The sequence below is a fragment of the Stenotrophomonas sp. YJH_SMC_122 genome, from assembly GCF_059369535.1.
Genome location: NZ_JCAFST010000001.1, coordinates 451,981 through 509,383, shown reverse-complemented (window position 1 = coordinate 509,383; position 57,403 = coordinate 451,981). Strand labels below are relative to the sequence as shown.

Sequence of the window (57,403 nt, the reverse complement as noted above, 5' to 3'; positions counted from 1 at the left end):
GGTGATCCTGCCCGCGCCCGGATACCTGCAGCGCCTGCGCGAGTTGTGCGACCACCACGGGATCCTGCTGGTGTTCGATGAGGTCATCACCGGTTTCGGCCGGGTCGGCATGCCCTTCGCCGCGCAGCGCTTCGGGGTCACCCCGGACCTGCTGACCTTCGCCAAGGCGGTCAGCAACGGCGCGGTGCCGCTGGGCGGCGTGCTGGCCAGCGACGCCGTGCATGCCACGCTGATGCAGGCCCCGCCGCAGGCCATCGAGCTGTTCCACGGCTATACCTACTCGGGGCACCCGCTGGCCTGCGCCGCAGCGCTGGCAACACTGGACGTCTACGCCGAAGAGCGCCTGTTCGAGCGCGCCATCGAACTGGGCGAGTACTGGCAGGAACGGCTGCACGCGTTGCAGGGCCTGCCCAATGTGATCGACATCCGCAACTTCGGGCTGGTCGGTGCGGTCGAGCTGGCGCCACGCCGGGACATGCCCGGCAGCCGCGGCTACGAGGTGTTCCGGCGCTGCTTCCACGACGGCCAACTGCTGGTGCGCTGCACCGGTGACATCATCGCGCTGTCGCCGCCGCTGATCGTGGACAAGGCCCAGATCGACCAGATCACCGGCACCCTGGGCGAGATGATCCGGGTCACCGCCTGAGCCCGGGCCGGCGGTGGCGAGCGGGTACAATGGGCGGTTCCGCTCCTGCTCGTTGCCGTGCCCATGGATATCGTCGTCAAAGAAGAACTCAAGGCCTACATCGACCCGCTGACTGCGGACGAACATGACGCGCTGGAGCGCAGCATCCTGGCCGAAGGCTGCCGCGATGCGCTGGTGCTGTGGGGTAATGTGCTGGTAGACGGCCACAACCGTTTCGGCATCTGCCAGAAGCATGGCCTGCCCTTCAACACCGTGCAGAACACGCGCTTCCAGAGCATGGAAGACGTGCACCTGTGGATGATCGAGCAGCATCTGGGCCGCCGCAGCGTGTCCGACTTCCAGCGTGGTGTGCTGGCACTGCGCAAGCGCGACATCCTGGCCGCCCGCAAGCAGGTCGAGCAGGCGCAGCTGCAGCGCGAAAGCGACGGTATCGCCGAGATTGCCGATGAGGCGGGCGAGGACAGCCCGCCGTGGGAGCCGGCACCGAAGCTCAGCCGCGCCGAGCTGGCCCGCGAGGCCAAGCTGAGTACCAGCCAGGTCGGCATGATCGAGCGCATCCACGCCCAGGCTGCACCCGAAGTGGTGGAGGCGGTGAAGGCCGGCGTGATCTCGATCAGCGCCGCTGCGGCCGTGGCCGACCTGCCCGAAGAGGAGCAGCGGGCCGCCGCCGCCGGTGGCAAGGACGAGCTGAAGCAGGCGGCCAAGCGCGTGCGCGAATCCAAGCGCAAGCCGCGCGCACCGAAGCCGGACGCGGCCGAGATGGACTTCGAGGAGCCCGGCGAGGACGAGATCGCCAGCCGCGACGCCGAAGTGCTGTTGGCACTGGAACAGCTGGGCGAGGATGCCCCGGCACTGCGCCGCCGCGTGGTCGCGTTGACCCGCGAGAACGACACCCTGCGCGCGCAGCTGGCCGCGCTGCGCAAGCAGCTGGAAGCACTCTGAACCAGCGGGTAGTGCGCGGCCGCTGGCCGGCACCCCCATGAACCTTCCGCGAGCGTTGCGGATGCCGGCCAGCGGCCGGCACTACCAGATGCTCATGCCGTGCCGGTTAGACTTCCGGCATGACGCCTGCCCACGATCCGCGCCGCGCCCAGCTGCGGCGCCTGAAAGCCCTCGCACTGGGCCTGCTGCTGTTGATGCTGGCCGGTTTCGCGATCAGCCATTGGCACGGCGAACGCGGCATCTGGGCCTGGGTTTCGGCTTTCTGCGAGGCTGCTGCGGTCGGCGCGCTGGCCGACTGGTTCGCGGTCGTTGCGCTGTTCCGGCGGCCAATGGGCCTGCCGATTCCGCACACCGCGATCATTCCGCGCAGCAAGGAGCGCATCGGCGACAGCCTGGCGCTGTTCGTGCGCGACCAGTTCCTGGAACCGGGTGTGCTGCTGGCCAAGCTGCAGGTGTTCGATCCGGCCAGCCGCCTCGGTAGCTGGCTGGCCGACCCGGCACGCTCGCGGATGCTGGCCGACATGGCCCGCGGCTGGGCGCTGCAGGCACTGGATTTCTTCGACGAAACCGCGGTGCGGCGGCAACTGCATGCCTTCGTGGTGCAGCAGCTGCGGCAGTGGAATGCCGCTGCCACCGCCGGTGAACTGCTGGCCCTGCTGACCGCCGATGGACGCCACCAGCGCGTGCTGGACGAGGGCCTGCAGCGCCTGGGACGCTGGCTGGAGCAGCCGGAGGTGAAGGAGCGCGCCTCGCAGCTGATCGTGCGCTACATCCAGCGCGAATGGCCGACGCTGTCGAGCACGGTGAACTGGGTCAAGCCGATCGACGAGATCGGCGACAGCCTGGCCGAACGCCTGGCGCGGGCGGTACTGGAAGAACTGCAACAGGTGCTGGCCGAGCCGCAGCATCCGCTGCGCCAGGACTATGAGACCTGGCTGCAGAACTACGTGCAGTGCCTGCGCGAAGACCCGGCACTGGCCGAGCGCATCGAACAGCTCAAGCAGGACATGATCGACCACCCCGCCCTGCAGGACTACGTGCAGGGGCTGTGGGCGCGCATCCATGCCAGCCTGCGCGCCGACCTGCAACGCGAGGACTCGGCGCTGGTCGGCCACCTGCAGCGCAGCCTGGCGTCGCTGGGCAGCAGCCTGCAGGCCGACCCGGCCCTGCGCGAGGCCCTCAACCAGCACCTGCTGGAAGGTGCGCAGCGCCTGACCGGGCGCCTGCGCGAGGGCGTGACCACGCATATCGCGCAGACCGTGAAGGGCTGGGACGAGCGGCACCTGGTCGAGCAACTGGAACTGAGCGTGGGTCGCGACCTGCAGTTCATCCGCTTCAATGGCACCCTGGTGGGCGGGTTGATCGGCCTGCTGCTGCATGCGGCAACCGTGGTGTCCAGGTTCTAGCTCCGGCCAATGCCCACGATCAGCACGCTTGATTCATAAAATGCGAATACATATCATTTACTGATCGGTTGTACGCTTAGCCAAACGGGCACGAAGACGCGCCCATCGCCCGCGTACTTCCCCGACCTCTGGGCTGCCCGTCTGCGCGGGCAGTGCTTCGTCGATGGGACACGCTGGGCGACATGCGCAGGGCGCAAGGGGGCCGCGGACGCGTTCCATCCCTTCTCCTACCTGCAGGAACGCCGTGGACCGCTCGCCCACACCCGCCAGCCCCCGCACCTTGTTCTCCAACCCGCGCTGGGGCGTGCTGTCGCGCTCTTTGGCCGCGATTTTCGGCGGCTATGCGCTGGCCTCGATGACCAGCGTGTTCTGCGCGGTGGCATTGCCCGGCGCGCGCGGCCAGACCGTGCTGACCGGCATGCTGCTGGCCATTCTGGTGGCTGCCTGCGCGGCGCTGTGGGCCTTTGCCACCCGCAGCGCGCTGCGCGCCTGGGTCGGCATCCTCGCCCCCGCCCTGCTGATGGCGGCGGTCGCGCGCCTGTTGGGAGCCTGGGCATGAAGAACGGATTCCGCCAGTCGATGGCCTGGCTGCATACCTGGACTGGCCTGCTGGTCGGCTGGTTGCTGCTGCTGATCTTCATGGCCGGCACCGCCAGCTACTATCGGGAGGAAATCAGTCGCTGGATGCGCCCGGAGCTGCCGTCCAGCAACGTCAGCATCGACGTGGCCGCGCAGCGCGCGGTGGCCTACCTGCAGGCCAATGCGAGCCACGCCGAGAACTGGTTCGTCACCCTGCCGCAGCCGCGCAACCCGGCCATGCAGATGTTCTGGCGGCTGCCGCCGGAACTGGCCGACCCCAGTCGTGGCCGTCGCGGTGGCTTCGGCGACGCCACGCTCGACCCGAACACCGGCCAGGCATTGAAGGCGCGCGAGACCCGTGGCGGCGACTTCTTCTACCGCCTGCACTTCGACCTGCACTACATCCCGGTGTACTGGGCGCGCTACCTGGTCGGGTTCTGCGCGATGTTCATGCTGGTGGCGATCATCACCGGCGTCATCACCCACAAGAAAATCTTCAAGGACTTCTTCACCTTCCGCAAGGACAAGGGCCTGCGGTCCTGGCTGGATTTCCACAACGTCAGCGCGGTGATGGCCCTGCCGTACCACGCGATGATCACCTACACCGGCATCGTCACTCTGATGATCATGTACCTGCCGTGGGGGGTGAAAGTCGCCTACCCGCAGGACGAGGACAAGTTCTTCAGCGAAGCCTTCGGCGGCATGCCGGAAGTGACTGCGCCGGCCCAAGGCCGCGCCACGCCGCTGCCGATCGCACAGCTGCTGGACAGCGCGCGTGCACACTGGCACGGCGTGGAAGTGGCCGGCTTCACCGTGTCCAACCCGGGCGCAGCCAATGCGGTGATCGACATCCGCCAGCGCGACGGCAGGCGTTTGTCCACCGACACCCCGGCGCTGCGCTACAACATGGTCAGCGGTGCGCTGCTGGAAGAGACGCCGCCGTCCGGCGGCGCCACCGCCACCCGTGGCGTGCTGTATGGCCTGCACCTGGCGCGCTTCGCCGACTGGGGCCTGCGCGCACTGTTCTTCCTGTCCGGCCTGGTCGGCTGCCTGATGGTCGCCAGCGGCGTGGTGCTGTGGGCGGTGAAGGAGCGTCCCAAGCATGCCAAGAACGGGCGTACCGGCTTCGGCCTGCGCCTGGTCGATGCGTTGAACATCGGCACCGTGGCCGGCCTGCCGATCGCCTTCGCGGCGTACTTCTGGGGCAACCGCCTGCTGCCGCTGCAGATCGCCGAGCGCTCCAGTGCCGAGGCCAACGTGTTCTTCTACGCCTGGGGCGGCGCGCTGCTGGCCGCCTTCATCTGGCCGAAGCGGATGATGTGGGCGTGGCAGCTGTACCTGGGTGCGGCCGCGTTCGCACTGGTGCCGGTGGTCAATGCGCTGACCACGCACGCGCATCTGGGCATCACACTGCGCAGCGGTGACTGGGTACTGGCCGGCGTCGATCTGTCGATGATCGCGTTCGGTGCAATGCTGGCGCTGTGCGGCTGGCGCATGCAGCGCTGGACGCCACCGCTGAGTGCGGCCGAGAAGAAGAAGCGTGCGGCCGCTGCGGCTGCGCCGAAGGCATCGGTGAACACTGCAGAAGCGGCCGAAGCGGAGGCCAGCGCATGATGCTGCTGGCACTGGCACTGTCGTTCTCTGCGTTCACCGCGCTGTCGCTGTCGATGGAAAGGCACCAGCACGACTTGCATGGCAAGGCCGCGGCCGCACCCGCACGGCGGATGCAGTGGCGGGTGCTGGGCTGGGCGCTGCTGACGGCGGCGTTCGCACTGTGCGTGGCCGACCACGGCTGGGCGATGGGCCCGGTGCTGTGGCTGGGGGCAATGACCCTGGCCGGCGTGGCGCTGTCGTTCGGGTTGTATCCGTATCGTCCAACGTGGATTGCGCCGCTGGCGATCGCGCTGCCGGTGCTGGGGTTGGTGCTGGAATTGCTGTAGCCGCAGGACGGGGACGGCGGCATCAACGCATGGCGTGGATCTACAGGCCCAATGCGGTAGTGCCGGCCGCTGGCCGGCATCCCGCGGACCTTCCACGGTTCTGACGCAGTTGCCGGCCAGCGGCCGGCACTACCGGGCTTACCCCAACCGCTTCAGTTCCCATGCGCGGTGGATGCGCGCGTTGCGCTCGAAGTCCGGACCAATCGTGCGTGCAGTGATCTCGCGGCACTGGGCGAACTCGGCGATGGCGTTCTCTTCCAGCTTGAAGCGGCGGAAGTTGTTGGAGAAGTACAGCACGCCACCCGGTGCCAGCCGCGCGACCGCCGCACGCAGCAGCTTCAGTTGTTCGCGCTGCACATCGAAGTCATCGGCGCGTGCGGAGTTGGAGAAGGTCGGCGGGTCACAGAAGATCACGTCGTACTGTCCACGGTCGCCTTCCAGCCAGGCCATCGCGTCGGCCTGGACCAGCAGGTGCTGGTTGCCCCCCTGCCCGTTCAGCGCCAGGTTGTCGTAGCACCACTGCAGGTAGGTAGCCGACAGGTCGACGCTGGTGGTGCTGGCGGCACCCGCCACGGCGGCCTGCACGCTGGCCACGCCGGTGTAGCAGAACAGGTTCAGGAAACGCTTGCCACGCACCTGCTCGGCCATCATCCGGCGCAGCGGGCGGTGGTCAAGGAACAGGCCGGTATCCAGGTAATCGAACAGGTTCACCTGCAGCAGCGCGTTGTTCTCGCGCACCACGATGAACTCGTCGCGCTGCTCGAAGCGGCCGTACTTGCTGCCGCCCTTGCCGCGCTCGCGCGATTTCATCGACACCTGCTCCGGCGGCACGCCGAATACTTCGCGCGCGGCGGCCAGCAGCTCATTGCGGCGGCGGCGCACGTCGTTCTCCGGAATCGCTGCCGGTGCCGCATATTCCTGCACATGCAGAAAGGTACGCCGCCTGCCACCCTCTTCCTCGTAGACGTCGATGGCCGCCGCGTACTCCGGCAGGTCGGCGTCGTAGGCGCGGAAGCAGGTGATGTCCTCGCGGGCACGCCAGCTCTTGAACTTCTTCAGGTTCTTGCGCAGGCGGTTGGCCACCATCTGCGCGCCTTCGCTCAGCTCGCGGGGCTGTGCCGGATCACGGCCCGGCACAGCGATCGGATCGCAGACGATCAGCGCGCATTCCAGCGCACCGTTGAACATCTGGTACTTCTTGCTGGCGCGCAGGCCGGTAGCGAAGGCCAGTTCGTCATTGCCACACAGCAGGCTGGCGCGCCACTGCGGCACCGCCTTCTGCAAGGCATTGCCCAGTGCGCGGTACAACGCCGGATCGGCGGCCAGGCGCTCGTCGTACGGTGGGTTGCAGACCACCGCACCGATCTCCTGTTCCGGCGCGTCCAGGTCGGCGACATCGGCGCGGGTGAAACGGATCGCGTGGGCGACGCCGGCGACCTCGGCATTCTCGCGGGCCGCCTGGATCGCGGCCGGGTCGATGTCGCTGCCGTGGATGACCGGCTTCAGCGCGGCCAGGCCGGCCGCTTCGCGCTCACGTGCTTCGCTCTGGATGGACTTCCAGGCCGCCTTGTCGAAGCCCAGCCAACGGCTCGGCGGCAGGCTGCCATGCCGCATCAGGCCGGGGGCAACGTCGGCGGCCATGAGTGCGCCTTCGATCAGCAGCGTGCCGCTGCCACACATCGGGTCCAGCAGGCCACCGCCGGCGGCATGCAGGCGCGGCCATTGCGCGCGCAGCAGCAGCGCGGCGGCCAGGTTTTCCTTGAGCGGCGCCTCGTGGGCGGCACCGCGCCAGCCACGGCGATGCAGCGGGCCACCGCCGAGGTCGATCGACAGCGAGGCGCGGCCCTTGCGCAGCGAGAGGTTGACGCGCACGTCGGGCAGATCGGTGTTGACCGAGGGCCGCTCCAGGCCTTCGTCGCGCATGCGGTCGACGATCGCATCCTTGATCCGCTGCGCGGCAAAGCGTGCATGGGTGATCTTGTCGCCGGACACGTGCGCATCCACCGCCAGGGTCATCTCCGGCGAGATGTGCTCGTGCCACGGCAGTGCACGCACGCCGTCATACAGGGCCTGCTCGTCCGGGCAGTCGAACTCGTCGATCGGCCACAGCACCCGGCTGGCCAGGCGCGACCACATCACGATCCGCAGCGCCTGCGCCAGTTCGCCCTCGGCGTTGACGCCGGCAATGGTGGCGGTGGCCTTGCCAAGGCCCAGGGCCGACAGTTCATCGGCAAGCAGGTATTCCAGGCCCTTGGCGCAGGAGACGAAGAATTTCACGGGATCGGTTCGCAGGTGGTCGGGCGCGGCACAGGGGCCGGGCCGGTCGGAAAGGAGGGCCGTAGGCACGGCCGGCAGGCCCGCGCCGGGGGCGGCGGGCCTGCCATTGTAGTCAATGCGGGCGGGCGCGCCGTGCGCCCCGGCTTCACAGTTGCCGCAGCAGGCGCTCGAAGGCCTGCGCGGAAGCGTCCACGTGGCGCTCCAGGCGGTGGCCATCGTCAACCAGCAGCAACTGCGCCGAACGCGCCTGCGCCCAGGCAATCACGCCGGCAGCCGGCACTACATCGTCATGCCAGGCCTGCACCACCGTGGTCGGCACCGCAGCGGCGTCCAGCGCCGGCATCGGGCCCATGGTGGTCGGCGGCACCATCAGGAACAGGCCGGCGACCGGCACCTGCAGCGAGGCGATGGCGGAGATGTAGGCGCCCAGGCTGGAGCCGGCCAGCACCACCGGCCCCTGACGGGCAGCGATGGCGGCGCGTTCAACCAGACGGCGCAGGCGGGTCGGCACGTCGCCCACCCGGCTGACCTCGCTCATCGCGTCCAGGTCGGTGTAGTCGGGGCGCTCGTGGGTCCAGCCCAGGCGTTGCGCCACCTCGGCCAGCGCGGTGACCTTGGTCGCCTCCGGGCCGCTCTCGAAGCCATGGGAGAGGATGCAGTGGCCGCGGCTCATGCGCGTGCTCCGTGGGCGCGGGCCGACGAGGAAAAGGAAGGCAGGTTCATGCCGCAATGCTAGCATCGCCGGATGCCCAACCCGCTCCTGCCCGGCCTGCAGCTGCAGCCCCTGCCCTATCACGACCGACTGCCGCTGCGGGATCCCGCCTCGCTGGAAATGGTGGTGATCCACTGCACCGAGCTGCCCGATCTGGCGATGGCCCGCGAGTACGGCGAGCGCGTGCTGTACGACAGCGGCGCCGGCAACAGCGGGCACTTCTACATCGACCGCGATGGCAGCGTAGTGCAGTACGTGGCGCCGGAACGCGTGGCCCATCACGTGCGCGGCATGAACGCGCATACGCTGGGCATCGAGCTGGTCAACCGCGGGCGCTATCCGGACTGGTTCGACAGCCGCCACCAGGCGATGGACGAGGCGTACACCGAGCCACAGCTGGAAGCGCTGGAGCGGCTGCTGCTGGCGCTGGCGGTGCGCTATCCGTCCTTGCGGCGGATCGCAGGGCACGACCAGCTGGATCTGGAGCAGGTGCCGGCCAGCGATGATCCGACGCTGAGGGTGGCACGCAAGCGCGATCCGGGGCCCTTGTTCCCGTGGGCGCGGGTGCTGGCGAAGGTGCCGCTGCAGGGGTTGGAGTAAGCAGCAGGGCTGCGCCCTGCACCCGCAGAGGCAACGGCAACGTCAACGGCAACGTCAACGTCAACGGCAACGTCAACGTCAACGTCAAACTCTGGCATTCCGTGGGATGGCGGGGTGGGTCCGGTTGCGGGGGACGCCGTGAACCCGTCCATGGGGGCTTGGCCGCGGCATCCATGCCGCGGACACCCCCGCAACCGGACCCACCCCGCCTTCGACAGTTTCCCGCTGCAGTTGGTGGGTGCCGACCTTGGTCGGCACGGGGTCGGATCCCGTTGCCACGCAACGGGCTCTGACCCACGATTTACGCTCGATGGAGTCAGAGCAGTTTTCCGTTGGAAAACGGATCCGACCCCGCGCTTCTCAGGTGCCGGTCGCCACCGGGCGGCTGCTGTCGCTGACCCAACCGCTCCAGGAATCGGCGTAGATGCGTGCGCCGCTCAGGCCTGCGCTTTCCATCGCCAGCAGCAGGTGGCAGGCGGTCACGCCGGAACCGCACATCAGCACCACCTGCTGCGGATCACGGTTGCCGATCACGCCCTGCAGCTCGACCCGCAGTTCCTGTGCATCGCGCAGCCGGCCGTCGGCGACGTTCAACGCAAACGGGCGGTTGACCGCGCCCGGCACATGCCCGGCCACCGGGTCCAGCGGCTCCACTTCACCACGGAAGCGTTCCCCCGCGCGCGCGTCGACCAGCCAGCCCGGCGCATGCTTCAGCCGCGCGGTGATTTCATCGGCGTTGGCGATCTGGGTGGTGTCGAAACGGCCCGGGTAGGCCGACAGCGACGCGACCATGCCCTGCCCGGCTGCCAAGGGATGACCTGCGGCCTGCCAGGCGGCAATGCCGCCGTCGAGTACGGCCACCCGGGTGTGCCCGATCAGGCGCAGCAGCCACCACAGGCGCGAGGCGGCCATGCTGCCGTCGCTGCCATCGTAGACCACCACCTGGGTGTCGGGGCTGATACCCCACTGGCCGAGCTTCGCGGCGAAGGCATCGCTGTCCGGCAGCGGATGGCGACCATGGCCGACGCGCGACAGATCGGACAGGTCACGATTCAGATCGGCATGCACCGCACCCGGGATATGACCTGCCAGGTACTGGCCGCTGCCCGCCTGCGGGTCGGCCAGCGAGGCACGCGCATCGACCACGCGCACGGCGGTACTGGCGGTGGCACGCGCGTCGACCACGCGTACGCCGTCGCCCAGTGCAGCGGCCAGGGTGTCGACATCGATCAGGGTGGTCCACGGCTGCTTGATCGGGTTCATTGCACTTGCTCCAGGCGGCGACGCAGGTTGTAGAGGATGGCCGCGGTCGCGCCCCAGATGCGCTGACCGGGCCAGCCATACTCAAGAACGTGGCGGACGCGGCCGCGATGATTGATTTCGACCTGGCGCAGGCTGTCAGGGGCCATCAGGTAGTCCAGCGGCACCTCGAACACTTCGGCCACTTCGCTGGGCTGCGGCACCGGCACGAACTCCGGATCGACCACCGCCACCACCGGCGTGACGCGGTAGCCGGTGATGGTGACGAAGGGATCGAGATAGCCCAGCGCCTGCACCTGGCCGGGCGCCAATGCGATTTCTTCCTGGCTCTCGCGCAGCGCGGCCGCCAGCGCGTCGCGGTCATCGGGTTCGGTGCGGCCGCCGGGGAATCCGACCTGGCCACCATGGGTGCGCAGTGTTTCGGTGCGACGGGTGAGGATCACCTGTGCACCGTTGGCGCGCGGAACGATGCCGGCCAGCACCGCAGCCTCCACCGGAGGCCCGGGTGGCAGCAGATCGACCAGTTCACTGCGGTTCCAGCCGTCGCCGGCAGGTGGTTGGGCCAAGGGGTGCAGCGCGCGCATCAGTCGTTCGTGGTCGGCCAGCGAGCCGCGCAGGGAGTGCTGCAGTTGTTCGCGCAGGGGCTGCACGCGATGCAGGATGCGGCTGCGTTCCTCGTTGCTCATCGACGACCACCGCGCGATCTCATCGATATGCCGCCCGCAGCCGGCGCATTGCCGGTCCGGATCCAGCGTGCACACTCCGATGCAGGGACTTGCGACAACACGCGCCGTTTCTTCCATTGTTTGCACCCGCCAACAGTAGCGCGAACGGGCTGAATTTGCGCGGGTGGGCCGGTCGGACGGTAGAGTCGACTGTCAGTCGACTCGCGCGCGCAGCGTGGGCGTTTCCTCGATGTGACCCAAGAGCAGTCGACTGACAGTCGACTCTACCGTCAGGCACTGCGCAAACAAAAACGCGCCGGTGGGGTCACCGGCGCGTTTGGTTTGCTGCTTCGATTTACTTGACGCTGACCAGCTTGATCTCGAACTGCACAGCCACGTTCGGCGGGAACGGGGTGCGCGGATCGGCACCGTAGGCCTGGTCCGGCGGCAGGGTGACTTCCCACTTCGAGCCTGCCGGCATCTGCAGCAGGGTCTCGCGCATGGCCTTCATTTCGACTTCGCTGACCTTGATCGACGGGATCTGCTGGGCCGGGCGGGCTTCGGTCGGGCGCTGGCCGTACGGGAACGGACCGGCCACTTCCAGCTGCACAGTGCTGGCCTGGGTCGGCTTGGCACCCTTGCCGGCTTCGATCACGCGGTACTGGACGCCGCTCGGCAGGGACTGCACGCCGGCCTTGGCCTTGTTCGCCGCGATGAACTGGTCGCTCTTGGTCTTGTTTTCGGCAGCCGCCTTTTCGTACTCGGCCTTGGCGGCCTGGGCACGGCCCTGCTCGCGCTTCTGGAACGCTTCAACGGCCGGCTTCAGCTGCTCGGCGGTGATCGCCGGCTGCTTCTTGGCGTAGGCATCCTGCAGGCCTTTCACCACCGAGTTGATGTCCAGCTGCTCACCACGACCGGTCAGCTCCGCCAGGTTGTTGCCGTAGTCGTAACCGAAGTAGTAGCTCAGCTTGCCCTTTTCGGACGAGACGTCCTGGGCGAAGGCATTGCCCGTCAGGGCCAGGGCCGCGACGGCGACCGCGATAGAACGCAACTTCATCAAACAGTTCTCCAGGGGTGGTAACTCAGGGACGTTCTGCGCCGCCCTGAGGCGACGGGTTAGGATAACGGGCGCAACGTGTAACCGCTACTCACGATGCAGGCTATGACCCGTCTGCGTTTGCAGAGTTCAATATCACTTTTTTTTAACGTTCCAGGAGTTTCCCCGTGGCCGATGCCCTGATCGCTGTCGCTGACGACGGCGCCATCCGCACCGTGACCGTCCAGCGCCCGGACAAGCTCAATGCCCTCAACGCCGCGACCCTGCAGGCCCTGGCCGATGCCTTCAGGGACGCCGCCGCCGATCCGGAGGTGCGCGTCGTGGTATTGACCGGGGCGGGCCCCAAGGCGTTCGTGGCCGGTGCCGACATCGCGGAAATGAACACTCTCAGCGCCGTTCAGGGACGTGATTTCTCGCTGCTGGGCCAGGCGCTGATGCGCCAGATCGAACGCATGCCCAAGCCGGTCATCGCACGCGTGAATGGTTTCGCACTGGGCGGTGGCCTGGAACTGGCGGTGGCCTGCCACCTGCGCATCGCCGCGGATACCGCCAAGGTCGGCCAACCGGAAATCAACCTCGGCCTGATCCCCGGCTTCGGCGGCAGCCAGCGCCTGCTGCGCCTGTGCGGCCGCGCCGCCACCCTGGAGCTGTGCCTGCTCGGGGCGCCGATCAACGCCGCGCGTGCGCTGGAACTGGGCATCGTCAACGAAGTCGTGCCGGCCGACGCGTTGGACAACCGCGTGCAGGACGTCGCCCGCCAGCTGGCGCGCTCGGCGCCGCTGGCCCTGCGTGGCCTGCTCGACGCGGTGCACGTGGGCGGCGAATGCAGCCTGGAGGCCGGGCTGGAATACGAAAGTGCGCAGTTCGGCCTGCTGTTCGCCACCGAGGACATGCGCGAAGGCACCAGCGCCTTCCTGCAACGCCGCGCGCCGGCCTTCCAGAACCGCTGACGCCATGGCATCCCGACCCAACCCCGTGCAGTTGTTCGCCCGGGTCCAGGCAGACGATCTCGATGGCGCCCTGCAGGCCGGGCTGATGGACTACGCCGTCCGTGCCGGCGACGACCGGTTGCTGCCCGACCACCCCGACCTTCCGCAACGCCTGTGCCAGGCCCAGCAGCAACTGCACGCGGCCTGGGCTGCACGCGAACGCTACCGCGCCCGTGCGGTGCGCCTGGCCCGCCGCGAGGCCGAGCGCGATGCACGTCGCACCCCGGCACCCGCCCCGGACGTGAAGCCCGCCCTGCCCGCTGCGGCAGCCGCGATTCTGGCCCGGGCCAAGGCCCGCGCCCGCGGCAAGGAACAGTGATGGCCACCACGAAGAAGACCGCACGCGCCCCGGCGCGGCGTGGCGGCACGATGCCGCGCGCCGACGTGGTGGAGATGTTCACCCGTCTGCGCGAACTCAACCCGCACCCGAAGACCGAACTGGAGTACAGCTCGCCGTTCGAGCTGCTGGTAGCGGTGGCGTTGTCGGCGCAGGCCACCGACGTCGGCGTCAACAAGGCCACGCGCCGCCTGTTCCCGGTCGCCAACACGCCGGCGAAGATCCTTGCGCTCGGCGAGGATGGCCTGAAGCCGTACATCGCCACCATCGGGCTGTTCAACGCCAAGGCAAAGAACGTGATCGCCACCTGCGCGATCCTGCTGGAGAAGCATGGCGGTGAAGTGCCGCGCGATCGCGAAGCGCTGGAAGCCCTGCCGGGTGTCGGGCGCAAGACCGCCAACGTAGTGCTCAACACCGCGTTCGGCGAGCCGGTAATGGCGGTGGACACGCATATCTTCCGCGTCGCCAACCGCACAGGACTGGCGCCGGGCAGGAACGTGCGCGAAGTGGAAGACAAGCTGGTGAAGGTGATTCCGGCCGAGTTCCTGCTCGACGCACATCACTGGCTGATCCTGCACGGGCGTTATGTGTGCAAGGCGCGCAAGCCGGATTGCCCGGGCTGCGTGATCGCCGACCTGTGCCGGTTCAAGGATAAGACCACGGCCGAGTGACGGCAGCATCCACGCAGGGCGTGGATCTACTGCAACCGGGTCGCAATCCGGGCGTCATACGCAAGCGGTTTCAATGGCAGGCCCTGCCGTGACGGGGCCTGCGGCGGATGTCTGCCGCGCGTGAACTGTCACATTTACGCAATCTTTACCTTCTAGCCTGCGCGCATCTTCCCACCTGCCTGCAAGGCTCCTCTCCATGAAACTGCATCACCAACTCCTGACGGTGGCCGTGGCTGCTGCGCTGTATGTGCCGGCTGCACACGCCGAAGTCGCCATCGACGTGATCGGCGGTTCGGAAATCACCTTCGAAGGCCTGGTCCAGGCCGACGGCAACTGGTTCCACAACGATGTGGTCGACCTCAACGGTGGCGACGCCGGCAACGGCAAGAACAGCGAATTCGAACTGCGTCGCGCCGAGCTGGTGCTGAAGGGCAAGGGCCCGGGCAACGTGGAGTGGGTGGTCGGCTATGACGCCAAGGCCGACAAGTTCCTCGACACCAACGTGAAGTACAAGCTGCTGGGCAACGCCAACCACTTCCTGCAGCTGGGCCAGTTCAAGCAGCCCAACAGCCTGGAAGAACTGTCCAGCACCAAGAACAACGATTTCATTTCCAAGGCAGCGGTCACCAATACCTATGCCATCGCCCGCCGCCTGGGCGGCGCGTACAGCTACGGCCAGGACAACTGGTCGGTGACCGCCAGTGCCTTCGGCCGCGAGCTGACCCGCAACCTGGCCCACGGCAGCGGCTACGGCGCGCGTGGCACCTGGGCCCCGATCAATGAAAAGGGCCAGGTCCTGCACTTCGGCCTGAGCTACGTCAACTACGACGCCGACGCCGACACCCTGCGCGTGCGTGCGCGTCCGAATGCCGACCTCGCCACTGCCCGCCTGGTCGACAGCGGCAACCTGACCGACACCGACCGCGTCAGCACCATCGGTGCCGAAGCGATGTACTTCCAGGGTCCCTTCAAGGCCCAGGCCGAGTACTACACCAGCAAGGCCAAGCGCTACGACCACGACAACTACACCAGCGACGGCTACTACATCAGCGGCGTGTGGAACGTGACCGGCGAGACCTGGAGCTACAAGGGCGGCACTCCGGGCACCGGGCTGCCGAACAACCCGGCCGGCGGCCAGTGGCAGCTGGGCGTGCGCTACGACCACATGGACCTCAATGACGGCAACCTCGCCGCCAACCCGGTCGCCGGTCGCCCGCCGATCGTCGATGGCGTGCTGGGTGGCAAGATGGACATCTGGACCGTGGGCGCCAACTGGTATCTGCGTTCCAACTTCAAGCTGATGCTCAACTACGTGATGGTCGACAGCAAGAAGTACAGCTCCACGGCGCGCGGTTTCGTCAACGACGATCCCAACATCCTGGAAGCCCGCGCGCAGTTCTTCTGGTAAGTCCAGCCACCTGCGTTGAACCGCGAAGGCACGGCCCCGGCCGTGCCTTCGTCGTTGAGTGGTACCCGTGCCGCCCTGCCGGCGCAGCGGACGTGACATCCCTCATGACGCGTGTCACGCCCGCGTCATATGACAGACGCGGACGTGTCACGCAACCGTTATGGAATGTGCACCGAAACGTCGGGCAACCGCCCTTCGACCACCACCCCAGGAGTCTCCCCGTGATCCACGCCTTCAAATCGCGCGCCGCTGTCGCCATCCTGGCTGCATCGTCCGTGTTCGCCGCCAACGCCGCCGACATCACCGGCGCGGGCGCATCGTTCATCTACCCGGTCATGTCCAAGTGGTCGGCCGACTACAGCGCCGCAACCGGCAACAAGGTCAACTACCAGTCCATCGGTTCCGGCGGCGGTATTGCCCAGATCAAGGCCAAGACCGTTGATTTCGGCTCTTCCGATGCGCCGCTGAAGCCGGAAGACCTGGCTGCTGCAGGCCTGGCGCAGTTCCCGTCGGTGATCGGCGGCGTGGTGCCGGTGGTCAACGTGGCCGGCATCGCCCCGGGCGCGCTGAAGCTGGACGGCGCGGTGCTGGCCAACATCTTCCTGGGCAAGATCAAGACCTGGAACGACCCGGCCATCGCCGCACTGAACCCGGGCGTGACCCTGCCCAACGCCAAGGTCACCGTCGTGCATCGTTCGGACGGCTCGGGCACCACCTTCAACTTCGTCAACTACCTGTCCAAGGTCAGCCCGGAGTGGAAGAGCTCGGTCGGTGAAGGCACCTCGGTGCAGTGGCCGGCCGGCATCGGCGGCAAGGGCAACGAAGGTGTTGCCGCCTATGTGAAGCAGATCAAGGGCGGCATCGGCTATGTCGAACTGTCCTACGCGCTGCAGAACAAGCTCTCCTACACCGCGATGAAGAATGCCGCCGGCAAGTTCGTGCAGCCGAGCGACACCTCGTTCGCTGCCGCCGCTGCCAGCGCCGACTGGGCCAGCGCCCGCGACTTCTACCTGGTGATGACCAATGCGCCGGGCGCCGAGTCCTGGCCGATCACCGCCACCAACTTCATCCTGGTGCAGAAGACGCCGAAGAATGCTGCCAATGGCAAGGCGACCCAGGAGTTCTTCCGCTGGGTCTACAAGAACGGCGACGCCCAGGCCCGCCAGCTGGACTACGTGCCGCTGCCGGACAGCCTGGTCCGCCAGATCGAGACCTACTGGTCGCAGAACCTGAAGTAAGCGCGTTCCCCCGCAGGAACGGGGGCGGCGGGTCCTCTCTCCCCCGCCGCTCCCACCCGGGCGCGAGATCCTCGAGATCTCGCGCTCTTCTTGTTTTCGGGGATGCACCTGCCTCTGTAGAGCCGAGCCACGCTCGGCTGCGCTCTGGAGCGTGCGGACCAACGGTCCGCAGCTACCGAGGGCAGGGAACAGCCGGGCGGGCTCGGCTCTGCCTTGCACCGGCCGTCATATCAGTGCGCAGATCCGGGGTTTCCGGGCCCCGGCCGGATCGGCGCCAACCCTGTGAAACCCTTGTCAGAACGTGATCCAGGACACCTCTGTCATGGTCGTAATACGGCTGTAACAAAAACATCATTTCATAGCCGCATCCGCCGACCACGTCGGCTCTTCCCCGCTATGGAGTGACCATGAAACTGCACTCGGCCGGCCTTGCCGCCCTTTCCCTGGCCATCGCCCTGGGCCTGTCGGCCTGCGGTGGCGACAAGCAGGCCGCGCAGCAGCCGGCTGCCGACGCTGCCGCTGCCCCCGCCGCTGCCGGTGCCAAGGTGACCGCCGAAGTGTCCGGCGCGGGCGCGTCCTTCATCTTCCCGCTGGTCTCCAAGTGGTCGGCTGACTACAACGCCAGCACCGGCGCCAAGATCAACTACCAGTCGATCGGCTCCGGCGGCGGCATCGCCCAGATCAAGGCCGGCACCGTCGACTTCGGTTCGTCCGACAAGCCGCTGAGCAGCGAGGAGCTGGCCCAGGCCGGCCTGGCGCAGTTCCCGTCGGCCATCGGCGGCGTGGTGCCGGTGGTCAACATCGAAGGCCTGGAAGCCGGCAAGCTGCGCCTGAGCGGCGCCCTGCTGGCCGACATCTTCCTGGGCAAGGTCAAGACCTGGAACGACCCGGCGATCGTCGCCGCCAACCCGGGCGTGAAGCTGCCGGACGGCAAGATCACTCTGGTCCATCGTTCGGACGGTTCGGGCACCACCTTCAACTTCTCCAACTACCTGTCCAAGGTCAGCCCGGAGTGGAAGAGCAAGGTCGGCGAAGGCACCTCGGTGCAGTGGCCGGACGGCGTCGGTGGCAAGGGCAATGAAGGCGTTGCGTCCTACGTGAAGCAGATCAAGGGCTCGATCGGCTACGTCGAACTGGCCTATGCCCTGCAGAACGGCATGCCGTACACCGCCATGCAGAACGCCGCCGGCAACTGGGTCGAGCCGAGCGCGGAAACCTTCGCCGCGGCGGCCGCCAGCGCCGACTGGGCCAGCGCCAAGGACTTCAACCTGGTCATCACCAATGCTCCGGGCGAGCAGGCGTGGCCGATCACCGCCACCAACTTCATGCTGATGCAGAAGCAGCCGAAGGATGCCAAGCGCAACCAGGACACCCTGGCCTTCTTCAAGTGGGCCTTCGAGAACGGCCAGGCCCAGGCCAACGAGCTGCACTACGTGCCACTGCCGGCCGAACTGGTCAAGCAGATCGAGGCCTACTGGGCGACCGACCTGAAGTGATGGACTCGACGGTGCCCGCCCCGCGCGGGCACCGCTTGTTCTACGCCGTGCCGCCCCGCCCCTTCCTGGCCCAGCCGTCCCCATGAATGCCATCGCCCAGCCTGTAGCCGCCCCGTCCACGCGTGATGCGCGTGATGCCCGCAACGACAAACTGTTCCGATGGGTGCTGGTCGGCACCGTCATCTTCGTACTGATCGCCCTGGCCTGCGCCGCGCTGTCGATGCTGTGGGGCGGTCGCCATGCCCTGCAGATGCAGGGACTGAGCTTCTTCTTCTCCGCCGACTGGAATCCGGTCGAAAACAAGTTCGGCGCGCTCGCGCCGATCTACGGCACCCTGGTCACCGCCGTCATCGCGATGGTCATCGCCGTGCCGGTCAGCTTCGGCATCGCCTTCTTCCTCACCGAAGTCGCGCCGCGCTGGCTGCGTGGCCCGGTCGGTACCGCCATCGAACTGCTGGCCGGCATCCCGTCGATCATCTACGGCATGTGGGGCCTGTTCGTGCTGGTGCCGGTGATGACCGAGTACGTCACCCCGTTCCTCAACGAGACCCTGGGCGAGTGGCCGGTCATCGGCCCGATGTTCCAGGGCCCGCCGCTGGGCATCGGCATGCTCACCGCCGGTTTCGTGCTGGCCATCATGGTCATTCCGTTCATCTCCTCTGTGATGCGCGAAGTGTTCCTGACCGTGCCGACGCGCCTGAAGGAATCGGCCTACGCGCTGGGCTCCACCAAGTGGGAAGTGAGCTGGGACATCGTCCTGCCCTACACCCGCTCGGCGGTCATCGGCGGCATCTTCCTCGGCCTGGGCCGCGCACTGGGCGAAACGATGGCGGTGGCCTTCGTGATCGGCAACAGCGTGCGCCTGTCGCCGTCGCTGCTGGAACCGGGCACCACCATCGCCGCGCTGATCGCCAATGATTTCGGCGAAGCCACTGAAACCTACCGTTCGGCCCTGCTGCTGCTCGGTTTCGTCCTCTTCATCGTCACCTTCGTGGTGCTGGCCATCGCCCGCCTGATGCTGATGCGCCTGTCCCGCAAGGAGGGCAACTGATGTCCACCACCGCTGATTCGCTGTACCTGCGCCGCCGCATCGGCAACGTCGTTGCGATCACCGCTTCCTGTGCCACTGCCCTGTTCGGCCTGTTCTTCCTGGGCTGGATCCTGTTCACCCTGGCCTCCAAGGGCCTGGCCGGGATCAACCTGGACCTGTTCACCAAGATGACGCCGCCGCCGATGCAGGACGGCGGCCTCGCCAACGCCTTCTTCGGCAGTGCGGTGATGTGCGCACTGGCCATCGGCATCGGCACCCCGCTGGGCGTGCTGGCCGGTACCTGGCTGGCCGAGTATGGCAACGCCCGCAAGGTCGGCACCGTGGTCCGCTTCGTCAACGACATCCTGCTGTCGGCGCCGTCCATCGTGCTGGGCCTGTTCGTCTACACGCTGTACGTGATGCAGACCGGCGGCAACTTCTCGGCGTTCGCCGGTGCCCTGTCGCTGGCCTTCATCGTGCTGCCGGTGGTGGTACGCACCACCGACGAGATGCTGCGGCTGGTGCCCTCGCAGATGCGCGAAGCGGCGCTGTCGCTGGGCATCCCGCAGTGGAAGGTGATCGTGCAGGTGCTGTACCGCAGTGCTTCGGCCGGCATCATCACCGGCATCCTGCTGGCGCTGGCCCGCATCTCCGGCGAGACCGCTCCGCTGCTGTTCACCGCCTTCGGCAACCAGTACTGGAACAACAACATCTTCCAGCCGATGGCTTCGGTGCCGGTGGTGATGAACCAGTTCGCCGGCAGCCCGTATGAATCCTGGCAGGTACTGGCCTGGGCCGGTGCCCTGGTGCTGACTGTCTTCGTGCTGCTGGTCAGCCTTGCCGCCCGCGGCATCCTGCTGCGCAACCGTATCTCCCATGACTGACCTTTCCGTGGATAACGCCATGAACGACCTTTCCAACGCCGTGCCGATGCAGCGCATCGCCGTGCCGTCCTCGCACGAGAGCCTGCACACCCCGGCTCCGGTCAAGCTTGCCGCGCGCGGACTGGACTTCTACTACGACAAGTTCCATGCCCTGAAGGGCATCAACCTGGAGATTCCGGAAAAGCGCGTGACCGCGCTGATCGGTCCCTCCGGTTGCGGCAAGTCCACGCTGCTGCGCATCTTCAACCGCATCTACGCGCTGTACCCGAAGCTGGAAGCGCGCGGTGAAGTGCTGCTGGACGGCGAGAACATCCTGTCGCCGAAGTACCCGATGAACCGCCTGCGCAGCAAAGTCGGCATGGTGTTCCAGAAGCCGGTGCCGTTCCCGATGACCATCTTCGAGAACGTCGCCTACGGCATCCGCCACCACGAGAAACTGAGCAAGTCCGACATGGCCGACCGCGTCGAGCAGGCGCTGCGCCAGGGCGCGCTGTGGGACGAAGTGAAGGACAAGCTGGGGCAGAGCGCACTGGGCCTGTCCGGTGGCCAGCAGCAGCGCCTGTGCATCGCCCGTGCCGTCGCCCTGCGCCCGTCGGTGCTGCTGCTGGACGAGCCGACCTCGGCGCTGGACCCGATCTCGACCAGCCGCATCGAGCAGCTGGTGGAAGAACTCAAGCACGAGTACACGATCGTGATCGTCACCCACAACATGCAGCAGGCTGCGCGCGTGTCCGACTACACCGCCTTCATGTACCTGGGCGACCTGATCGAGCACGACCGCACCGAAGTGATCTTCTCGCAGCCGTCGCAGCGGCAGACCGAGGACTACATCACCGGTCGCTTCGGCTGAGACGACGGTCGAGCGTGGCTCGACTCTACAGACAACGCCAGTCGAGCATGGCTCGACTCTACAGAGCGGAACAACCATGAACCTTCCCAACGACCACATCGTCAAGAGCTACGACGAAGAACAGCAGCGCCTGGTGGCCGAAATCGTGCGCATGGGCGAGATGGCCGTCGCCCAGCTCGAAGCGGCGATGGACGTGATCGAGAAGCGCGACGAGAACGCTGCCCATCGCATCATCGCCAACGACGAAGCGATCGACGCGCTTGAGCAGCAGATCAGCCACGACGTGATGCGCCTGGCGCTGCGTGGGCCGATGGCGCGCGACCTGCGCGAGATCCTCGCTGGCCTGCGCATCCCGGCCGACATCGAGCGCATCGGCGACTATGCAGCGAACGTGGCCAAGCGCTCGATCGCGCTGGGCAAGGTGCCGCCGCTGCCGCAGATCCAGGGCCTGCGCGCGCTGGGCCGCCTGGCCGCGCAGCAGGTGCGCCGTGCCATCGCCGCCTACCGCGACAACGATGCCGAGGCCGCACTGGCACTGCGCGAGGACGACGCCCGCCTGGACGCCCAGTACACGGCGCTGTTCCGCGAGCTGCTCACCTACATGATGGAAGACCCGCGCAACATCACCCCGTGCACCCACCTGCTGTTCATGGCCAAGAACCTGGAGCGCGTGGGCGACCACGCCACCAACATCGCCGAGAACGTGTGGTTCCTGGTGCATGGGGAGCAGCCGCTGCCGCCGCGTGAAAAGCGCGACGAGACCTCCAGCACCGGCCAGCCCTGACGCTGCACTGCAACACCGGAGTCGACTCCAAGGTGGCCGCTGTCCCAGTGACAGCGGCCTTCTTGTTTCTGGGCGTTCCGGCGATTCATCCACGCATGGCGTGGATCTACCGGGAACCGTGTTCCCCTTCTGTAACAAACCTCACGAAAATTTGAGTTCTTGGCGAGGATTCGTTGAGTAGGATCGCTGCACCATCGTTTCCACCGGCATCCCTGCCGGCCACCCGGGCACCCGCCCACACCACCCAGGAGCACCACCGATGAGCAGTTCCAACAAGACCGTGTCCCTGCTGACTGCTACCGCCCTGGCCGCCGGCCTGGGCATGACCGCCAGTGCCTCGGCCCTGAGCATGAGCGACCTCGCCCAGGGCTACCTTGTTGCCGGACAGGCAGCCAAGGCCAGCACCGATGCCAAGGCCGCCGACGCCAAGATGGCCGCCGACGCGACCAAGCACGCCGAAGGCAAGTGTGGTGCCGGTGGCAAGAGCGGCGAAGGCAAGTGCGGCGCCGACAAGGGCAAGGCTGCCGGTGCGGCAGCTGGCGACAAGGCCAAGACCGGCGACACGAAGTCGGCCGAAGGCAAGTGCGGCGAAGGCAAGTGCGGTGGCAAGCACTGACGCCCGCGCCAGCCTCGTCCACCCGCGGTCGCCGCTTCGTGCGGCGGCCGCCGGGTTGGGCCTGCGCCGGGCGCTGCTGCAGGACCTGCGTGACGCCCCGGAAGGCGACTTCGACTTCCTCGAATGCGCACCGGAGAACTGGATCCATGTCGGTGGCCCGGCCGGTGATGCACTGGCCGAACTGGCGCAGCGCCATCCGCTGAGCTGCCACGGCCTGTCGCTGTCGCTGGGCGGCAGTGCACCGCTGGATACCCAGTTGCTGGAACAGGTCGGCCGGTTCCTCGAAAAGCACCGCGCGCCGCTGTACAGCGAGCACCTCAGCTACTGCAGCGACGACGGCCACCTGTACGACCTGCTGCCGATTCCCTTCACCGACGAAGCCGTGCGCCATACCGCGCAGCGCATCAGCCGCGTGCAGGACCTGCTGGGCCGTCGCATCGCAGTGGAGAACGTGTCCTACTACCTGGCACCCGCGCCGGCGATGGACGAACTGGCCTTCACCAATGCCGTGCTTGCCGAAGCCGACTGCGACCTGCTGCTGGACGTCAACAACGTCTACGTCAACGCCTGCAACCACGGCTACGATGCCGATGCCTTCATCGCCGGTCTGCCTGCACGGCGCATCGTCTGCCTGCATGTGGCCGGTCATCTGGATGAAGCCCCGGACCTGAAGATCGATACCCACGGCAGCGCGGTGATCGATCCGGTCTGGGCGCTGCTGGCGCGTACCTATGCACGCATCGGCCCGCGCCCCACCCTGCTCGAACGCGATTTCAATTTCCCGCCCTATGCAGAACTGCAGGGCGAACTGCAGACCATCCGCCGCCTGCAGGCTACGCATGCCGGGGCGGCACATGGCTGATTCCGCCGACACCCTGCGCGCGCAGCAGCACGCCTTCACCGCGCACCTGCGCAACCCGCAGGCGGTACCCGCACCGGCCGGACTTGAGCCACGCCGGGTCGCGGTATACCGGCACCTGCTGTTCAACAACCTGCTCGGCCTGTTGAGCAACGGTTTCCCGGTCTGCGTGCGCCTGCTCGGAGAACCGGCCTGGAGTGCCCTGGTGCGCCACTACTTCGCCACCCACCGCTGCCAGACACCGCTGTTCACCGAACTGGCCGCTGAATTTGTGCAGTGGCTGCAGGCGCAGCCACAGCTGCCCCACCCTGCGCTGGCCGAGCTCGCTCATTACGAGTGGGCGGAGACCGCGCTGTACCAGCTTCCTGCCGAACCGCTGCCGGTGCCGGGTGACATCGATCCGCTGCGGGTGCCGCTGCAGCGCTCACCGCTGGCGTGGCCGTTGCTGTACCAATGGCCGGTGCACCGCCTTGGCGCCGAGGACGCACCGACCCAGTTGCCGGCTGAGCCGACCGGCCTGCTGGTGCGTCGCGAGGCCGATGGCGAGGTGCGCTTCGCCGTACTCAGCCCGTTGGCGGTGTACCTGCTGTCCAGCATCGGGGAACAGCCCGGCCTCGATGGACATGCCTATCTGAAGCAACTGGCCGCCGCGCATGGCCTGGCCGAACAGGCGCTGGCCGAACCCGGTGCCGCGCTGCTGCAGCAGTTCCTGCGGGCCGGCGTGATCGGCCCACTTTACCCACCTGCCTGACACTCTCTTTCCCCCGGAGATGCACCGATGAAGCTTCCGCCCCTGGCCGCCGCGCGCGGCCGGCTGGACCGTCTCGCCCCCTGGTTGGCGCCGCTGGGCCTGCGGCTGCTGCTGGCCTGGGAATACTTCGAATCCGGCCGTGAGAAGCTGCACGGCCAGAACTGGTTCGCCGACCTGCAGGACGCCTTCCCGTTCCCGTTCAACCAACTGCCCGCTGCCCTGAACTGGCAACTGGCCACCTGGTTCGAACTGGCCGGCGCGGCCTGCCTGCTGCTTGGCTTCGGGACGCGCTTGGCCGCCGCCAGCCTGCTGGTGCTGACCGTGGTGGCGACCTATGCGGTGCATTGGCCGATGCAATGGAATTCGCTGGGTGACCTCGCGATGGGGTATGCCATCAGCGACCAGGGCTACGGCAACTTCAAGCTGCCGGTGCTGTTCACGGCCATGCTGCTGCCGCTGATCTTCACCGGCGCCGGCAAGCTGAGCGTGGACGCCTGGTTGGCCCAGTGGCAGCCATCCGTCACGACGGCACGGCCTGCGGTGCGCTAGATGCCGACCGTGGTCGGCGCGCCGTGTGCCAACCAAGGTCGGCACCTACCGGAATCCTGGGCGTGCGGTGCCCGGTAGGTGTCGACCTGGGTCGACACACGCCCACCCAGGGAACCCATGCACAGAAGGCTGGCCGGGCGCTCAGGGTCGCTCTGCTAGAATTCACGCATGACTGACCCCACCCCCGCACCTGCCGCCGTTCCCGATTCCGCAGTTCCCCAGGCGCAGCGCGCGATGTCACAACGCTTCCGCGGCTTCCTGCCGGTGGTGGTGGATGTGGAAACCGGCGGCTTCGACAGCCAGCGCAATGCGCTGCTGGAAATCGCCGCGGTGCCGATCGAGATGGACGAGAACGGCCTGCTCTACCCTGGCCAGACCGCCAGTGCCCACGTGGTCCCGGCCGAGGGCCTGGAAATCGACCCGAAGTCGCTGGAAGTGACCGGCATCATCCTCGACCACCCGTTCCGGCTGGCCAAGGAAGAAAAAGCGGCGTTGGACCACATCTTCACTCCGGTGCGTGCGGCGATGAAGAAGTACGGCTGCCAGCGCGCGATCCTGGTGGGCCACAACGCCCATTTCGATCTTGGCTTCGTCAACGCGGCCGTGGCCCGCACCGGCCACAAGCGCAACCCGTTCCATCCGTTCAGCGTGTTCGACACGGTCACCCTGGCCGGTATCGCCTATGGGCAGACCGTGCTGGCGCGTGCAGCGACGGCCGCCGGCCAGGGCTGGGATGCCAACGAGGCGCACAGCGCGGTGTATGACACCGAGCAGACCGCGCGGCTGTTCTGCACCATCGCCAACGCCTGGCCGCGCTGAAGCAGCCAACGACGCAACCGCACCCACCCCACCGCGCAGCAGATCCACGCCAGGCGTGGATGAACTCAACCGATGCTCGTGCGATCGCGGCCGTCGCTCTTGGCGCGGTACAGCGCGCGGTCGGCGCGCTGGTACAGCAGCGCCGGGGTACGGTCGTCGGCATCCAGCTCTACCAGGCCCGCGCTGAAGGTGACACGCAGGCCCGCCACGCCGGCCCAATCGGGATGATCATGGAACAGGCCACGCAGGCGCGCGCACAGCTGTGCGGCTTCCTCCAGGCGGGTGTCGTTGAGCAGCAGCGCGAACTCTTCGCCGCCGGTGCGCGCCGGCAGGTCGGAGTCGCGGCACGCCGCTGCGATCAGTGACGCCACCTGCACCAGCACGGCATCGCCGATGCTGTGGCTGTGTCGGTCGTTGACGTCCTTGAAGTGATCGATGTCGAGCACCACCAGGCACAGCGGATGACCACTGCGCTGTGACCGGGCGAAGTCACGCGCCAGCGTTTCGTCGAAGGCGCGGCGATTGGCCAGGCCGGTCAGGGCATCCTCGCGGGCCTGCCGCTCGAAGGCTTCGGCCTGGCGCGCCAGGCGCTCGGCCAGTTCGGTCTTTTCCTGGTTCAGCGCCTGCAGGTGCACCGTCTTGGCCTGCAGGTCGAAGGTCGCTTCGTCCACCCGCCGTGCCAGGCGCAGGTTGCTGGCCTTCAGCTGCTGCAGCAGCAGCCGGTACAGCGCCACCAGTCCAGCCAGCAGCAGCATCCCCGCCAGCACCTGCACGCTGCGGCGCTGCCACCAGAACGGCTCCACGGTGAAGCTCCACACCGCCTCCTGTTGGCCCCAGCTGCCGCCGGGATGGGCGGCCGCCACATGCAGGGTGTAGTCGCCCGGCGGCAGTCCGACGAACTCAACGCTGCGCTGCGGGCCGCGCTCGACCCAGCCCGCATCCAGCCCGTCCAGCCGCGTGCGGTAGCGGATCCGGTCAGACATCAGGTAGCTCAGGCCGACATAACTCACCGCCAACCGGCGCCCCCCTGGAATATGGTTGCGATCCGGCCCTTCCCAATGCACCGGCGCGCCGTCCACCTGCACGCTCTCGATCGCGGCCGGCGGCGATGGCCGCTCGCGGAAACGCTGCAGGCGCTGCGGGTCGACCGTGCTCAGGCCGCCCGCGGTGACCACCCAGAACGTGCCGTCCTGGCGCAGGATCGCCGATGGGCTGGAGCTGCCGTTGGCCTGTGCATTGGCCATGCCGTCGATCTCGTTGTAGCGCTCCACCCACACCCGCGGCGTGCGGCCATCGGCCACGGCGTTGAGGGTGGCCATATCGGTGCGCAACACGCCGCGATTGCTGCTGATCCACACATTGCCAAGGCGATCCGGCACCAGCTGGAACACCGCATCCACCGGCATGCCCTGCTCGAGCCCCACCCGCGCCAGCCTGCCGTTGCGCCAGCGGTAAAGGCCGCGATCACTACTGATCCACATCGCGTCGCCCAGCTGGTGGAAGCCGAACACGCTGCGGCCACCGCCCAGCGGCGCCAGGTCGATCGACTGCACGTGGTCGCCGCGCAGCACGCGGATACCTTCGATGGTGCCGATCCACAGGTTGCCCTGATGGTCATGCTCCAGCGCGGTGATCAGGCCGCCGGGCATGCCCGGCACGTTCGAGACCTGCACCCGGTCGCCGTCGATGCGCACCACGCCCTTCTGCGTGCCGGCCCAGACCACGCCCTGCGGATCAACGCTGATCGCACGGATGTTGCCACCCGGCATGCCGTCGGCTGCGGCGTAGTTGTGGCGCAGGTGGCCGTCGCGGCCGAGCCGGTAGACACCATCGCCGAAGGTTCCGACCCACAGGTCCCCGTCCGGCCCCTGTGCCAGGCTCAGCACCGAAGGTGCCTTGCCGCCGCGGTTGTGCAGCGGCATCGCCCGGAAACGGCCGTCCGCGGTCCGCATGTCAAGCCCGCTGGCGCTGCCGACCCACAGCTGGCGATCGCGATCCTCGAATACCGTGCGCACGTAGTCGCCACTGAGCCCATCGCGCTCGGTGTAGCTGCTGAACAGAGTTTCGCGCAGGCGATAGAGCCCGCCGTTGGCGCCCACCCAGATGCTGCCTTCGGCATCCTCGCGCAGGCTGACCACGCGTCCACCCGGAAGGTTCAGGCCGGCCGGCAGTCGCTCCAGGCCATGTGCGGAGATGCGCAGCAGGCCCTGGTTCTCGGTGCCCAGCCACAGGTCACCGTGCCGGTCCTGCAGCATCGAGGTCATGTGCAGCTGGCCCGGCAGGCGGTGCACCAGCACCAGCTGGTCGTCCTCTACCCGGTACAGGCGCTCACCGGCGACGATCCACAACGCGCCATCCGGCGCACGGTAGGGCCACGACAGGCCACTGCCGGCACCCAGCCCCCACGCAGCGGGGGCGCGCTTGAGCACGCCATCGTTGTCGCGCAGCACCAGCCCGTCCAGCGTACCGACCCAGACCCGGTCCTGCGCATCGACCACCAGCCTGGTGAAGCTCATCGCCATCGGCAGGTCCGCCGCCGGCGCCTGGTAGACAATGCCGCTGTCCGGCGTCAGGTAGCCGATACCCTTGCCTTCGTACAGCAGCCACAGCCGACCCTGGCTGTCCATCTGCATGGATTGGATCAGCACCTGCGGCGTATCGGCCTGGTGCTCCCAGACCCGCCATTGCCCATCACTGCCACGCTGGCTGACGTTGCCGCGTGAATCGCTGATCCACAGTCCGCCCTGGCGGTCGACGAACAGAGCGCCGATGCCGTTGTCGCGCAGGCCCGGGCGCGTGCTGCGGTCGAACACGGTGAAATCCAGGCCGTTGTAGCGCACCAGCCCTTCCCAGGTGGCGAACCACAGATGGCCTTCCGGTGTCTGCGCAATGTCGCGCAGCGAGTTGTGCGGCAGGCCATTGCGCGAGGTCCATACATCAATGGCGTAGTCGCGCAGCGGCGGCGCGCCCTCCTGCGCAGCCAACGGCTGCGCGAGGGCCAGCAGCAACCACAACAGGCCCTGCCGCAGTACCCGCCTGACGCCTGATGCGCAGCACTCCGCCCAGTGCCTCTCGTTCCCCTGCCCGCCCATCACCGCAGCGGCGGCGGCCAGGTGCGGCTGCAGGACGCGGCTGCGTGCGAGGACAGCCGGGCAGCGTGCAATGGCATGCCGGCGGGAACGGGCTGGCTCATCGGGGCGAGACTGGGGAGATGCGCAGATGATAGGCCAAACCCCGGCCCCGGCGTCACCGTTTGCAGTCTCCCGGCTCAGCCGGCGCGGCCGGGTGCCACCACCTGCGCGCTGGCCGGCCACTGCACCACGGCTTCCAGCCCTCCCTCGGCCCGGTTGCGCAGCCACAGCCGGGCGCCGTCCTTCTCGGCCAGGGCGCGCGCGATGGTCAGGCCCAGGCCGGCTCCGCCGGTCTGGCGCGAACGCGAGGTCTCCACCCGCACGAACGGATCGAACACCGCCTCCAGCTGCTCCTCGGCCAGGCCCGGGCCGTCATCGGCCACCACCACGGTAATCGCACCGCCGCTGCGCTCAACCCGCACCCGTGCCCGCTGTGCGTACATCACCGCGTTGTCCACCAGGTTGGAGAACAGGCGGTGCATCGCCAACGGACGCAACATCAGCACCGAACCACTGCCGCCTTCGAAGACCACATCACCGCCGCCTTCGGCGGCGTCCTCGACAATGCTCTCCAGCAGCGAATCCAGGTCCAGTGCGGCGCGCTGCTCGGCACTCTCGGCACTGCGCGCCAGTTCCAGGCCCTCGCGCACCAGCGCCTGCATCGCCGCCAAGTCGCCGATCAGGCGCTCACGCAGGGCCTCGTCGCTGACATTCTCCAGGCGCAGGCGCAGCCGTGTCAGCGGCGTCTGCAGGTCGTGGGTGATCGCCGCCAGCATCTGCGTGCGTTCGGCCAGGTGCCGCTGCAGGCGGTGCTGCATGGCGTTGAAGGCTTCGGCGGCACGCTGCACTTCGCGCGGCCCGCGCAGTGGCAACGGGTCGCGCTGCAGGTCATCGCCAAGGTCTTCTGCGGCTGCGGCCAGTTCCTGCAGCGGCGCGCTGGCCATGCGCGAGACGATATAGGCCAGCACGGCAATCGCCAGCACCAGCAGGGTCAGGAACCACGGATCCACGGCGAGGATGCCGTTGTGCGCCACCGCCGGCGAGTCCAGCGCCAGCTTCAGCAGCGTGCCGTCGTTGAGGGTCACGTCCACTGCACGGCATTTGGGCGGGATGAACGCGGGGTCGCGTTCGCGCGGCGGCCGCCGGTGGCCCGGCGGCGGCGGCGGCAGCAGCTCCTGCAGTTTGGGAATGCAGGAGCGGAACGAAGCGAAGTGCACGTGCGCGCGCGACACCGGCCCGGGGCGGTCTTCCAGTACTTCCATCAGCGCCGTGTCGGCCCGCCCCAGGCGTGCGCCCGGCTGCAGCGCGCGCACGCTCGGCCCGCCGATCGCCAGCAGGCGCTCGCGCAGCTCCGGATTGCCGTCCAGCAGGTTGACGTAGCCCTGCAGGCGGTCGGCGATGCGGTTCAGGTTCTGCCGCTCGAACTCCTGCTGGCGCTTGGAGGTGGCCAGCATGGTCGCGCCGATCGCAGCCACCGCCATGCCCAGCAGCAGGATCACGAACAACCGCCCGACCATCGAGGACAGGAAATGGCGCAGGCGCTTCATCGCGGTTTATTCCAGGTTGACCGACGAGGCCAGCACGTAGCCTTCGTTGCGCACGGTCTTGATCAGTCCATCCGGGCCACCATCGTCGCCCAGCTTGTTGCGCAGGCGGCTGACCTGCAGGTCGATCGCGCGGTCCTGCGCCTCGTAGTTGCGGCCACTGCTGAGCGCCACCAGCTGTTCGCGCGACAGCACCTTGTTGGCATGGGCGATGAACACCCGCAACAGGCGGAACTCGGCGCCGGACAGCACCACCACGCGGCCATCCGGATCGACCAGGTGGCGATGCTCCAGGTCGAATACCCAGCGCGAGAAACGCGCGCGGCGTACCGCCAGCGGTTCCAGGTTGGCCGGCAGCGCCTCGGTCCGGCGCAGCACGTTGCGGATGCGCGCCAGCAGCTCGCGCGGCTCGAACGGCTTGGCCAGGTAGTCGTCGGCGCCCATTTCCAGGCCCAGCACGCGGTCGATCGGCTCGGCGCGCGCGGTCAGCATGATCACCGGCGTGTTCGAACGCGCACGCAGGTCACGGCACAGGGTCAGACCATCCTCGCGCGGCAGGTTGAGGTCCAGCACGATCAGGTCCACGTGCTCGCGGTCCAGCAGCTGGCGCATGGCGGTGCCATCGGCCGCAGTGCTCACCTGGTAGCCGGCGCGGCCGAGCTGTTCGGCCAGCAGCGTGCGGATGTCGTTGTCGTCGTCGACGATCAGCAGTCGATGCATCGGGTTTTCAGTCTCCATGTCGCGATCATCCCGTGTCGGCAGCTGAACCGCATCCGGGGCAATGCGTACCAGTGTATCCACCCGTGGGCGGGATACCTGTGGTTACGCCTGTTCACCGACAGTGTTACATACAGACATGCCCCGAGGATTGAGCCATCCATCGCCCGGTCTTCACAATGCCCACCAACGCCGCCCTCGCGGCCTCGAGAGTGAAGCCACGACGTGACGTTCCGCCTGCTGCCAGCGACCCGCCGGAGTCGCCTGATGCTGATCGCCCTGCTCGCCCTGATCGTCGCCGCGACCGCCTGGTGGCTGCTGCGCAAGCCCGCCGCCCCGGCGGTGGCCACCTCGCCGGTCAGCCGCGGTGACATCGAACAAACGGTGGATGCCACCGGCGTGATCGACGCCTACAAGCTGGTCAGCGTGGGCGCGCAGGCGTCGGGCCAGATCAAGTCGCTGAAGGTACAGCTGGGCGACACCGTGAAGGAAGGCGACCTGATCGCCGAGATCGATGCCACCACCCAGCAGAACCAGGTGCTCAACGCGCAGGCCTCGCTGGACCAGGTCACCGCCCAGCGCGCGGTGCAGCAAGCCACCCTGCGCCAGGCCGAACTGGAGTTTGCGCGCCAGCAGCAGATGCTGGCCGCCGAGGCCACCTCACGCCAGGAATACGATGCCGCCGAGGCGCAGCTGAAGACCGCCCGCGCCCAGCTGCAGTCCTACGAGGCGCAGATCAAGGGCCGCGAAACCGAGCTGGGCACCGCCCGCGCCAACCTGGCCTACACCCGCATCACCGCGCCGATGGACGGCACCGTGGTCGCGGTGGTGGCCGAGGAAGGCCGTACCGTGAACGCCAACCAGACCGCACCGACCATCGTCATGCTGGCGCGGCTGGACGTGGTCACCGTCAATGCCGAGATCTCCGAGGCCGACGTGGTCAAGATCAAGCCCGGCATGCCGGTGTACTTCACCACCCTGGGCGACCCGGACCGCAAGTATCACGCCACGCTGCGCCAGATCAATCCGGCGCCGGCCTCGATCGCCAACGAGAGTTCGTCCAGCTCCAGCAGTTCCTCCAGCTCCAGCTCCAGCAGCGCGGTCTACTACAACGCGCTGTTTGATGTGGAAAACCCGGACGGCACGCTGCGCATCGACATGACCGCGCAGGTCTCGGTACTGCTCAAGCAGGCCAAGGGCGTGCTGATGGTGCCGGCGGTGGCACTGGGACCGAAGCGCCGTGGCGATGAGCGGATGGTGCGGGTGCTGGACGACAAGGGCCAGCCGCAGCCGCGCAAGGTCACCGTGGGCATCAACAACGGCGCCTCGGCCGAGATCCTGTCCGGCTTGAAGGAAGGCGAGCGCGTGGTGGTCGGCGAAGCCGGTGCGGCCGGTGCCAGCGCCGGCGGCGGCAACCGCGGCGGCATGCAGATGCGGGTCGGCGGCCCGGGCATGGGGCGCCGATGAGCACGACGGCGCCGCTGCTGCGCCTGCGCGACCTGCGACGTGAATTCCCGGCCGGCGACGATGTGATCGCCGTGCTGCGCGACGTCCATCTCGACATCCACGCCGGCGAGATGGTCGCCATCGTCGGCCAGTCCGGCTCGGGCAAGTCAACGCTGATGAACATCCTCGGCTGCCTTGACCGCCCCACTCGGGGCAGCTACCAGGTGGCCGGCCGCGAAACCGGAAAGATGGAGCCGGACGAACTGGCCGAACTGCGCCGCGAACATTTCGGTTTCATCTTCCAGCGCTACCACCTGCTCGGCGACCTCGACGCGCGCGGCAATGTGGAAGTGCCGGCCGTGTATGCCGGCAGTCCCGGCCCGGTGCGCAACGCGCGTGCCGAGCAACTGCTGCAGCGGCTGGGGCTGGGCGACCGCATGCATCACAAGCCAGGCCAGCTCTCCGGTGGCCAGCAGCAGCGCGTGTCGATCGCACGCGCCCTGATGAACGGCGGCGAGGTGATCCTGGCCGACGAACCGACAGGCGCGCTCGATACGAAATCCGGTGAGGAAGTGATGGCGATCCTCGGCGAACTGCATGCCGAAGGCCACACCATCATCATCGTCACCCACGACATGAGCGTGGCCCGGCACGCACAGCGCATCATCGAGATCCGCGATGGCGAGATCATCGCCGACCGCGCCAATCCGGATGCGCCGAGCTACCGCGCCCAGCGCGAAGCCAGTACCGGCGTCGCCCACGGCAACAGCTGGCGGGCGGCCCGCGACCGCTTCACCGAAGCGTTCCGCATGGCGCTGCTGGCGATGAACGCCCATCGCCTGCGCACCTTCCTGACCATGCTCGGCATCATCATCGGCATCGCCTCAGTGGTCTCGGTGGTGGCCCTGGGCAACGGCTCGCAGCAGCAGATCCTGCAGAACATCAGCGCGCTCGGCACCAATACCATCGACGTCTACCCCGGCCGCGGTTTCGGCGACATGCGCTCGGCGCGGGTGCAGACGCTCAAGGCCAGCGATGCCGACGCACTGGCGAAGCAGAGTTACGTGGACAGCGCCACCCCCAGCGTGTCGACCTCGGTCACTGCGCGCTACCGCAACCAGTCTTCCACTGCGCAGGTCAGCGGCGTCGGCGAGCAGTTCTTCCGGGTCAAGGGCGTGACTCTGCTCAGTGGCAGCTTCTTCGATGCCGATGCGGTCAAGGGCCTGGGCCAGGTGGCGGTGATCGACGAGAACACCCAGACCCAGTTCTTCCCTGATGTCGACCCGGTCGGGCAGGTGATCCTGCTCGGCAACGTGCCGGCACGCGTGGTCGGCGTGGCCAAGCGCCAGAGTTTCGGCTTCGGTGGCAGCACCAGCCTCAGCGTGTGGGTGCCCTACACCACGGTGATGTCGCGCATGCTCGGCCAGAGCCATGTCTCCAGCATCACCGTGCGCGTGGACGACAACACACCGATGGATGCCGCTCAGGAAGCGATCACCCGCCTGCTGACGATGCGCCACGGCACCGAGGATTTCTTCCTCAGCAACAGCGCCGAGATCCGCGACACCATCGAGCAGACCACGCGCACGATGACCCTGCTGATCGGTGCCATCGCCGCCATCGCGCTGCTGGTCGGCGGCATCGGCGTGATGAACATCATGCTGGTGTCGGTGACCGAGCGCACCCGAGAGATCGGGGTACGCATGGCCGTCGGTGCACGACAAAGTGATATCCGCCAGCAGTTCCTGATCGAAGCGGTGCTGGTGTGCCTGCTCGGTGGCGTGCTCGGCATCGGCCTGGCCCTGCTGCTGGGCTCGATGATCGGCCGCTTCGCCAGCGACTTCCAGGTGCTGTTCTCCACCGCCTCGATCGTTGCCGCCTTCGCCTGCTCGACCCTGATCGGCGTGGCGTTCGGCTTCCTGCCCGCGCGCAACGCCGCGCAGCTCGACCCGGTAGAGGCCCTGGCCCGCGAATGAAGATGATGATCCGACTGCCCTTCCCTGCCCCCTCGCGCCGGCTGCTGGCGGGTGCCGTTCTGCTCGCCCTGTCTGGCTGCGCCTCGGTCGGCCGTTATCCGGTGGCCGATCCCGACGTGCCGGCCCAGTATGGGCGTGGCGATGCCACCCTCAACGCACCGGCCGACGACCCGCGCAGCAGCCTGGACACACCGGGCCACGACATCCGCCAGGACACCTGGTGGACCGGCTTCGGCGACGAACGCCTGGACCGCCTGGTGGCGCAGGCGCTGGCCGCCAACAGCGACCTGGCCGCCGCCGGCCTGGCCGTGCAGCGTTCACGCCTGCAGGCCGGCCTGGCCAGCAACGCGCTGTGGCCGCAGCCTTCGTCATCGGGCGTCAGCGGCAATGCCAGCCGCGCCACCGACCAGGCCGACGACTGGCGCCGCAGCTATTCCACCGGCGTTTCGCTGGGCTGGGAGGTCGATCTGTGGGGACGCCTGCGCACCCAGCGCGACATCGCCCGCTGGGAAGCCGAAGCCAGCGAGGAAGACCGGCAGAATACCGCCCTGCTGGTGATCAGCGACACCATCACCCAGTACTGGAACCTGGCCTACCTGAACCAGTCGATCGCCACCGGCCAGGCCAATCTGGAGCGGCTGGAGCGCACCCGCGAACTGGTGCAGGCCCGCTTCGACGCCGGTGCGGTATCGCGCCTGGAAGTACGCCAGGCGCTGCAGAACCTGCAATCGCAGCGCTCCTCGCAGAGCGCGCTGGAACAGCAGCGGGTGGAGGTGCGCAACGCACTGACCGTGCTGCTGGACGGCACACCCTGGCCACAACAGGACGAACCGCAGGACCTGCTGGGCGCACGCAGCCCGCGCATTGTCGAGGGGCTGCCAGCCGATCTGCTCGGCCGCCGCCCCGACCTGCGTGCGGCAGAACTCCGCCTGCGCAACAGCCTGAAGACCATCAAGGTCACCGCCACCCAGTACTACCCGGCGCTGAGCCTGACCGGCAGCCTCGGTTCCAGTGCGACCTCGCTGGGCGATGTACTGCGCAATCCGGTGGCCACGCTGGGCGCGGGCCTGTCACTGCCGTTCCTCAACCTGCAGCGCGCGCAGCTGGATACCGATATCGCCGGCACCAGCTATCAGATCGCCGCGACCAATTTCCGCAAGACGCTGTACACCGCGCTCTCGGAAGTGGACAACGCACTGTCCGCGCGCGAGCAGCTGGCGCGCCAGGTCGCTGCCTCGCAGGCTTCGTACGAGGAAGCGGTGGAAGTGGAGCGCGCGCAGGAAGTGCGCTACCGCGTGGGCGCCACCGATCTGCGCACCTGGCTGGAAGCGCAGCAGACCCGGCGTGATGCCGAGCTGTCGCTGGCGCGCGTGCGCCAGGGCCAGCTGAACAACGACGTGACCCTGTTCAAGGCACTGGGTGGCAGCGCGGGATAGCGGCTTCTGTAGAGCCGAGCCCATGCTCGGCTGCTTTCCTGATCGGGTATGCGATAGCCGAGCGTGGGCTCGGCTCTACAGATCAACCGCGCTGGCGCACGGCCTCGAACAGGCTGACGCCGGCGGCGACGGAGACATTCAGGCTCTCGATCTCACCCGGCATCGGGATCTTGACCAGGCCATCGCAGTTCTCGCGGGTCAGGCGGCGCAGGCCGTCGGCTTCGCCGCCCAGCACCAGCGCGATGTTGCCCTTCAGGTCCAGCTGGTACAGCGAGGCGGTGGCCTCACCGGCCAGGCCGTAGATCCACACGCCCTGCTTCTGCAGGTCCTTCAGGCAGCGCGACAGGTTGGTTACCGCCACCACCGGGATCAGATCAGCGGCACCGGCCGAGGTCTTGCGCACGGTGGCGTTGACCGTGGCCGACTTGTCCTTGGGGATGATCACTGCGGTTGCACCGGCCGCAGCGGCCGAGCGCAGGCAGGCGCCCAGGTTGTGCGGGTCCTGCACCTCGTCCAGCACCAGCAGCAGGGCCTTGCCCTCGGCCGCAGTGACCAGGCCTTCCAGCTCGTTCTCGCTGTAGGTGCGGGCGGCGGCATAGCGCGCGGCCACGCCCTGGTGTCGCACCGAACCGCCGACGCCGTCCAGCGCCTGGCTGTTCACCTTGCGCACGTCGATGCCCTTGCGGCGCGCGTTTTCCTCGATCTCGGTCAGGCGCGGGTTCTTCGCACCGGCCTCGACCAGCACTTCGCGGACGTTCTCGGCGTCGTTCTCGATGGAGGAGGCGACGGCGTTGACGCCGACAATCCACTGGCTGTTCTTGCTCATGCGGGCGGGGACCGGAAAGGGGGTGGCTATGGTAGAGCATCGGCGGCGGCCGCGCTTCAAGGCAGCCGAGCATGGACTCGGCTCTACACAAACCTCAACGGCTGCGGGGCGGCCAGTGCGGGGTGTCGTGGTCGGGGTGCTGGTGGGACACGATCGTGGCCAGGAAATCCAGCGCCGCGATGTCCTCCTCGGTACGTCGGGCCGGCAGGCTGGCCAGGCTGTCGACGAAGGGCAGCTTGCGCTCGACCCCGTACTGGATCGTCGGCGGCAGGCGTTCGGGTTGGTCAAACGCGCCGGCAGCCACCGCCACGCCATCGGGCGCTTCGTAGGTCAACGGCGTGCCGCAGTCGGCGCAGAACCCGCGCCGCACCACGTTGGAGGACTGGAAATAGCGCGGCTGGCCCCGGGTCCAGTTGAACTGCACACCGCGTACGGACACCAAGGGCGCGTAGAAGGCACCAAAGGCCTTCTGGCACATGCGGCAGTGGCAGATCGAGCTGTGGGTCAGCTCGCCACGGGCCTGGAAGCGGATTGCGCCGCACTGGCAGCCGCCGCTGTATTCGGGTTGGCCTTGCATGCGATGTCTCCTGGTGGTGCCGGCCGCTGGCCGGCAACCCGTCGGTGCCGAGGGTGCCATGGATGCCGGCCAGCGGCCGGCACTACCACGGTCATCAATATTTCTCTTTCTTCCGCTTGGCCGGCTTGCCCCGCTCAGGCAGCGGCGGCAGGCCATCGCCCTCGTCCTCACCCTTGTGCTCGACCAGGCGGAAGTCGATCTTGCGCTCTTCCATGCTGGCCTTCAGCACCAGGATGCGCACGCGGTCGCCCAACCGGTAGCTGCCGCCGCGGCGCTCGCCGGTCAACGTCTTGCGGGTTGCGTCGAACTTGTAATAGTCCTGCGGCAGCTGGGTCACGTGGACCAGACCCTGCACCTTCGACTCATCCAGCTCGACGAACAGGCCGAAGCTGGTCACGCCGCTGATCACGCCGTCGAACTGGCCACCCACGTGTTTTTCCATCCACGCCGCGCGGTAACGCTCGTCGACCTCGCGCTCGGCCTCGTCGGCACGGCGCTCACGCTCGGAACACTGCAGCGCCAGCGCGGCCATCTCGCGGGCGTTGTAGGTGAACTTGTCCAGCGGCTTGCCGGACAGCGCATGCTTGATCGCGCGGTGTACCAGCAGGTCGGGATAGCGACGGATCGGCGAGGTGAAGTGCGCGTAGGCCTCCAGCGCCAGGCCGAAGTGGCCGTGGTTCTCCGGGCTGTAGATTGCCAGGCTCTGGCTGCGCAGCAACACCGACTCCAGCAGCGTCGCATCGGGGCGGTCGCGGATCTTCTTCAGCAGCTTGGTGTAGTCACCCGGGCGCACCTTCGACCACGGCGGCAGGCTCAGCTTGAACTCCTTGAGGAATTCCAGCAGGTCGGCGTACTTGGTTTCCGGCGGCTTCTCGTGGATGCGGTATGGCGCCGGCACGTGGCGCGACAGCAGGTACCTGGCCGCCTCGACGTTGGCCGCGATCATGCATTCCTCGATCAGCTTGTGCGCGTCGTTGCGCACCAGCATGCCGGCCTGGGTGACTTCACCACGGTTGTCCAGCACGAAGCGTACCTCGCTGCTTTCAAACTCGATGGCGCCACGCTTGGCACGTGCCTTGGACAGCACCTTGTACAGCTGGTGCAGTCGCTGCACCTGCGGCAGCAGGCTGCCCATCCAGGCCTTGGTATCGGCATCGTCCTCGCCCACCGCCTTCCACACCTGGGTGTAGGTCAGGCGCGCGTGCGAGTTCATCACCGCCTCGTAGAAACGCGAATGCGTGACCAAGCCGTCGCGGTCGATCTGCATGTCGCAGACGAAGCACATACGGTCGACCTTCGGCATCAGCGAGCAGATGCCGTTGGACAGGGTTTCCGGCAGCATCGGCACCACGAAGCCGGGGAAGTAGACCGAAGTCGCACGCTTCTGCGCTTCCTCGTCCAGCGGCGTGCCGGGGCGCACGTAGTTCGAAACATCGGCAATGGCCACCACCAGGCGGAAACCGTCGGCATTCGGCTCGCAGTACACCGCGTCGTCGAAGTCCTTGGCATCCTCGCCATCGATGGTGACCAGCGGCGTGCTGCGCAGATCGACGCGGTCGCCGATCATCGCCGGTTCGACCACCAGCGGCACCGAGGCCGCTTCATCCAGCACTTCCTGCGGGAACTCGAACGGCAGCTCGTGACCGTGGATGGCGGTCTCCACCACCAGCGAGGCGGTCAGCTTGTCGCCCAGCACTGCAATGATGCGGCCGATCGGCGGGCGGCGGCTGTCCGGGGCCTGGGTCAGTTCGCAGACCACCAGCTGGCCGTCGCGCGCGCCACCGGTCTGGTCCGGCGGTACCTGCACGTTGCGCTGCACGCGCTTGTCATCGGGCACCACGTAGTTGATGCCCATCTCAATGCTGAAGCGGCCGATCAGGCGGGTCATGCCGCGTTCGAGCACGCGCGCAATGCTGCCTTCGCGACGGCCCCGGTGATCGATGCCGGTCACGCGGGCGAGCACCTTGTCGCCGTGCATCACCTTGCGCATCTCGTACGGCGGCAGGAACAGATCGTCGCCCCCTTCGACCGGGCGCAGGAAGCCGAACCCTTCCGGGTTGGCGATCACCACGCCGGTGACCAGGTTCAGGGTCTGGATCGGAGCGAAACCGCCACGGCGGTTCTGCACCAGCTGGCCATCACGGACCATGGCACCGAGCCGGCGCGCCAGCGCCTCGGCCCGGTCCGGTGCGGTCAGCCCCAGGCGCGCGCCCAGCTCCTCGGCCGTCTGCGGGCCTTCGCAACGCTCCAGCAGGGTCAGGATGGCCTCGCGGCTGGCGATGGGTTGTTCGTATTTCTCGGCTTCGCGGGCGGCATAGGGATCGTCGATCACCTTGCCGGTCGGCGGCAGCTTGCGGCCCGGGGCCGGGCCGGGTGCAGCCGCATCAGCGCTGCGGACCTTGCGGCCGCGCGGCGGTGTTCCGCCTTCATTCAATTCGGGGAACCAGCCTGGCAGCGGCTTGCCCGGCTTGGCGGTGCGGGCTGCGCCCGCCTTCGGGCCCTTGTTCGGGGCCTGGCTGCGGGACTTGCTCCCGCCCTTGCTTGGTTTTTTGGTAGTCATCGCCCTACATGGTAGCCGTTGATGGCGTGCAGAACGGGTCAGCGCCCGCCCTGGAGGCGTTGGATGAAATAATTTCAGGAAGTCATTGACAGTCCCCGGATTCATCTTCACAATTGCGCCTCTGGAACGCCCAGGTGGCGGAATTGGTAGACGCACTAGTTTCAGGTACTAGCGGGTAAAACCGTGGAGGTTCGAGTCCTCTCCTGGGCACCAACGAAAAAACTCCTCGCTTCGGCGGGGATTTTTTTTGCCTGCGATCCAGCGCGGGAACGCCCCTTCCTTGAGCAGGACACCGCGAGGCGCTGTTCGGAATGTCTTCACCAAGGTGTTGACACCTCCGTAACAACACCCCATAATTTCGCTCCTCGACGCCCAGGTGGCGGAATTGGTAGACGCACTAGTTTCAGGTACTAGCGGGTAAAACCGTGGAGGTTCGAGTCCTCTCCTGGGCACCACGTCGAGAATGAGAAAAACCCGCGAAAGCGGGTTTTTTCATGCCCGCAATTCGGGCCTTTGCAGAGTCGCGCCATGCTCGACCCCTGTGATGATCAATCGAGCATGGCTCGGGTCTGCAAAAGGCGACCGCGAACGCCGTCAGACCAGCGGCCGCAGCACCAGTTCCAGCCCAAGCAGCAGCAGGAACCCAAGGAAACAGGCGCGGAACACCCGCGCACTGATCCGCTGCCGGATCACCTGCCCCAACCACATGCCCAGCAGCGCCGGCAGCACCGCCAGTGCACTCAGCCCCAGCTGCTGGATGCCGAACGCACCGTGCAGCACCAGGCCGGTGGTCAGCGAAATCGTCGACACGGTGAACGCCAACCCGAGCGCCTGCACCAACTCTTCGCGCTGCAACCCCAGCGACTGCAGGTACGGCACGGCCGGCATCACGAACACGCCGGTGGCGCCAGTCACCACGCCCGACAACGCCCCCACCAGCGGCCCCAGCCAACGTTCGCGCCGCTGCGGTACGCGGAACACCGGCGCGAGCAGCGCATAGGCCGCGTAGACCACCAGCGCCACGCCCAAAGCCACGCGCGACCAGGTGCGATCGACCCGCACCAGCAACGCTGCCGACCCCAGCGTCACCACCACCACGGCCAGCATCATCGGCCACAACCGCCGCACGATGGGGCCCAGTGACGGCCCGGACAGCAGCTGCCACGCATTGGTGACAAAGGTGGGAATGAACAGCATCGACGCCGCCGACACCGGCGACAGCGTACTGCCCAGCAGGCCCATCGCCACCGTCGGCAACCCCATGCCGGTCACGCCCTTGACCACGCCGGCCAGCACGAACACCACCACCAGCAGCACATAGAAGTACATCGGTTCATTCATGCCTTCATTGGATCGACCGGCGACTCGGCGCACAATGCGGTCTTCCCGGCCTCGCCTTCGGCTGATCCGAAGGCACAGGCGTTGCGATGAGGGCATCACATGCGGATGGATATCGCCGACCTGCGCCTGTTCCTGGCGATTGCCGAGGCGGGCAGCATCACGGCCGGCGCAGCGCAGGCGAACCTGGCACTGGCTTCAGCCAGCGAACGCCTGCGCACGATCGAAGCCGACGCCGGCACCGCGTTGTTGAACCGTCACCCGCGTGGCGTCAGCCTGACTGAAGCCGGCGCCGCCCTCGCCCACCATGCACGACTGATCGTGCAGCAGCAGGCGCAGCTGCGCGGCGAGCTGCAGGCATTCGCACAGGGCGCGCGCGGCACCCTGCACCTGTATGCCAACACCGCTGCGCTGACCAACTATCTGCCCCCGCGGCTGGCACCGTGGCTGGCCGAACGCCCGCGCCTGCACGTGGAACTGCTGGAGCGCACCAGCCCCGAAGTCGTGCGCGCGATCATCGCTGGCCAGGCCGAGGCCGGCATCATCAGTGATGCGGTCGACGCTGCCGGCCTTCAGCAGCATGTGGTCGCCGAAGATCCGCTGGTGATGCTGCTTCCCGCCGATCACCGGTTTGCATCACTGCGCAGCGTGACCTTCGCCGATGCCGCAGGCGAGACCTTCGTTGCCCTCGCCGATGGCAATGCGCTTCAGATCTACATCGAAGACCAGGCCCGCGACATCGGGCGCCGCCTGGATGTGCGCATCCGCATGAAGACCTTCGAGGGTGTCTGCATCATGGTCGGCCACGGCATCGGTGTCGGCATCGTGCCGCGGAGCATCGCGCGCCAGCATCGACGCAGTACGCATACCGTTGCGGTGCCGCTTGCCGATGGGTGGGCACAGCGCCGCCTGTGCGCCTGTTTCGCCGGGTGGGCGCAGCTGTCACCGGCGATGCGCAGCCTGCTGCACCACCTGGGCGTGCAACCGCAGAAAAAAGTGTGAAATGTTGTTGACACACTCTCTGCCGTACCGCACAATTCATCTCCTGAGTCGCCCAGGTGGCGGAATTGGTAGACGCACTAGTTTCAGGTACTAGCGGGTAAAACCGTGGAGGTTCGAGTCCTCTCCTGGGCACCACGACTCAAGATGATCAAACCCGCGAAAGCGGGTTTTTTCGTTTTCGGGGTTTGGCGAACGTGGCGTCGCACCTACCGATCGAACTGTCGTATCTCGCACCATCTGGGAATCGCCTACTGGCGCATACCGCGTCCCCGTGCGTCGGCCCCCTCCCCTGGACGGCCCGCTTTTGGGCCCCATTTCACGTTGGCCGTTCAATTCGTACTTTTCCTGGTAGATATCCACCCGATTCCTTTTCGGTGGAGGCAGATTTGCGGGAGCCGGTTGCAGGTGTATCGCCACGACCTGACCAGCGCCCCTCCTCTCCCCAAAAGGACGCACCAATGCAGCGCGGCATCATCTGCCCTCACTGCCATACCGGCTCGAACCATGGCGTAACCGTATGCGTGGGATGCCAGGCCGAGGTCCACTACGGTGCATCCAGGGAGGCGGTCATGTTCGTCTTTGTCGCCGCCATTGTCTGCGGCACACTGGTCGGCAGCCAATTGCAGGCCACTGCCGGCTGGCTCACAGGCGCGGCCGTTCTGGTGGCGGGAATGTGGGCCATTTCCCGATTGTTCCGTGATCGGGTGGTGTTCAAGCGCGTCTATCGCACGCGTTGAACCTGCATCGTTGCACTACTCCGATGACACGGTCCGTGCGATCTGCGCAGCACAAGCAAGGACCCCGCCTGGCGGCGGGGTCAAAATACAGCACGGTGTTTCCAGGGAGTTTCAGTGTCCGCCGCCGGCGGCCGCACCGGCACCCGCACCGAACGGCGGCTTGGCCAGCCACAGGAAGGTGATGATCGCCAGGAAGATCCAGCCCAGCAGGAAGAAGATGTCGTTGAAACCCATCTGCGATGCCTGGTGGTTGATCATGTTGTTCAGTACCGCCGCGCCATGTTGCAGGTCGCCCTGCCCCATTGCGGTGACCTGCTCCTGCATTCCCGGCTGATAGGCCGAGATGTGCTCGGTCAGGTCGGCATGGTGCACCTGGGTACGCCGCGCCCACAGCCACGTCGTCAGCGAGGCCGCGAAGCTGCCGCCCAGCGTGCGCAGGAACGTCGCCAGGCCGGAGCCCGCCGCGATCTCGCGCCCATCCAGGTCCGACAGCAGGATCTGCAGCACCGGCATGAAGAACAGCGCCACGCCAATGCCCATGATCAGCTGCACGCCGGCCACGTGCATGTAGTCCACCTGCAGGTTGAAGTTCGAGCGCAGGAAGCTGGTCATCGACAGCACGATGAAGGCCACGGTGGCCAGCATCCGCATGTCGAAGCGCGACGCATACTTGCCCACGAACGGCGTCATGATGACCGGCAGGATGCCGATCGGCGCGGTCGCCAGGCCTGCCCAGATCGCGGTATAGCCCATGTCACGCTGCAGCCACTGCGGAATCAGCAGCGCCACGCTGAAGAACGCCGCATAGGCCACCACCATCGCCAGCGTGCCGGCACGGAAGTTGCGGTGCCGGAACAGCTTCAGGTCGACGATCGGATCCTTGTCGGTCAGTTCCCAGATCAGGAACACCGTCAGCGTCACCACCGCCACGCAGGCCAGTACCACGATCTTCATCGACGAGAACCAGTCCTCGTCGTTGCCCAGGTCGAGCACCAGCTGCAGCGCGCCGACACCGATCACCAGCGTGACCAGGCCGACGTAGTCCATCTTCGGCTTCTCGATCTGCTCCGGGCGTCCCTTCAGCTGGTTGCCCACCACCAGCGCAGCGAAGATGCCCAGTGGCACGTTGATCAGGAAGATCCATTCCCAGCTGTAGTTGTCGGTGATCCAGCCACCGAGGATCGGGCCGCAGATCGGCGCCACCACCGTGATCATCGCCAGCAGCGCCAATGCCTGCCCGCGCTTCTCGCGCGGGTAGATCGAGACCAGCAGCGACTGCGTGATCGGGTACATCGGGCCGGCCACGAAACCCTGCAGCGCACGCGACACGACCAGCATGCCCATGCTCTGCGCAAGGCCGCACAACAGCGAAGTGATGACGAAGGCCAGGGTGGCCCAGACGAACAGTTTGCGTTCGCCGAAACGGCGGCTGAGCCAGCCGGTCAGCGGCAGCGCGATGGCCGTGCTGACCGCGAACGAGGTGATGACCCAGGTCGCCTGCTGCGAACTGGCGCCGAGATTACCGGCGATGGTCGGCAGCGAGACGTTGGCGATGGTGGTGTCGAGCACCTGCATGAACGACGCCATCGCCAGGCCTACGGTGCACAGGGCGACGCTGGGCGGCAGGAACCCGGAGGCCGCAGCCGGCGCCGCCGGTGCGCCCGGAGCGCCGGGCGCGGCTGGAGCTTGTGCGGACATGGCGACCTCAGCCCACCTTCGCCTGCTGCTGCGGCAGGTTGCCCTGGATGATCGTGTGGATCACCTCGTCGGCATCATGCAGCTGCTTGGCATACACGTCGGTGTCGAACACCGTGCCCTTGGCCGGGGTGCTCGGCAGCACTTCGCCCTTCTGGTCGCGCAGGCTCACTTCGGCCTTCATCGACAGGCCGATGCGCAGCGGGTGTTCGGCCAGCTGCTTGGCATCGATGGCGATGCGCACCGGCACGCGCTGCACGATCTTGATCCAGTTGCCGCTGGCGTTCTGCGCCGGCAGCAGCGAGAACGCCGAGCCGGTGCCCAGGCCCAGGCTCTGGATGCGACCCTTGTACTTCACGTCGCCGGCGTACAGGTCCGACTTCAGCTCCACTTCCTGGCCCAGGCGCATGTGGCGCAGCTGGGTTTCCTTGAAGTTGGCCTCGACCCACATCTGCTCGGTCGGCACCACGGCCATCAGGGCATTGCCCGGCTGCACACGCTGGCCGACCTGCACCGAACGACGGGCGACGTAGCCGGAGACCGGCGCGACGATGCCGGCGCGGGCGTTGTTGAGGAAGGCCTGACGCAGCTGTGCGGCGGCAGCCTGCACGTCCGGCTGGGTGGCGATCACGGTGTCGTCGACCAGCGCGCGGTTGCGCTCGACGGTCTCGCGCGAACCGGCCACGGCGGCTTCGGCAGCAGCCAGTTCGTCACGGGCGTGGGCCAGTTCTTCGTTGGAGATGGCGCCGGTGGCGGCCAGGTCCTTGCGCCGGGCGTAGTCGTCGCGCACGCGCTTCAGGGTCACCTGCCGGGCGTTCAGTTCCGCCTGCGCGCCTTCCACGCTGCGGTACAGGCCACGGGTCTGGCGCACGGTCCTGGCCAGGTTGGCTTCGGCCTGCTGCAGCGCCACCGCGGTGTCGGACGGGTCCAGCTGCACCAGCAGCTGGCCGCGCTCCACGCGCATGCCGTCATCGGCATTGATGGCGACCACGGTGCCGGCCACCAGCGGGGTGATCTGCACCTGGTTGCCCTGCACGTAGGCATCATCGGTCTCTTCGAACCAACGGCCGAACATGAAGTACCACAGCGCCAAAGCGGCAAGCAGCAGCACGACGATCACGAACAGGCCGCGCAGCAGGTTGCCGCGGCGGTTGGGGGCGGCCGGGGCCGCGGTGTCTTGGGTCTGGCTCATGTCGGAGATCTTCAGGAATGCGAGGAATCGGAATGGGAGGCGATCGGTGCGCGGTCGGCGTCAGTGGGCTGGAAACCACCGCCCAGCGCCTTGCTCAGGCGCACCGAGGACTGCACCTGCTGCGACTGCAGGCCGGCCAGCTGCTGCTGCGACTGCAGCAGGGTGGACTGCGCGGTCAGCACGTCCAGGTAGCTGCCGATGCCGGCGCGGTAGCGCTGCTGGGCCAGGTCGAAGGCAGCGCGTGCGGTGTCCACCGCCTGCTGCTGCGACTGCGCCTGCTGTGCCAGCGAGCGCACCGCGTTGACCTGGTCGGCCACATCACGCAGCGCATCGAGCACGGTCTGGTTGTAGTTGGCCACCGCCAGGTCGTACTGCGCATCGGTATTGGCCAGGTTGGCGCGCAGCTTGCCGCCTTCGAAGATCGGCAGGCTCAGCGCAGGGCCGATGTAGGCGAAGGTGGAACTGCTCTTCAGCAGGTCGCCCACATTCGGGGCGACCACGCCGGCCAGCGCGGTCAGGTTGAAGCTCGGGTAGAACTTGGTCTTGGCAACCTTGATCTGCTTGTCGGCTGCTTCAACGCGCCAGCGTGCGGCCACGATGTCGGGGCGGCGGCCAAGCAGTTCGCTGGGCAGCACGCCCGGCAGCTGCAGTGCCACCGGATTCAGCGGCCGCGGGCGCTGGATCGACAGGCCACGGTCCGGACCCTTGCCGACCAGCGCGGCCAGTGCGGTGCGGGCGGCGTCGATACGCTGCTGGGCGGCCTGCACCTGCTGCTGCGCGGCCGGCACGCGGGCCTCGGCCTGGCGCACCTGCAGATCACTGTCGATGCCGGCGCGGCGGCGCTGGCGGGTCAGCTCAAGTGACTTCTGTGAACGGCTCAGCTCTTCCTCGGCCACGTCGTTGAGCTGCCACGCGTAGGCCAGGTCGGCATAGGCCTGGGTGATGCCGGTGGACAGGTTCAGGCGGGCGGCCTGCGCTTCAACGGTGGCGGCGTGCGCACCGTCCACGGCGGCTTCCCAGGCGGCGCGCTTGCCGCCCCACAGGTCCACGCCGTAGCTGAAGTCGAAGGCGACCTGGCTGCTGCCGGCGTAATGGCCACCGATCTCGCTGCCTGCCATCGACTCAGGCAGGCGCAGGCCGGTGTAGCCACCGGACACCGACAGGCTCGGCAGTTCGTCGGCACGTGCGGTGCCGACCTGGGCCTGGGCCTGGCGCAGGCGGGCATCGGCGGCGTCCAGGCTCGGGTGGCCGGCCAGGCCCTCGGCAACCAGCGCGTCCAGCTGCGCATCACCCAGTGCCTTCCACCAGTCCTGCGCCGGGAAGCCGGTGGCGCTCAGGTCGGTGTCGGCCAGGGTGCGTTCGCTGTGCAGGCTGTCCACGTCAAGCACGTGGCCCTGCGGGTTGAGGCCACGACTGCTGGCGCAGGCGGCCAGGGCCAGGGCCAGCGCTGACACCAGCAGCGCGCGCCTGGACCGGCGGAGAGTGGAATGCGGGATCGGGTTCATGGGGTCGTCAGTGAATCGCGGATTCGGGTAAGGAGGGACAGCAGCAGCGTGCGCTCGTCGGCGGAAAGATCACGCAGGGCGTAATCCATCACCGCGTCGCCACGCAGCTTCAGGCGCGCCCACAGCGCGCGGCCTTCATCGGTCAGCACGATCTGCAATGCCCGCCGGTCCTGCGCATGCGGTTCGCGGCGGACGCAGCCCAGCGCTTCGAGCTTGTCCAGCAGCCGGGTCACCGCGCTGGGTACCTGATCGATGGCCTGGGCCAGTTCGTTGGCGGTGCACGGTGCCATGTTCGAAAGCACCTTCAACCCGATGTAGTGGGTGAAGCCGATGCCCAGATCTTCTTCAGCCATGGACGCGTCGAGTTGGCGGACCAGGCCGTCGCGCACCTGGCGCAGCAGCAGGCCGAAGCTGGGGGGAGTGGTTGCAGGACAGATCATGGGGAAGCATTCTCTTCCAAAAAAAATATTTCTCAATGGAAATATTCGATCTGGCATCGAATGCTGTGTTGCAGCAGTGGGCTGGATCGGTGAAGGCGCCTACCTTAATGACCTAGTCAGGTGGCCCGGTAGTACAATCCAGCCAATGGATGACACATTTCAGCCAGCAGACATGATGAACAAGGCAGAAATCCCCGCTCCCAAACGCCTGCTCAGGGACGATGCACTGGACTGGTTCGAGCGCAACGACGGCCCATCGGTGGTCGCCTACCGCTTCGACAGCCCGCAGGGACTGGTCCGTGAAGTGGACTGGCATCATCACCAGCGCGCGCAACTGATCTACGTGGAGCGCGGCCTGCTGACCACCCGCACCTCGCACGGCACCTGGTCGCTGGCGCCGGGTTCGGCCGGCTGGATGCCGCCGCTGGAGCCGCACACGGTCACCCTCGACGGGCCGCTGCGCGGCTGGGGCATGGCGCTGGCCGCACCCGCCTGTGCCGCCCTGCCCGCCGACCCCTGCGTGCTGGGCCTGTCCAAGCTGGCGCAGGCGCTGGCCGAGCGTATCTGCGAATGGCCGCTGGGCTATGACACCACGCCCGAGCGCCAGCACATCATCGAGGTGCTGCTGGACGAGATCCGCACCGCGCCGCGTCAGCGCATGCATCTGCCGATGCCGCATGACCGGCGGCTGCTGAAGATCGCCTCGCAGCTGCTGGCCGACCCGTCCGACGAACGCAGCCTGGCCGAATGGGCGCACTGGGCCGGCCTGTCACCGCGCAGCCTGACCCGCCACTTCCGCGACGAGACCACGCTCAGCTTCGCCCAGTGGCGGCAGCAGGCCCGGCTCTCCGAAGCCCTGCGCCAGTTGACCGATGGCCGCAGCGTCGCCGACATCGCCCATGCACTGGGCTTCAGCAGCGCCAGCGCGTTCGTCACCGTGTTCCGCCGCCACTTCGGGCTGCCGCCGGGGCGCTACCTGGCGCGGGCCGGCCACGGCCTGGAAACCGGGCTGGACCCTGCGCGCGGCTTGGCATCCCCCGCCGCATCCGGATAATCACAGGATTGCGAGCGGCGACCGCCGTCGCCGCCTCCCGACATAGGTAACAACGCCGCATGACCGAACTTGCCCGCCCCGTGTTCCACGGATTCGAACAACTGCCGCTGCGCGAGTACGCCGAACGCGCCTACCTCGACTACTCGATGTACGTGGTCCTGGACCGTGCCCTGCCGTTCATCGGCGACGGCCTGAAGCCGGTGCAGCGCCGCATCATCTATTCGATGAGCGAGCTGGGCCTGAATGCCGCGTCCAAGCCGAAGAAGTCCGCGCGCACCGTCGGCGACGTCATCGGCAAGTACCACCCGCACGGCGACAGCGCGTGCTACGAAGCGCTGGTGCTGATGGCGCAGCCGTTCTCGTACCGCTACCCGCTGATCGAGGGCCAGGGCAACTTCGGCTCCAGCGACGACCCGAAGTCGTTCGCGGCGATGCGTTACACCGAATCCAAGCTGACCCCGATCGCCGAAGTGCTGCTGGGCGAACTGGGCCAGGGCACCACCGACTGGGCACCGAACTTCGACGGCACCCTGCAGGAGCCGACCTGGATGCCGGCGCGGCTGCCGCATCTGCTGCTGAACGGCACCACCGGCATCGCCGTGGGCATGGCCACCGACGTGCCGCCACACAATCTCAACGAGATCGTCAGTGCGCTGCTGCACCTGCTCGACAACCCCGATGCCAGCGTGCGCGACCTGTGCGAACACGTGCAGGGCCCGGACTATCCGTCCAGCGCCGAAATCATCACTGCGGCCAATGACCTGCGCAACATCTACGAGACTGGCAACGGCAGCGTGCGTGCACGCGCGACCTTCACCAGGGAAGCCAGCAACATCGTGATCACGGCGCTGCCGTTCCAGGTGTCGCCGTCGAAGGTGATCGAGCAGATCGCCGCACAGATGCGCGCCAAGAAGCTGCCGTGGCTGGAAGACATCCGCGATGAATCCGACCACGCCAACCCGGTGCGCGTGGTGCTGGTGCCGCGTTCCAACCGCGTCGACGCCGACCAGCTGATGGGCCACCTGTTCGCCACCACGGACCTGGAGCGCAGCTACCGCGTCAACCTCAACGTGATCGGGCTGGACGGCCGTCCGCAGGTGAAGAACCTGAAGATGCTGCTCAGCGAATGGCTGACCTTCCGCAGCAACACCGTCACCCGCCGCCTGCAGCACCGCCTGCAGAAGGTCGAGCGCCGCCTGCACCTGCTGGAAGGCCTGCTGGTCGCGTTCCTCAATCTGGACGAGGTGATCCACATCATCCGTACCGAAGACGAGCCGAAGGCCGCGCTGATCGCGCGCTTCGGACTGTCCGAGGAACAGGCCGAGTACATCCTGGAAACCAAGCTGAAGCAGCTGGCCCGCCTGGAAGAGATGAAGATCCGCGGCGAGCAGGATGAACTGGCCAAGGAGCGCGAGAAGATCCTCGGCATCCTGGACAGCAAGGCCAAGCTGAAGAAGCTGATCCGCGATGAACTGACCGCCGACGCCAGGAAGTTCGGCGACGCACGCCGTTCGCCGCTGGTGCAGCGCCAGGCGGCGCAGGCGATCGACGAGACCGAGCTGGTGCCGAGCGAACCGATGACCGTGGTGCTGTCGGAGAAGGGCTGGATCCGTGCCGCCAAGGGCCACGACGTCGATGCATCCGCGCTGTCGTACCGTGAAGGCGACGGGCTGCAGGGCGCGGTGCGCGCACGCAGCACCCAGCAGGTCGCGTTCCTCGACAGCGAAGGCCGCGCCTACTCGACGCCGGTGCACACCCTGCCCTCCGCGCGTGGCAATGGCGAACCGCTGACCGGCCGCTTCTCGCCGGCACCGGGCACCAGCTTCGTGACCCTGGCCAGCGCCGAGCCGGACACCCGCTTCGTGCTGGCCTCCAGCCACGGTTATGGCTTCGTCACCCGCTTCGAGAACCTGATCGGCCGCAACAAGGCCGGCAAGGCGATGCTGAACCTGTCGGCCGGCTCCTCGGTACTGCCCCCGTCGGTGGTCGCCAACGTCGCCACCGACCGCATCGTGGCGGTGACCAGTTCGGGCAACCTGTTGGCGATCGCCGCCAACGACCTGCCGGAACTGGACAAGGGCAAGGGCAACAAGATCATCGAGATCCCGAAGGCCAAGCTCGCCACCGAACGCGTGGTCGCCATCGTGGCGATCAGCCCGGGGCAGACCCTGCAGGTGCGCAGCGGCCAGCGCACCATGGGCCTGAAGTTCAACGAGCTTGATGCCTACCTCGGCGCCCGCGCCACCCGCGGCCACCTGCTGCCGCGCGGCTGGCAGAAGGTGGAAGGGTTGTCGGTGGAGTGAGGCACCGCTCCTGGTAGGTGTCAACCTTGGTTGACACGCATTACCCCGGTAGACGCCAACCTCGGTTGGCGTTTTCCATCCCAATGGGGTCAGAGCCGTTTTCGTTGAAAACGGATCCGACTCCGGACACGAAAAAGCCGGGGCATTCCCCGGCTTTTTCGTTGTCGGCTGGCGGGCAATGGAGCAGCTGGCGGGCGAAGGCTGGCTGGCGGTGCTCCGGTGCTGGCGGGCGACAGAACGCTGTGCTTCCGGTAGAGCCGACCGCGGGTCGGCTGCCTTTGGCTCCCGGTAGAGCCGACCGCTGGTCGGCTGCTTCCCGCTTCTGGTAGAGCCGACTGTTAGTCGGCTGCTCCAACGAAAACCAGCCGACCAGCGGTCGGCTCTACCGGAAGGCAGCCGAGCATTGGCTCGGCTCTACAAAAAGCGGGGCCGGCTCAGTGCGCCGGGGCGCCGCTGCCGTCGATCTTGCTCAGCTGGTACAGTTCCAGGCCGATGCGCTTGATCAGGCCCAGCTGCTGTTCCAGCCACCAGGCGTGGTCTTCCTCGGTGTCCTTCAACTGCGCCAGCAGGATGTCGCGGCTCACGTAGTCGCCCTTCTCCTCGCACAGCTTCATGCCGGCGGCCAGATTGTTCCGAACGGCGTATTCAGTGTCGAGATCCTTCTGCAGCATCTCTTCCACGGTCTTGCCCGGCTCCGTGGCATGCGGGCGCATGTCCGGGTCGCCGCCCAGGAACAGGATCCGGCGCAGCAGCGCATCGGCGTGCTGGGTTTCCTCTTCCATCTCGTGGTTCAGGCGTTCGTACAGCGCGAACAGGCCCTGGTCCTCGTAGCGGCGGGAATGGATGAAGTACTGGTCGCGGGCAGCGAGCTCGCCGCGCAGCAGTTCCTTCAGGCAGGCGATGACGTCCGGGTTGCCTTTCATGGGGGGCTCCTGTGAATCGATGCGGCATAGGGTGCCGCATTTCAAAGTACGGTGATCTAATCGGAATCAGTCGCAGTTGCGCCTGCGGCTACAATCGGCCCACGAGTTCGGAAAGGACGTGCGATGCGACGTACATGGCGTTGGATGCTGGGCGTAGTGATCGCCATCGTGCTGGTCACCGCACTGGTCCTGTGGCTGCTGCTGCGCGGCAGCCTGGCCGACCTGGACGGCGAGCATCCACTGCCGGGCCTGGCCAAGCCGGTCACCATCGAGCGCGATGGGCTGGGCGTGGTCACCATCACGGCCGGCAGCCAGACCGATGCGATGCGCGCGCTGGGCCGCGTGCATGCGCAGGAGCGCTATTTCGAGATGGACCTGATGCGCCGCAGTGCCGCTGGCGAGCTGTCGGCGCTGTTCGGGCCGAAGGCCATCGACACCGACAAGCGCATGCGCGTGCACCGGCTGCGTGCACGCACCGAGGCGAATCTGCAGGCCGCACTGGGCGACAACGGCGCGGCCGTGCGCGCCTACGTGGATGGCGTCAACGAGGGCCTGGCCGATCTCTCCGTGCGGCCGTGGGCCTATCTGCTGCTGCGGCAGCCGCCGCAGCCTTGGCAGGCCAGCGACAGCGTGCTGACCGGGCTGGCCATGTACGCCGACCTGCAGGATCCCGGCAACCAGACCGAGCTTGCGCTGAGCCGCATCCGTGCAGCGGTGCCGCCGGCGCTGTACGCACTGATCGCCCACGACGGCACTGAATGGGATGCACCGCTGTTCGGCGAACCGACCGGCAACGCCATGCTGCCCGATGCCAGCCAGCTGGCCCTGCGCACGCTGAAGGGAAAGCCGGGCACCGGGCAGGAAGAAGCCGACGCCGTCGGCAGCAACAACTTCGCGGTGGCCGGTGCGCTCACCGCCGACGGCCGCGCCATTGTTGCCGACGACATGCACCTGGGCCTGCGCGCACCCGGCCTGTGGTTCCGCGTGCGCCTGCGCTACCCCGACCCGCAGGCCGCTGGCGGCCAGGTCGACGTCACCGGCTTCTCGCTGCCGGGCCTTCCGGCCGTGATCGTCGGCAGCAACGGGCACGTCGCCTGGGGTTTCACCAACAGCTACATCGACACCGCGGACTACCGCACCGAACCGGCCAATGCCGCAGTGACGGTGCATGAAGAACGGATCGCGGTGGCCGGCCAGGCGGATGTGCTGTTCCCGGTACGCGAAACCGCCTGGGGACCGATCCTGCACACGCATGCCGATGGCAGCGGCGACGCGCTGCGCTGGGTCGCCCACCTGCCCGGCGCGGTGCGCCTGGACTTCGGTGACCTGGCCCGTGCCGGTGACCTGGACGGTGCGCTGCAGTTCGCCGACCACGCCGGCATCCCCGCGCAGAACCTGGTGGTCGGCGACCGCAGCGGACGCATCGCCTGGCGGCTGATCGGCGCCCGCCCGGATCGTGGTCCGGGCTGTGCACCGGCCGGCTTCACCGCCGCCAGCAACCAGGACTGCGCGCCATGGCCGATCCGCAGCGATGCCTCGCCGGCATTGATCGATCCACCCAACCATCGCCTGTGGACCGCCAACGGCCGCGTCCTCGACGGCGAGGCACTGGCCCAGGCCGGCAACGGCGGCTATGACCTTGGCGCCCGCGGGCAGCAGATCCGCGACCTGCTGGCGATCCAGGAGCGCTTCGATGAACACGACCTGCTGGCAATCCAGCTCGACGATCGCGCGGTGTTCCTGCAGCGCTGGTGGGCGCTGCTGCACGACGTCATCGAACGCAGTGACGACCCTGCACTGAAGCGCTTGAAGGAGGCCAGCCATCAATGGGACGGCCGAGCCTCGGCCAGCTCGGTCAGCTACCGGGTGGTGCGCGAGTTCCGTACGCAGGTGATGACAACACTGTCCGATGCACTGCTGGCACCGGCCAATGCGCAGCTGGGCGATGACTATCTGGAGCCGCGCCTGGCGCAGCTGGAAGGCGTGGCCTGGCCAATGCTGCAGCAGCGGCCGGCCAATCTGCTGCCACCGGCCTTCGACAGCTGGGATGCGCTGCTGATCGACGCCGCACGCCGCACCGAGAGCGAGCTGGCCAGGCAGGGCCCACTGGCCAAGCGCAGCTGGGGCGAACGCAATACGGCGGCGATCTGCCATCCCATCGCACGGGCGCTGCCGGACATCGCCAAACACTGGCTGTGCATGCCGGCCGACCGCCTGCCCGGCGACCGCGACATGCCGCGCGTGCAGACGCCGAGCTTCGGTGCTTCCGAGCGCATGGTGGTTTCGCCCGGCCACGAGGCCGACGGCATCGTGCATATGCCCGGCGGCCAGAGCGGGCACCCGCTGTCGCCGTACTGGGGCGCCGGCCACGAAGACTGGGTGCATGGGCGGCCGACGCCGTTCCTGCCGGGCAAGCCGCAGCACACGATGACGCTGGTGCCGGCATCGCGGTAGTGCCGGCCGCTGGCCGGCATCCATGCAGGTGTGTCCAGCATCATGAGGTTGCCGGCCAGCGACCGGCACTACCGTTCGACGCTCAGCCCCTGCGCCGCTCGATCAGGTTCAGCAGTGGCCCGGTCATCGCCGTTGTCACCAGCGCCATGATCACCAGCACCGCGAACAGGCGGTCACCGAGCAGGCCAAGTTCGTAACCCAGGTTGAGCACGATCAGCTCCATCAGGCCACGGGTGTTCATCAGTGCACCCAGCCGCCACGCCTCACGGGTGGGCATGCCGGCACTGCGTGCGGCACTGAAGGTACCCAGCAGCTTGCCCGTCGTGGCTACCGCGATGACCACCACGCACAACAGGACATCGCTGGCCTGCAGCGTATCGGCGCGCATGCGCAGGCCGGTCATGGCGAAGAACAGCGGCAGCAGCAGCGTCACCGCGAACGGTTCGACGCGGGCCATCAACAGGTCGCGCAGCTGCGCGTTGGACGATACCGCGACGCCCGCAGCGAAGGCACCGAACAGCGCGTGGATGCCCAGCATTTCGGTGACCAGCGCACTGCCCAGCGACAGCAGCAGGATGCCGAGCAGCCAGCGTCCCTCACGGCCCGGCGCGATCTGCTGGCGGGCGAACCACGGCCTCACCAGCCCCAGCATCAGCGCCACGAACGCGACCACGCACAGCAGGTTGAGGCTGGCCGGCAGCCATCCGCTGGCCTGGGCGGCGGCCACGATCAGCGCCAGCAGGCACCACGCGGTGGCATCACCCAATGCAGCGCAGGCAATGGCGGTCTGCCCCAGTGGCGTCTGCGTGATACCGCGGTCGGCAAGGATGCGCAGCAACACAGGGAAGGCCGTGATGCTCATCGATATGCCAACGAAAAGCGCGAATGCGGTGAAGCCCACGCCCTGCGGGCCGTGCTGCGGGTACAGCCAGATCGCCAGGGCGACGCCAAGCACGAACGGCACCGCGATGCCGGCATGGCTGACCGTAAAGGCAAAACGCCGGCGTCCACGCAGCGCCGCCAGGTCCAGCTCGGCACCGGCCACCAGCAGGAACATCAGCACGCCCAGCTGGCTGAGCATGCCAAGCGGCCCCAACGAGCTGGCCGGGAACAACGCACCGTGCAACTGCGGCAGCAAGCTGCCGAGCACCAGCGGGCCCATCATCAGGCCGGCCGCCATCTCGCCGATCACCGCCGGCTGGCCCAGCCGCTTCAGCAGCGCACCGGCGCCCTTGGCTACCAGCAACAGCACCAGCAGCTGCAACAGGAACAGGCCCAGCGGCGACGCCAGATGCTGCGCCCAGGTGGCTTCGGCCATGGTCGTGGCCGTGGCCGTGGCACGGGCACCAGCCTCGGGCGCCGCCGGACCGGCATAACGGGCCAGCAGCACGCCGGCCAGCAACGGCACCCCAGCCCAGGCCAGGTAGCGCCATCCCCACTTCGTCGGTGGCGCCTGGCCCCCGCTGTGTACGTCCATGAACATTCCCCAATGTGCAGGGGGGCGATCATACAAAAAGGGGACGGAGGGGATTAAGTCGTTAGTGGCACAGGCGCCCCGGCCCCCCTCCGTCCCCTTTCGGCGCTTACGCCAGTGCCTGCTCGTGCACGCCAGCGACCGCGCGCCCCGACGGATCTGCAGCTGCGGCGAAGCTCGCATCCCACGCGATCGCCGCCGGCGACGAGCAGGCGATGGACTTGCCACCCGGCACGGTCTCGGCGGCCGCACGGCTCGGGAAGAACTGCTCGAACAGATGACGGTAGTAGTAGGCCTCCTTGGTCTGCGGCGGGTTGTGCGGGAAGCGCTTGTCGGCCGCTGCCAGCACGCGGTCGCTCACCTGGGCTTCGGCATGCGCCTTCAGCCCGTCGATCCAGCCATAGCCAACGCCATCGCTGAACTGCTCCTTCTGCCGCCACAGGATGCTGTCCGGCAGGTAGCCTTCGAACGCCTCGCGCAGCACCGCCTTCTCGATGCGGCGGCCACCAACGCCTGCACCGACCATCTTGTGCGCGGCGTCGAAGCGCATCGCCACATCGAGGAATTCGCGATCCAGGAACGGCACCCGCGGCTCCACGCCCCAGGCCATCATCGACTTGTTGGCGCGCAGGCAGTCGTAGTTGTGCAGCGCGTCGAGCTTGCGTACCAGTTCGTCGTGGAATTCACGCGCATCCGGCGCCTTGTGGAAATACAGGTAGCCACCAAAGATCTCGTCGCTGCCCTCGCCGGAGAGCACCATTTTCACGCCCATCGCCTTGATCCGCCGCGCCAGCAGGAACATCGGCGTCGATGCGCGGATGGTGGTGACGTCGTAGGTCTCGATGTGGCGGATCACCTCCGGCAGCGCATCGAGGCCTTCCTCGAACGTGTACTCGAAGCCATGATGCACGGTGCCCAGCGCTTCGGCGGCGATTGCAGCGGCGGCCAGATCGGGAGAGCCCTTCAAGCCGATCGCGAACGAGTGCAGGCGCGGCCACCAGGCTTCGGTCTGCCCCCCATCCTCGATGCGACGACGTGCATAGCGCGCGGCCACCGCCGCCACCAGCGACGAGTCCAGGCCACCGGACAGCAGCACGCCGTACGGCACATCGCTCATCAGCTGGCGTTCCACCGCATGCTCGAATGCCTGGCGCAGCTCGGCCAGATCGGCCTGGCGGCCCTGCACGTCAGCGTAGTCGCGCCACGGCTGCTGGTAGTAGCGCACCAGCTCACCACTGGCACTGTCGAAATAGTGGCCCGGCGGGAACTGCGCAACGTCGGCACAGGTATCGACCAGCGCCTTCATTTCCGAGGCCACTCGCAGACGCCCCTGGGCATCGTGGCCCCAGTACAGCGGCACCACGCCCACCGGGTCGCGCGCCACCAGGACACGACCGGCACCACGGTCCCACAGCGCGAACGCGAAGATACCATTGAGCTGCTCCAGCCACTGTGCCGGCGAGCCCCCCTGGCGGTACAGCGCATTGATCACCTCGCAATCCGAACCGGTCTGGAAGTCATAGGCGGTGGTCAGTGCGGCCTTCAGTTGCTGGTGGTTGTAGATCTCGCCGTTGACCGCCAGCGCCAGCTGGCCGTCGGCCGACAGCAGCGGTTGCGAGCCGCCGGCCGGGTCGACGATGGCCAGCCGCTCGTGGACCAGCAGCGCACCTTCGTCAAGATACACGCCGCTCCAGTCCGGGCCGCGGTG

The 57,403-nt window shown here is 67.5% G+C and carries 49 protein-coding genes and 3 tRNA genes (2 of these 52 running past the window's edge); 33 read left to right on the top strand and 19 right to left on the bottom strand.

What is annotated here, in order from left to right; all coding sequences use genetic code 11:
• The 6 genes from aptA to AC5P66_RS02330 all read left to right on the top strand — a co-directional run.
• Positions 1-646, top strand: the final stretch of a protein-coding gene (aptA, locus tag AC5P66_RS02355; protein WP_049437944.1) for an omega-aminotransferase AptA. The gene continues 707 nt to the left of window position 1, outside the view; the window shows 646 of its 1,353 coding nt (coding positions 708-1,353); its start codon lies beyond the left edge, outside the window; its stop codon occupies positions 644-646.
• Between the two features lie 63 nt (positions 647-709).
• Positions 710-1,588 carry a plasmid replication/partition related protein gene (locus AC5P66_RS02350; protein WP_049437941.1) on the top strand — a complete coding sequence of 293 codons (879 nt, stop codon included), beginning with the start codon at positions 710-712 and terminating at the stop codon, positions 1,586-1,588.
• 119 nt (positions 1,589-1,707) lie between these two features.
• The gene (locus tag AC5P66_RS02345) at positions 1,708-2,994 is read left to right on the top strand and encodes a DUF445 domain-containing protein (RefSeq protein ID WP_495216066.1); all 1,287 of its coding nucleotides are present in this window, start codon (positions 1,708-1,710) and stop codon (positions 2,992-2,994) included.
• A 244-nt stretch (positions 2,995-3,238) separates the two neighbouring features.
• Entirely contained in the window at positions 3,239-3,553 is a 315-nt protein-coding gene (locus AC5P66_RS02340) for a DUF3649 domain-containing protein (RefSeq protein ID WP_049416344.1), read from the top strand.
• Positions 3,550-5,187 carry a PepSY-associated TM helix domain-containing protein gene (locus AC5P66_RS02335; protein WP_049437939.1) on the top strand — a complete coding sequence of 546 codons (1,638 nt, stop codon included), beginning with the start codon at positions 3,550-3,552 and terminating at the stop codon, positions 5,185-5,187. Before AC5P66_RS02340 ends, AC5P66_RS02335 begins: the two co-directional genes overlap by 4 nt.
• Entirely contained in the window at positions 5,184-5,513 is a 330-nt protein-coding gene (locus tag AC5P66_RS02330) for a DUF3325 domain-containing protein (RefSeq protein WP_049416349.1), read from the top strand. The genes AC5P66_RS02335 and AC5P66_RS02330 overlap by 4 nt, the downstream gene beginning before the upstream one ends.
• Before the next feature lie 138 nt (positions 5,514-5,651).
• On the opposite strand, the gene rlmKL is transcribed toward AC5P66_RS02330, so the two are convergent.
• Together rlmKL and AC5P66_RS02320 are read right to left on the bottom strand one after the other, a co-directional pair.
• On the bottom strand, positions 5,652-7,790 hold the full coding sequence (rlmKL, locus tag AC5P66_RS02325) for a bifunctional 23S rRNA (guanine(2069)-N(7))-methyltransferase RlmK/23S rRNA (guanine(2445)-N(2))-methyltransferase RlmL (RefSeq protein WP_262257376.1): 2,139 nt from the start codon (positions 7,788-7,790) through the stop codon (positions 5,652-5,654).
• A gap of 145 nt (positions 7,791-7,935) precedes the next feature.
• Positions 7,936-8,463, bottom strand: a complete 528-nt coding sequence (locus AC5P66_RS02320) for an alpha/beta hydrolase (RefSeq protein ID WP_049416354.1) — start codon at positions 8,461-8,463, stop codon at positions 7,936-7,938.
• Between the two features lie 72 nt (positions 8,464-8,535).
• On the opposite strand from AC5P66_RS02320, the gene AC5P66_RS02315 reads away from it, so the two are divergent.
• Positions 8,536-9,102: an N-acetylmuramoyl-L-alanine amidase gene (locus AC5P66_RS02315; protein ID WP_049416357.1), complete on the top strand. Its 567-nt coding sequence runs from the start codon at positions 8,536-8,538 to the stop codon at positions 9,100-9,102.
• Between the two features lie 360 nt (positions 9,103-9,462).
• On the opposite strand, the gene AC5P66_RS02310 is transcribed toward AC5P66_RS02315, so the two are convergent.
• The 3 genes from AC5P66_RS02310 to AC5P66_RS02300 all read right to left on the bottom strand — a co-directional run bounded on the left by AC5P66_RS02310 (position 9,463) and on the right by AC5P66_RS02300 (position 12,084).
• On the bottom strand, positions 9,463-10,365 hold the full coding sequence (locus AC5P66_RS02310) for a sulfurtransferase (RefSeq protein ID WP_495216065.1): 903 nt from the start codon (positions 10,363-10,365) through the stop codon (positions 9,463-9,465).
• Positions 10,362-11,165, bottom strand: coding sequence for a CoA pyrophosphatase (locus tag AC5P66_RS02305; RefSeq protein WP_049439050.1), 804 nt, complete (start codon positions 11,163-11,165; stop codon positions 10,362-10,364). The genes AC5P66_RS02310 and AC5P66_RS02305 overlap by 4 nt, the downstream gene beginning before the upstream one ends.
• A gap of 217 nt (positions 11,166-11,382) precedes the next feature.
• Complete coding sequence (locus AC5P66_RS02300; RefSeq protein WP_005408797.1) at positions 11,383-12,084, bottom strand: FKBP-type peptidyl-prolyl cis-trans isomerase; 702 nt, start codon at positions 12,082-12,084, stop codon at positions 11,383-11,385.
• A gap of 167 nt (positions 12,085-12,251) precedes the next feature.
• Here AC5P66_RS02300 and AC5P66_RS02295 point away from each other — a divergent pair, with 167 nt between their 5' ends.
• The 15 genes from AC5P66_RS02295 to rnt all read left to right on the top strand — a co-directional run bounded on the left by AC5P66_RS02295 (position 12,252) and on the right by rnt (position 25,365).
• The gene (locus AC5P66_RS02295; RefSeq protein WP_099495052.1) at positions 12,252-13,034 is read left to right on the top strand and encodes an enoyl-CoA hydratase-related protein; all 783 of its coding nucleotides are present in this window, start codon (positions 12,252-12,254) and stop codon (positions 13,032-13,034) included.
• A 4-nt stretch (positions 13,035-13,038) separates the two neighbouring features.
• Positions 13,039-13,392 (top strand): hypothetical protein, encoded by a 354-nt coding sequence (locus AC5P66_RS02290; RefSeq protein WP_049411258.1) that lies wholly within the window; start codon positions 13,039-13,041, stop codon positions 13,390-13,392.
• Positions 13,392-14,081 (top strand): endonuclease III, encoded by a 690-nt coding sequence (gene nth, locus AC5P66_RS02285; RefSeq protein WP_049411262.1) that lies wholly within the window; start codon positions 13,392-13,394, stop codon positions 14,079-14,081. The genes AC5P66_RS02290 and nth overlap by 1 nt, the downstream gene beginning before the upstream one ends.
• Positions 14,082-14,277: 196 nt before the next feature.
• On the top strand, positions 14,278-15,489 hold the full coding sequence (locus AC5P66_RS02280; protein WP_049411264.1) for an OprO/OprP family phosphate-selective porin: 1,212 nt from the start codon (positions 14,278-14,280) through the stop codon (positions 15,487-15,489).
• A 221-nt stretch (positions 15,490-15,710) separates the two neighbouring features.
• On the top strand, positions 15,711-16,727 hold the full coding sequence (gene pstS / locus AC5P66_RS02275; RefSeq protein WP_019659077.1) for a phosphate ABC transporter substrate-binding protein PstS: 1,017 nt from the start codon (positions 15,711-15,713) through the stop codon (positions 16,725-16,727).
• A 407-nt stretch (positions 16,728-17,134) separates the two neighbouring features.
• On the top strand, positions 17,135-18,223 hold the full coding sequence (gene pstS, locus AC5P66_RS02270; protein WP_049411267.1) for a phosphate ABC transporter substrate-binding protein PstS: 1,089 nt from the start codon (positions 17,135-17,137) through the stop codon (positions 18,221-18,223).
• An 82-nt stretch (positions 18,224-18,305) separates the two neighbouring features.
• Positions 18,306-19,274: a phosphate ABC transporter permease subunit PstC gene (pstC, locus tag AC5P66_RS02265; protein WP_012479635.1), complete on the top strand. Its 969-nt coding sequence runs from the start codon at positions 18,306-18,308 to the stop codon at positions 19,272-19,274.
• Entirely contained in the window at positions 19,274-20,137 is an 864-nt protein-coding gene (gene pstA, locus AC5P66_RS02260; RefSeq protein ID WP_049438223.1) for a phosphate ABC transporter permease PstA, read from the top strand. The genes pstC and pstA overlap by 1 nt, the downstream gene beginning before the upstream one ends.
• A gap of 19 nt (positions 20,138-20,156) precedes the next feature.
• Positions 20,157-20,987: a phosphate ABC transporter ATP-binding protein PstB gene (gene pstB, locus AC5P66_RS02255; RefSeq protein ID WP_049438225.1), complete on the top strand. Its 831-nt coding sequence runs from the start codon at positions 20,157-20,159 to the stop codon at positions 20,985-20,987.
• Between the two features lie 76 nt (positions 20,988-21,063).
• Positions 21,064-21,771 (top strand): phosphate signaling complex protein PhoU, encoded by a 708-nt coding sequence (gene phoU / locus AC5P66_RS02250; RefSeq protein ID WP_005415893.1) that lies wholly within the window; start codon positions 21,064-21,066, stop codon positions 21,769-21,771.
• Positions 21,772-22,030: 259 nt separating this feature from the next.
• Positions 22,031-22,387 (top strand): hypothetical protein, encoded by a 357-nt coding sequence (locus AC5P66_RS02245; RefSeq protein WP_495216064.1) that lies wholly within the window; start codon positions 22,031-22,033, stop codon positions 22,385-22,387.
• Entirely contained in the window at positions 22,374-23,249 is an 876-nt protein-coding gene (locus AC5P66_RS02240; RefSeq protein WP_111190928.1) for an HvfB family MNIO-type RiPP peptide maturase, read from the top strand. Before AC5P66_RS02245 ends, AC5P66_RS02240 begins: the two co-directional genes overlap by 14 nt.
• Positions 23,242-23,997, top strand: a complete 756-nt coding sequence (locus AC5P66_RS02235) for an HvfC family RiPP maturation protein (protein WP_495216063.1) — start codon at positions 23,242-23,244, stop codon at positions 23,995-23,997. The genes AC5P66_RS02240 and AC5P66_RS02235 overlap by 8 nt, the downstream gene beginning before the upstream one ends.
• A 27-nt stretch (positions 23,998-24,024) precedes the next feature.
• Positions 24,025-24,546, top strand: coding sequence for an HvfX family Cu-binding RiPP maturation protein (locus AC5P66_RS02230; protein WP_495216062.1), 522 nt, complete (start codon positions 24,025-24,027; stop codon positions 24,544-24,546).
• A gap of 168 nt (positions 24,547-24,714) precedes the next feature.
• Positions 24,715-25,365 (top strand): ribonuclease T, encoded by a 651-nt coding sequence (gene rnt / locus AC5P66_RS02225; RefSeq protein ID WP_495216061.1) that lies wholly within the window; start codon positions 24,715-24,717, stop codon positions 25,363-25,365.
• 65 nt (positions 25,366-25,430) lie between these two features.
• On the opposite strand, the gene AC5P66_RS02220 is transcribed toward rnt, so the two are convergent.
• From AC5P66_RS02220 to AC5P66_RS02210, 3 genes are all read right to left on the bottom strand, one after another.
• A complete protein-coding gene (locus tag AC5P66_RS02220; protein ID WP_099495053.1) occupies positions 25,431-28,457 on the bottom strand; it encodes a ligand-binding sensor domain-containing diguanylate cyclase in 3,027 nt (1,008 codons plus the stop codon).
• Positions 28,458-28,633: 176 nt separating this feature from the next.
• Positions 28,634-30,043, bottom strand: a complete 1,410-nt coding sequence (locus AC5P66_RS02215; protein ID WP_049411285.1) for an ATP-binding protein — start codon at positions 30,041-30,043, stop codon at positions 28,634-28,636.
• 6 nt (positions 30,044-30,049) lie between these two features.
• Positions 30,050-30,778, bottom strand: coding sequence for a response regulator (locus AC5P66_RS02210; protein WP_005415886.1), 729 nt, complete (start codon positions 30,776-30,778; stop codon positions 30,050-30,052).
• A gap of 204 nt (positions 30,779-30,982) precedes the next feature.
• Here AC5P66_RS02210 and AC5P66_RS02205 point away from each other — a divergent pair, with 204 nt between their 5' ends.
• Genes AC5P66_RS02205 through AC5P66_RS02195 form a run of 3 tightly spaced genes read left to right on the top strand, consistent with a single transcriptional unit; the run spans position 30,983 to position 35,615 of the window.
• On the top strand, positions 30,983-32,224 hold the full coding sequence (locus AC5P66_RS02205; protein ID WP_049411289.1) for an efflux RND transporter periplasmic adaptor subunit: 1,242 nt from the start codon (positions 30,983-30,985) through the stop codon (positions 32,222-32,224).
• On the top strand, positions 32,221-34,179 hold the full coding sequence (locus AC5P66_RS02200) for a MacB family efflux pump subunit (protein WP_049411292.1): 1,959 nt from the start codon (positions 32,221-32,223) through the stop codon (positions 34,177-34,179). The genes AC5P66_RS02205 and AC5P66_RS02200 overlap by 4 nt, the downstream gene beginning before the upstream one ends.
• Positions 34,176-35,615: an efflux transporter outer membrane subunit gene (locus AC5P66_RS02195; RefSeq protein WP_099495054.1), complete on the top strand. Its 1,440-nt coding sequence runs from the start codon at positions 34,176-34,178 to the stop codon at positions 35,613-35,615. The genes AC5P66_RS02200 and AC5P66_RS02195 overlap by 4 nt, the downstream gene beginning before the upstream one ends.
• Positions 35,616-35,697: 82 nt before the next feature.
• Here the strand turns inward: AC5P66_RS02195 and rlmB are convergent, their stop codons facing one another.
• The 3 genes from rlmB to rnr form a co-directional block, all read right to left on the bottom strand.
• Positions 35,698-36,441, bottom strand: coding sequence for a 23S rRNA (guanosine(2251)-2'-O)-methyltransferase RlmB (gene rlmB / locus AC5P66_RS02190; protein WP_005408775.1), 744 nt, complete (start codon positions 36,439-36,441; stop codon positions 35,698-35,700).
• A gap of 94 nt (positions 36,442-36,535) precedes the next feature.
• Complete coding sequence (locus AC5P66_RS02185) at positions 36,536-37,018, bottom strand: GFA family protein (RefSeq protein ID WP_049411297.1); 483 nt, start codon at positions 37,016-37,018, stop codon at positions 36,536-36,538.
• A 94-nt stretch (positions 37,019-37,112) separates the two neighbouring features.
• A complete protein-coding gene (gene rnr / locus AC5P66_RS02180) occupies positions 37,113-39,578 on the bottom strand; it encodes a ribonuclease R (protein ID WP_099495055.1) in 2,466 nt (821 codons plus the stop codon).
• 128 nt (positions 39,579-39,706) lie between these two features.
• Between rnr and AC5P66_RS02175 the strand changes: the two genes are divergently transcribed.
• Positions 39,707-39,791, top strand: a tRNA-Leu gene (locus AC5P66_RS02175).
• 157 nt (positions 39,792-39,948) lie between these two features.
• Positions 39,949-40,033: transfer RNA gene (locus tag AC5P66_RS02170), tRNA-Leu, on the top strand.
• Positions 40,034-40,172: 139 nt separating this feature from the next.
• Here the strand turns inward: AC5P66_RS02170 and AC5P66_RS02165 are convergent.
• On the bottom strand, positions 40,173-40,919 hold the full coding sequence (locus AC5P66_RS02165) for a sulfite exporter TauE/SafE family protein (RefSeq protein ID WP_099495056.1): 747 nt from the start codon (positions 40,917-40,919) through the stop codon (positions 40,173-40,175).
• 99 nt (positions 40,920-41,018) lie between these two features.
• On the opposite strand from AC5P66_RS02165, the gene AC5P66_RS02160 reads away from it, so the two are divergent.
• The 3 genes from AC5P66_RS02160 to AC5P66_RS02150 all read left to right on the top strand — a co-directional run bounded on the left by AC5P66_RS02160 (position 41,019) and on the right by AC5P66_RS02150 (position 42,655).
• A complete protein-coding gene (locus tag AC5P66_RS02160; RefSeq protein WP_099495057.1) occupies positions 41,019-41,918 on the top strand; it encodes a LysR family transcriptional regulator in 900 nt (299 codons plus the stop codon).
• 50 nt (positions 41,919-41,968) lie between these two features.
• Positions 41,969-42,053 (top strand) — tRNA-Leu (locus AC5P66_RS02155).
• Positions 42,054-42,487: 434 nt separating this feature from the next.
• Complete coding sequence (locus tag AC5P66_RS02150) at positions 42,488-42,655, top strand: hypothetical protein (protein WP_239668827.1); 168 nt, start codon at positions 42,488-42,490, stop codon at positions 42,653-42,655.
• Between the two features lie 111 nt (positions 42,656-42,766).
• Here AC5P66_RS02150 and emrB read toward each other — a convergent pair whose 3' ends face one another.
• Genes emrB through emrR form a run of 4 tightly spaced genes read right to left on the bottom strand, consistent with a single transcriptional unit; the run spans position 42,767 to position 47,487 of the window.
• Positions 42,767-44,353, bottom strand: a complete 1,587-nt coding sequence (gene emrB / locus AC5P66_RS02145) for a multidrug efflux MFS transporter permease subunit EmrB (protein ID WP_049438443.1) — start codon at positions 44,351-44,353, stop codon at positions 42,767-42,769.
• A gap of 7 nt (positions 44,354-44,360) precedes the next feature.
• Positions 44,361-45,542 (bottom strand): multidrug efflux MFS transporter periplasmic adaptor subunit EmrA, encoded by a 1,182-nt coding sequence (gene emrA, locus AC5P66_RS02140; RefSeq protein WP_049438442.1) that lies wholly within the window; start codon positions 45,540-45,542, stop codon positions 44,361-44,363.
• Positions 45,543-45,553: 11 nt separating this feature from the next.
• The gene (gene emrC / locus AC5P66_RS02135) at positions 45,554-47,047 is read right to left on the bottom strand and encodes a multidrug efflux transporter outer membrane subunit EmrC (protein WP_099495059.1); all 1,494 of its coding nucleotides are present in this window, start codon (positions 47,045-47,047) and stop codon (positions 45,554-45,556) included.
• Positions 47,044-47,487: a multidrug efflux system transcriptional regulator EmrR gene (gene emrR / locus AC5P66_RS02130; protein ID WP_005415875.1), complete on the bottom strand. Its 444-nt coding sequence runs from the start codon at positions 47,485-47,487 to the stop codon at positions 47,044-47,046. Before emrR ends, emrC begins: the two co-directional genes overlap by 4 nt.
• A 172-nt stretch (positions 47,488-47,659) precedes the next feature.
• Here emrR and AC5P66_RS02125 point away from each other — a divergent pair, with 172 nt between their 5' ends.
• On the top strand, positions 47,660-48,541 hold the full coding sequence (locus AC5P66_RS02125) for a helix-turn-helix domain-containing protein (protein ID WP_181452402.1): 882 nt from the start codon (positions 47,660-47,662) through the stop codon (positions 48,539-48,541).
• A 59-nt stretch (positions 48,542-48,600) separates the two neighbouring features.
• Positions 48,601-50,844, top strand: coding sequence for a DNA topoisomerase IV subunit A (gene parC, locus AC5P66_RS02120; RefSeq protein ID WP_262224152.1), 2,244 nt, complete (start codon positions 48,601-48,603; stop codon positions 50,842-50,844).
• Positions 50,845-51,278: 434 nt separating this feature from the next.
• Here the strand turns inward: parC and bfr are convergent, their stop codons facing one another.
• Entirely contained in the window at positions 51,279-51,767 is a 489-nt protein-coding gene (gene bfr / locus AC5P66_RS02115) for a bacterioferritin (protein WP_005415872.1), read from the bottom strand.
• Between the two features lie 123 nt (positions 51,768-51,890).
• Here bfr and AC5P66_RS02110 point away from each other — a divergent pair, with 123 nt between their 5' ends.
• Complete coding sequence (locus AC5P66_RS02110; protein ID WP_495216060.1) at positions 51,891-54,221, top strand: penicillin acylase family protein; 2,331 nt, start codon at positions 51,891-51,893, stop codon at positions 54,219-54,221.
• Between the two features lie 82 nt (positions 54,222-54,303).
• Here AC5P66_RS02110 and AC5P66_RS02105 read toward each other — a convergent pair whose 3' ends face one another.
• On the bottom strand, positions 54,304-55,704 hold the full coding sequence (locus AC5P66_RS02105) for a cation:proton antiporter domain-containing protein (protein WP_495216059.1): 1,401 nt from the start codon (positions 55,702-55,704) through the stop codon (positions 54,304-54,306).
• Positions 55,705-55,804: 100 nt separating this feature from the next.
• Positions 55,805-57,403, bottom strand: the 3' portion of a protein-coding gene (asnB, locus tag AC5P66_RS02100; protein WP_312546797.1) for an asparagine synthase B. It continues 93 nt past the right edge of the window; only the last 1,599 of its 1,692 coding nucleotides appear in the window; its start codon lies off the right edge, out of view — the gene reads right to left on this strand; it ends in the stop codon at positions 55,805-55,807.

Coding starts and splice junctions, on each gene's coding strand:
- AC5P66_RS02350 (WP_049437941.1), top strand. CDS start 710: ATGGATATCGTCGTCAAAGAAGAACTCAAGGCCTACATCGACCCGCTG.
- AC5P66_RS02345 (WP_495216066.1), top strand. CDS start 1,708: ATGACGCCTGCCCACGATCCGCGCCGCGCCCAGCTGCGGCGCCTGAAA.
- AC5P66_RS02335 (WP_049437939.1), top strand. CDS start 3,550: ATGAAGAACGGATTCCGCCAGTCGATGGCCTGGCTGCATACCTGGACT.
- AC5P66_RS02330 (WP_049416349.1), top strand. CDS start 5,184: ATGATGCTGCTGGCACTGGCACTGTCGTTCTCTGCGTTCACCGCGCTG.
- AC5P66_RS02320 (WP_049416354.1), bottom strand. CDS start 8,463: ATGAGCCGCGGCCACTGCATCCTCTCCCATGGCTTCGAGAGCGGCCCG.
- AC5P66_RS02315 (WP_049416357.1), top strand. CDS start 8,536: ATGCCCAACCCGCTCCTGCCCGGCCTGCAGCTGCAGCCCCTGCCCTAT.
- AC5P66_RS02310 (WP_495216065.1), bottom strand. CDS start 10,365: ATGAACCCGATCAAGCAGCCGTGGACCACCCTGATCGATGTCGACACC.
- AC5P66_RS02305 (WP_049439050.1), bottom strand. CDS start 11,165: ATGGAAGAAACGGCGCGTGTTGTCGCAAGTCCCTGCATCGGAGTGTGC.
- AC5P66_RS02300 (WP_005408797.1), bottom strand. CDS start 12,084: ATGAAGTTGCGTTCTATCGCGGTCGCCGTCGCGGCCCTGGCCCTGACG.
- AC5P66_RS02290 (WP_049411258.1), top strand. CDS start 13,039: ATGGCATCCCGACCCAACCCCGTGCAGTTGTTCGCCCGGGTCCAGGCA.
- nth (WP_049411262.1), top strand. CDS start 13,392: ATGGCCACCACGAAGAAGACCGCACGCGCCCCGGCGCGGCGTGGCGGC.
- AC5P66_RS02280 (WP_049411264.1), top strand. CDS start 14,278: ATGAAACTGCATCACCAACTCCTGACGGTGGCCGTGGCTGCTGCGCTG.
- pstS (WP_049411267.1), top strand. CDS start 17,135: ATGAAACTGCACTCGGCCGGCCTTGCCGCCCTTTCCCTGGCCATCGCC.
- pstC (WP_012479635.1), top strand. CDS start 18,306: ATGAATGCCATCGCCCAGCCTGTAGCCGCCCCGTCCACGCGTGATGCG.
- pstA (WP_049438223.1), top strand. CDS start 19,274: ATGTCCACCACCGCTGATTCGCTGTACCTGCGCCGCCGCATCGGCAAC.
- pstB (WP_049438225.1), top strand. CDS start 20,157: ATGAACGACCTTTCCAACGCCGTGCCGATGCAGCGCATCGCCGTGCCG.
- phoU (WP_005415893.1), top strand. CDS start 21,064: ATGAACCTTCCCAACGACCACATCGTCAAGAGCTACGACGAAGAACAG.
- AC5P66_RS02245 (WP_495216064.1), top strand. CDS start 22,031: ATGAGCAGTTCCAACAAGACCGTGTCCCTGCTGACTGCTACCGCCCTG.
- AC5P66_RS02235 (WP_495216063.1), top strand. CDS start 23,242: ATGGCTGATTCCGCCGACACCCTGCGCGCGCAGCAGCACGCCTTCACC.
- AC5P66_RS02230 (WP_495216062.1), top strand. CDS start 24,025: ATGAAGCTTCCGCCCCTGGCCGCCGCGCGCGGCCGGCTGGACCGTCTC.
- rnt (WP_495216061.1), top strand. CDS start 24,715: ATGACTGACCCCACCCCCGCACCTGCCGCCGTTCCCGATTCCGCAGTT.
- AC5P66_RS02220 (WP_099495053.1), bottom strand. CDS start 28,457: ATGGGCGGGCAGGGGAACGAGAGGCACTGGGCGGAGTGCTGCGCATCA.
- AC5P66_RS02215 (WP_049411285.1), bottom strand. CDS start 30,043: ATGAAGCGCCTGCGCCATTTCCTGTCCTCGATGGTCGGGCGGTTGTTC.
- AC5P66_RS02210 (WP_005415886.1), bottom strand. CDS start 30,778: ATGGAGACTGAAAACCCGATGCATCGACTGCTGATCGTCGACGACGAC.
- AC5P66_RS02200 (WP_049411292.1), top strand. CDS start 32,221: ATGAGCACGACGGCGCCGCTGCTGCGCCTGCGCGACCTGCGACGTGAA.
- AC5P66_RS02195 (WP_099495054.1), top strand. CDS start 34,176: ATGAAGATGATGATCCGACTGCCCTTCCCTGCCCCCTCGCGCCGGCTG.
- rlmB (WP_005408775.1), bottom strand. CDS start 36,441: ATGAGCAAGAACAGCCAGTGGATTGTCGGCGTCAACGCCGTCGCCTCC.
- AC5P66_RS02185 (WP_049411297.1), bottom strand. CDS start 37,018: ATGCAAGGCCAACCCGAATACAGCGGCGGCTGCCAGTGCGGCGCAATC.
- rnr (WP_099495055.1), bottom strand. CDS start 39,578: ATGACTACCAAAAAACCAAGCAAGGGCGGGAGCAAGTCCCGCAGCCAG.
- AC5P66_RS02165 (WP_099495056.1), bottom strand. CDS start 40,919: ATGAATGAACCGATGTACTTCTATGTGCTGCTGGTGGTGGTGTTCGTG.
- AC5P66_RS02160 (WP_099495057.1), top strand. CDS start 41,019: ATGCGGATGGATATCGCCGACCTGCGCCTGTTCCTGGCGATTGCCGAG.
- AC5P66_RS02150 (WP_239668827.1), top strand. CDS start 42,488: ATGTTCGTCTTTGTCGCCGCCATTGTCTGCGGCACACTGGTCGGCAGC.
- emrB (WP_049438443.1), bottom strand. CDS start 44,353: ATGTCCGCACAAGCTCCAGCCGCGCCCGGCGCTCCGGGCGCACCGGCG.
- emrA (WP_049438442.1), bottom strand. CDS start 45,542: ATGAGCCAGACCCAAGACACCGCGGCCCCGGCCGCCCCCAACCGCCGC.
- emrC (WP_099495059.1), bottom strand. CDS start 47,047: ATGAACCCGATCCCGCATTCCACTCTCCGCCGGTCCAGGCGCGCGCTG.
- emrR (WP_005415875.1), bottom strand. CDS start 47,487: ATGATCTGTCCTGCAACCACTCCCCCCAGCTTCGGCCTGCTGCTGCGC.
- AC5P66_RS02125 (WP_181452402.1), top strand. CDS start 47,660: ATGATGAACAAGGCAGAAATCCCCGCTCCCAAACGCCTGCTCAGGGAC.
- parC (WP_262224152.1), top strand. CDS start 48,601: ATGACCGAACTTGCCCGCCCCGTGTTCCACGGATTCGAACAACTGCCG.
- bfr (WP_005415872.1), bottom strand. CDS start 51,767: ATGAAAGGCAACCCGGACGTCATCGCCTGCCTGAAGGAACTGCTGCGC.
- AC5P66_RS02110 (WP_495216060.1), top strand. CDS start 51,891: ATGCGACGTACATGGCGTTGGATGCTGGGCGTAGTGATCGCCATCGTG.
- AC5P66_RS02105 (WP_495216059.1), bottom strand. CDS start 55,704: ATGTTCATGGACGTACACAGCGGGGGCCAGGCGCCACCGACGAAGTGG.